The following is a 56,134-nucleotide window of genomic DNA, read 5'->3' on the forward strand; positions in this document are numbered from 1 at the left end:
GATGTGTCGCGCGGGGTTGTGGGTGATGAGTCGGTCGCGCTCGGCCACGGTCAGCGCCCGTCGGAGGATCGCGTGCGCCTGCCGGATCGACGCCGCCGACAGCGGCGCGGGGTGGTCGGTGCCGCGGGTCTTCGGTGACGGCTCGGTGCGCAGCGCCAGGATCATCTCGCGCACGTCGGTGGAGGTCAGCTTCTGCAGCCTGATTCTGCCGACGTGAGGCTTGATCGAGTGGGTGATGTGCGACTCATACCCCGATCGCGTGGTTGCCTTGAGCTCGGCCGTCTGCATCCAGCGGTCGAGCCACTCGCTCACGGTGATGGTGGACGGCTCGACCCCGGCGCCCATCTGCTCGAGCACCTCGGCGCGGATCAGCAGCAGCTCGCGCTTGGTCGGCGCCTGTCTGGTCGTCCGCTCCCGCACGCCGCCGATGGTGGTGCTCATCGTCCATCGCCACGGAGCACCGCACCGATGGGCGGACTTGTCCGGCGGGCACCCGTATCTGGGCGAGCAGAGCTGCGTGATGGAGCCCTCGCCCCTGCCTCGTCGCTGAGCCATCGTGAGACCTCTCTATCTAGGTAGCCCTAAGGTAGACCGACCTCCCCTAGACTACCGGAGTGCTCCCTAGTCTGATGTGTCGCTGACTAGGCTAAACAGTGCCCCCACCCGGGCTCGAACCGGGGACCCATGGATTAAAAGTCCACTGCTCTACCGACTGAGCTATAGGGGCGCGTCAATGGTAGCGGGGGTGAGCAGTGCCTCAGCGAACCCGGACGGCCGGGCTCACCCACGGCGGCCGACGCGTGGGCTGCACGGGGTGCTCCTCCCAGCCCGACGACCACGAACCCGCCCCCTCGGGCAGTGCCTCGGCCCTGGCCCGCCCCACCAGTTCGGCGATCTCGAGTTTCATCGAGGTGAGCGCCCGTAGGTCGTCCTCGGTCGCGGCCCCGCCCGATCCGGTCGACGTGCCACCCTCGCGGACGATGAACCGTTCCGCCTCGAGCCGGTGGGCGGCCACCCGCAACTCGATCAGCCGGCGGTGTCGCGCCCGGTCGGCCGAGGGCAGGTCGAGGTGTTCCTCGGCGGCGCGCAGCCAGCCGTAGTCGCGGTTGATGCGGATCAGTCCGGGGTCGACCTGCAGCGCGGTGTGCACCGGCAGTTCGGGTTCGATCACGCGGGCTCCGGCGCTGCGGGCGTAGGCGATCTCGTCGCGCTCGGTCTCGTCCGACATCAGTTCGGTCGCCCGCGCCACCACCTGCGCGATGGACTTCGTGGCGAAGCTGGTGTCGTCGGGGTTGTCGGAGGGAGCCGAGCTGACCACCCAGCAACGGTCGACGCCGAGCTTCACGGCCATCTCGACCGGCACGTTCTCGCGCACCCCGCCGTCGACGTAGTACTCGCCCTCGAGTTCCACCGGCGCGAACACCGCGGGAATGGAGCACGAGGCCAGCACGCCGCGCGAGAAGTCGTGGTGGGCGTGGCCGACGACGCGGTCGTCCCGGTCGACCAGCACCCCGTCCTCCCGCATGAACCGCAGGTCGCCGCTCTCGAGGCACACCATGGCGATCCGCACCGTCACCCCCGACGAGGCCACCTTGTCGGAGCGGTAGGTGCCCTCGTCCAGCAGGCGTTCGAGCAGGGGTCCCGGACGATACATCGAGCGGCTGGCCTCGGCACCGCGCAGGATGGCGCCGAGGTCGCCGGGGGCGCCGCGCAGTCGGGGCAGGCTCGACATCAGTTGCATCGCCAACCCTGGCGACCAGCCGGTCGACTCGGGGGTGTGCTCGGCCATGGCGATCCGCAACGTCTCGGCCTGACCGCTGAGTTGCTCCTCCTCGGCCAGGGGCGGGTCGTCGTCAGTGGGGCGCTGTCGCAGCACTCCCCGGCGGGCGGCAGACACCCGCGGGCTCGGCCGGGACTGTGTCGACATCAGCGCCATCCACTCCTGGCCGCGGGCCTGCAGCGTGGTGAACCAGGGGCGCTCGGCGAACATCTCCGACTGGCGACGCATGCCGAACCACAGATCTTCGAGTCGGCGCACCCCGGCGGCCTGGTCGTCCGGGTCGAGGTACTGCCCGATCATCGCCGACAGGATCGACCCCGACGAGGTGCCGACGACCACGCTGGGGCGGATGCCGACCACCTCGTAGAGGTAGCGCAGGGCGCCGAGTTGGAAGCTGGCCTTGGAGCCGCCGCCCGAGAGCACGAGGCCCTCGACCGCGTCGGCGCGCCGCGACCACGGCATGGTGGGCAGGCCACTCCACTGGAAGCGAGGCATGCTCCCAGCGTAGGTGACGCAAACGTGACTGCTCGTCGCCGGTGAGGGCCGAAAACCCGGCCCACCCGGCGACGAGCAGTCACCTTTGCGTCACGTCACTCGGCGATCGGCCGCTCGCCACCCTTGAGCTCGACGTGGGGCAGCAGGAAGGTCACCAACCAGCCCACGAACATGACCGCCGCGCCGACGAAGAAGACCAGGTTCATCGAGTTCGAGAACCCCTCCAGGAACGGGCGCGCCAGCCGCGGGTCGAGCTGCTGGATGAACGAGCTGTCGTTCAGCGGGTTCAGCGCACCGCGGTCGCCCGCCTGCAGCGCCTTCACGAAGGCCTGGTTCACCGGGTTCTGCATCACCTGCGGGTCGTGCACGGCGGCCTGGAAGTCGGCGCCGGGCACCAGCCGGGTGAAGGCGTCGGTCAGTCGCTGCGGCACCACCGAGAACAGGATCGACAGGAACACCGCGGTGCCCAGGGTGCCGCCGATCTGGCGGGTGAAGGTGGCGCTCGAGGTGGCCACACCCATGTCCTTGCGCTGGGCCGAGTTCTGCACGGCCAGCATCAGCGGCTGCATCATGAAGCCCAGCCCGAGGCCGAAGATCACCATCGGCACCATCAGCTGCCACATGGGGGTGTCGTAACGCAGGAAGCCGAACATCACCAGTGCCACGGTGAGCAGCAGCCCACCCACTCTGATGAACGGGCGGTAGCGGCCGTAGCGGGCGATCAGCTGCCCCGACAGGATCGAGCCGGTCATGATGCCCAGCGTCAGCGGCAGCATCAGCAGCCCGGCCTTCGTGGGCGAGGCACCGCGCACGATCTGCAGGTACAGCGGCAGCATGGCGATGCCGCCGAACATGCCGATGCCGATCACGACCGAGATCACGGAGGAGACACCGATGGTGCGGTTGCGGAACAGGTGCAGGGGCAGCAGCGCCTCATCGCCCATGCGCGCCTCGATGGCCACGAACGCCCCGATGCCGAGGGCGCCGATCACGTAGCAGACCAGCGAGTGGAACGATCCCCAGCCCCACTCCCGACCCTGCTCGGCGACGAGCAGCAGCGGCACGGCGCCGACGGCCAGCGCCACGGCACCCCACCAGTCGATGCGGTGGTCGAGGCGCTGGTGGCGCAGGTGCAGGGTGCGTCCGACGACGGCGAGGGCGATCAGCCCCAGCGGCACGTTCACCAGGAACACCCAGCGCCAGCCGGTGATGCCCAGAATGGACGACTGCCCGGCCAGGAAGCCGCCCACCACGGGCCCGAGCACCGACGAGGTGCCGAACACGGCAAGGAAGAAGCCCTGGTAGCGGGCCCGTTCGCGCGGCGGGACGATGTCGCCCAGGATCGCGAAGGCCAGCGAGAACAAGCCGCCGGCGCCCAGCCCCTGCACGGCGCGGAAGGCTGCGAGCTGCCACATCGAGCCGGCGAAGGAGCACAGGGCCGATCCGATGATGAAGATCGAGATCGCGGCCAGGAAGAACCGCTTGCGCCCGTAGATGTCGGACAGCTTGCCGTACAGCGGCGTGACGATGGTCGAGGTGATCAGGTACGCGGTGGTCACCCACGCCTGCTGGCTGAGCCCGTTGAGGTCGTCCGAGATGGTGCGAATGGCGGTCGCGACGATGGTCTGGTCGAGCGCCGCCAGGAACATGCCGGTCATCAGACCGATCAGGATGGTGACGATCTGGCGGTGGGTCAGTGCCGGGTGGTCGGACGAGCCGGGTCGCGCGCTGGGCGCCTCGGCGGTGGCGGTGGAGGTCATTCGGTGCTCCTGATGGAGGGATCCCTGGCGGGATCTGTGGAGGGGTCGGTGGGTGTCAGGCCGCTGGCCCGCTCCTCGCGGAGTTGGCGGACGGCGGCATCGAGGTCGTCGGTGAAGCGGGCGAGCAGGCGGGTGAAGGTCTCGCGGTCGGCGGGCGACCAGTCATCGAGCACCTGCCCGAGGTAGGCGCTGCGCTGCTCGCGCAGCAGGAGGACGAGGTCCTTGCCCGCGGGCGTGATGTCGATCAGCTGGGCTCGTCCGTCGCGGGGATCGGGAACCTTCTGCAGCAGTCCCAGTGAGGTCAGGTGCGAGACCTGGCGCGAGGTGGTGGAAAGGTCGGCGCCGAGTGCCTGGGCGAGGTCGCTGAGGCGCTGGGGTTCGGCCCACACCCGGAACAGCAGCGGGAAGTGGAACGGGTCGACGTCGGGGTGGGGCCACGGGATCAGGGCCTTGCTGGCGCTGATCAGCTTGACCACGCGGATCAGGTGGTCGCCGAGGGTGCGTCCCGGGGGAGTCGGGGGCAGATCCGGCAGGGGTGGGGTGGGCACGGGTGCTCCCTTCGGTGAGTGGTGTGTGGCTGGGTGGGGTCGCTCGGGGCTCCTGGGCTGCGATTGCTTGCAGGCCGCAAGCAATCATGCGCCTGATGGTTGCAGCATGCAAGTGAATCCAGTTCGCTCACGGCTGATCGCGTGGTGAGCGCGTGCCCTCACCGATCCGAAACGGTGTTACCCCGCGAGTTCTTGCCACCGGTTGGCAAGAACTCGCACCGGCGCACCAATTCGGATCGGTGATCCACGGAGACCCCGCCCACCCAGGCCCGGGAACTGGCCGGGTTCGATCCCACCCGGTCGCCCCTGAGACAATGCCCGGGTGACCGCCGTTCCCACCGCCCCCACCGATTCCATCCACCACCGCCGCGCTCCCGAAGACCTGAGCCGCTTCGCCTGGCTCTCGATCGCCGCCGCGATCGTCACCATCGCGCTCAAGACCGGTGCCTGGCTGCTCACCGGCTCGGTGGGTCTGCTCTCGGACGCCGCCGAGTCGGTGGTGAACCTGGTGGCCGCCATCGTGGCGCTGGTCGCGCTGAAGGTGGCGATTCGTCCGCCCGACAAGAACCACCACTTCGGTCACTCCAAGGCCGAGTACTTCTCCGCGGCCGTCGAGGGCATCATGATCTTCGTCGCCGCCGCGGTGATCATGTACTCGGCGATCACCCGCTTCTTCAGTCCCCAGCCGCTCGAGAACGTCGGCATCGGTCTGGCCGTCTCGGTGCTCGCCTCGGTGGTGAACGGGCTGGTCGCGTGGGTGTTGATCCGCGCCGGCCGCCGGCACCGCTCGCTCACCCTGCGGGCCGACGGCCACCACCTGCTGACCGACGTGTGGACCTCGGTGGGCGTGCTGGTCGGGGTCGGGCTGGTCGTGCTCACGGGGTGGACCCGCCTCGACGCCATCGTCGCCTTCGCCGTCGGCATCAACATCCTGGTCACCGGCTGGAAGCTGATCGCCGAGTCGACCGCCGGCCTGATGGACATCTCGCTCACCAAGGAGGACAACGCCGCCATCCAGACCGTGCTCGACCGGTTCACCTCCGACGAGATCATCTTCCACGCGCTGCGCACCCGCGAGTCCGGACGACGGCAGTTCATGAGCGTGCACATGCTCGTGCCCGGGGCCTGGAGCGTGCAGGCCGGCCACGACGCCGTCGAGGACGTCACCGAGGAACTGCTCAAGGTGATGCCCGAACTGCGCATCACCATGCACCTCGAGCCGATCGAGGACCCCCGGTCCTACGAGGACATCGACATCTGAGGCCGCGAGCCCCCGGGGGTCGTCCGAGCCCTCAGATCGGACGAGCCGCCGCCCCCGGCCTCGTCACCAACGTGCTGGCGTCGACACCGGCCAGCGGGAACTCGCCGCGGTAGACCGACAGCCACTGCTCGGCGAACCGCTCGGCATCCGCGGTCGGCACGAGGGCCCACACCGAACCGCCGAAGCCCGCGCCGAAGGCCGACGCGGCGACGGCGCCCAGCTCGCGGGCGAGCCTGGCCAGAGCGATGGTCTCGTCCACCTGGTTGCCCAGGTCGGTGGTGGTCAGCCGCTGCGACGTGTCGACCAGGGTGCCGAACCGGCTGAGGTCGCCGGCGGCCAGGGCCTCGGCAGCCGCCGGTATGATCTCGTCGGACTCCGTCACGAACTGGTGCAGCCGCTTGGTCAGGTAGGTGTCATCGGCCACCAGTCCCCGCAGGCGTTCGGTGATCTCGACTCGCGTGGCCCCTTCATGGCCGGAGCCGAGCGCATCGGCGATGACGGCGTCGGATCGTCCGGTCGCCTCGTTCCAACGAGCGACGATCTCGCGCGTCGACAGTGAGGCGCGGTTGAACAGGTCGCGGGCCGCGCCGGTCTTCTCGGCAGCCACCCCCGACACCGCCACCACGAACGAGAGGTCGTCGGGGAAGGCGATCTGACCCTCCTCGCGGATCGGGCAGAACGAGAACTGCGCCAGATGGCCCTCGACCCCGCAGAGCATGCCCGTGTGGTCCTCCGAACCGCCGAACGTGCCCACGCCGCGATGGCCCACCAATGACCCGAAAGACATGCCGTTCTCGATGCACGCGGCGTAGCCGGCCAGGTCGACGCGCGAGGTGATGTTGGCCTGCCACGCGGGGTGCTCGGTGAGCCCGTTCAGGTCGACGAGCGCCAGCGCGATCCCGGTCAGCAGGGCCGAGGACGACGACATCCCGCTGGCCAGCGGCAACGTCGAGGTGATCGTCAGGCGGGCCGGCCGCAACGGCCCGAAGTTGGCGGTCAGCCGGTCGATGACCGTCTGCGCATAGTTGCCCCAGTGGCCACCCGGCAGGCCGGATTCCCGGCCGGGCACGAGTCGCACCTCCCCTGGATTGGCGTCGGTGGTGGCGATGAACTCCGGCTGGGACGACTCGTCCCCGCTGGAACCCTCGTCTGCGGGGGCGGCGACGGCGTGCACCGTCACGCCCCGGTCGACGGCGGCCAGCAGCGAACGACCACCGGCGTAGTCAGTGTGCTTTCCCAGCACCTCGATGCGCCCGGGCACGAACCAGCGCACCTCGTCGCGCCGCTGCGGATCGGTCACCTGTGCTTGGGACGAGGGAGCGCTCACAGCTGGCACTCGCGCTCGCCGAGGGTGGCCGCCACCGAGGCGATGTCGCCGCGGTTCGACATGTCGAGCACGCCACCGCTCACCGGCACCAGGGTGACGGTCTCGCCGCCCTCGATGGCGGCGCGCACGGCGTCGACAATCTCGTACTCCCCCCGGGGCGACAGCCCGATGTGCCGGGCGGCCTCGAGCACGGCCGGCCCCAGCAGCCAGCAGTTCATCGACACCATCGGGTGGTCGCCGGCCGCGGCCAACTGCTCGGGGGTGGGCTTCTCGAGCAGGCTGGCGAGGTGGCCGTGCTCGTCCGCGCTGACCAGGGCGAAGGCGGCGACCCGATCGGCCGGAATGTTCGAGTGCTCCACGAGGGCGGCCGCGTCGAAGCCGAGCAGCCCCGAGGTGGTCAGGTCGGCCAGCTGCGCGACGGCCTCGGCGGGGTAATAGTTGTCGGAGTTCACCAGCAGCACGCTGTCGTCGCCGGCGAAGTCGGCGGCGGCCAGATAGGCGTTGGCGGTGCCGAGGGGCTCGTCCTGCACCGCGTAGGTGATGCTGACGCGCCGCTTCTCGACGGAGTCGTAGTGGTCGCGAATCATCTGGTGCTCGGGCCCGATCACCAGGCAGATGTCGGTGAACCCGGCATCGGCGAGCGCCGAGATGACATGGTCGAGGAAGGGGCGACCGACCGAGATCATCGCCTTCACGCCGGCATCGGCGGCGGCCTGCTGGGCCGCGTCGAGCTCGACCCCCTCGGCCTGCTTGCGCATGCGCGAGCCCAGCCCGCGCGCCATGATCACTGCCTTGGTGTTCGCCATGGTCGCAGCCTAGTGAGCGGGCGCGGTGGCGCGCCTCACCCGCTCACTCGGAATCGGCGGACTCGTGCTCCGGAACGGGCACCACCTGACCGTTGGCGGTCAGCACGGGTTCCTCGAGGTCCTCCGACTCGTGCGGGGCCTCGCGCTCGAGGGGGTCCGCCCTGGACGACAAGTTGGGGAGCCGGAGGTCTTCATCGCCGTCGATCTCCTCGGCGCGCTGGGCGTCCTCGATGGCCGCCAACGGGTCGAACTGCTGCTCGTCGCTCATGCCGACAAACTAGCCCGCTCAGCACTCCCGCACGGTCTGTTTGACCAAGCCCACCATCGTCGGACGAACGCTGAGCTCCGTGATGCCGGCGGCGATCAGGCGGGGAACCGCGTCGAGGTCGCTCGCCAGATCGCCGCAGACGCAGACGGGAAGCCCCATCAGACCCAGACAGGTCATCGTGACCAGGTCGAACACGGCGTCGGCCGCGTCGCGGGTGAGCCGTTCCAGCGAGGCATTGCTGCGGTCGACGGCGCTGACGTACTGCAGCAGGTCGTTGGTGCCGATGCTGGCGAAGTCGACCAGGTCGGCGAAGTCGCCGGCGCGGATGGCGGCCGCGGGAACCTCGACCATCATGCCGAGCTCGACCCGTTCGCCGCCCAGTTCGCCCCCCAGTTCGGCGGTCAGTTCGGCGGTCACCGCGTCGAGGCGGCGGCGCGCCCAGAGCACCTCGTCCGGGGTGGTGACCATCGGCAGCATCACCCGCACGGGGGTCTCGCGGTGCGCCAGCACCACGGCCCGCAGTTGCTCGTCGAACAGGTCGGGCAGTCGGCGCATCGTGCGGATGCCGCGTTCGCCCAGGAAGGGATTGGCCTCGGGTGGCTGGGGGATGAACCGCAGCGGCTTGTCGGCGCCCGCGTCCCACGTGCGCACCGTGATCGGTCGCCCCTCGAGGGCCCGGCCGATCGCGATCAGCGCATCGGCCTGCTCGCGGGCCGTCGGGGCGTGGTCGAGGTCTCCGAACAGCAGTTCGGTACGCACCAACCCCGAGCCGTCGGCTCCGTTGGCGGCGGCCAGACGGGCATCGGTCAGGTTCGAGACGTTGCCCTTGACGGCGATGGTCGCCCCAGCGGTGGTGGTCGCCGGTTCGCCGGCCCGTTCGAGGGCCCGGTTCTCCGCCTCGGCTCGCTCCCGGGCGCGCTCCCGCAGGTCGTCCGCCTCGGTCGCCGAGGGGTTCACCCAGACGCGGCGGTCGACCGGATCGACGGCGACCAGGTCACCGGCGGCGACCTGCAGACCCGACTGCCCCGTGACGACCGGAATGCCGCGCGAGGTCGCGACCAGCACGCCGTGCCCGGTCGAGCCGCCCGTGAGCGTGACCACGGCCAGCGTCTGGGCGGGGTCGAGCGACGAGGCGGTCAGCGCGTCGAGTTCGGTGACCACCAACACGTGCTCGCCGTGGGCCTGCGCCGGACGATGCGCGTGGTCGGTGTCGCCGATCAGCAGCCCGAGCAGTTGCAGCCGGAGCGAACGCACGTCCTGGGCGCGGTCGCGCAGGTGGGGGTCGGCGAGCTGGTCGAACTCCTCGGCCACCTCGGTGAGGGTGTCGTGACTGGCGATGAGCGCCGTGGCTCCGGCGGCCACCCGGTCGGCGATCGTTGGGGCGAGATCGTCGAGCAGGGCCAGTTGGGCGGCGAAGATGTCGCCGTGGGCGGAGTCGGCGCGGGCGCAGAGATCGCCGCGCAGGGCGTCGAGGGCCGCGCGGGCGCGGCCGGCCTCGTCCGATCCTGGTTCGTACCCGGAGAGGTCGAGCTCGGCCGTGGGCACCGCGGCCGGGGCGAGGACGATCTGGCGGCCGCTGCCGGCCCGAGGTGCCGAGGTCGGTTCGGGACTCGTGGTGTCAGGGATGGCGCTCTGGGGCGGGGTGGCCCGTTCCCCGAACTCGTCGGCGGCCAGTTCCACCACCCTGGCGACGGCGCGCTCGGCCTCCGGGCCGCGGGCCGAGACGCGCAACCGGTGCCCGCGGGAGAGCCCCAGGGTCGCCACCTTGGTCACGCTGGTGGCGGGGGCGGGGCCTCGTCCGGTGGTGGCGTTCGACAGCTCGACCACCGCGTCGAGGGCGCGCAGCGCGGCCACCAGGGTGGCGACGGGGCGGGCGTGCAGGCCATGGGTGTTGGTGATCTCGACCTCCGCCACCCGCTCGGGCTGGCCGGAGTCGGGCGCCGGGCCAGGATCAGGGTCAGACAGCGACTGCTCGGTGGTGGACGATTCGCCCAAGTGTTCCCGCTTCGCCGTCAGGGCGGCGTCGGCCTCGTCGGCGACCTCGTCCAAAGGCGCCCCGGCGGCCGCACTCGTCGCCGCCACCAGCAGCCCCTCGACCAACGGCGCCGACGACAGCCGCACCCGATCGGCGAGGTCGGGATCGACGAACTCGAGGGCCAACTCGGCCGACATCACGGCCGAACCGAGGTCCATCAACACCAACACCCCGTCACCGGAATCGGCCGACTCGAGCGCGGCGGCGATGGCGGTCGCGTCGGTGCCGAAGCGACCGCCGGGGGTGCCGGCGGCCACCTCGATCGCGAGCTCCGACTCGGCGGGCACCATCTGGCGGGCCAGGCCGACGGCGGCCTGCGCCACCGCCGCACTGTGCGAGACCACGACCACACCGATCACGCCGAGCCCCTCACAACACCCAGCCCCTCACAACACTGGCCCCCTCACAAGACTGGCCCCCTCGCAAGACTGGCTCCCTCACAGCTCGTCAGCTCTCAGGCCAGGGTGCGGGCGGCGCTCTCGATGAGCAGCGCGACGCTGGTGGCACCCGGATCCTGCACACCCTTCGACCGCTCACCCAGATACGAGGCGCGCCCCTTGTGGGCCACCAGCTGCTCGGTGGCGTCGCGTCCGGCCGCCGCGGCGTCGGCAGCCTCACGCAAAGCCTCCGCCAGAGAGGCGCCTCGTCCGATGGCCTCCTGGCAAGCCCGAACAGCCGGAGCCAGGGAGTCGATCATGGTCTTGTCACCCTCGGCGGCCTTGCCACGCGCGACCACACCGGCCAGCCCAGCCTCGAGGCCCTCGGCGATCTGGGTGGGCGTCAGATCGGTGCCGTCGACAGCCGTGGCGAACCGCAGGAAGAAGGTGCCGAACAGCGGCCCGGAGGCCCCACCCACGGTGCTGACGAGGGTCATGCCGGCGGCCTTCAGCAGGGCGGAGGGGTCGGCGAACGACTCCGGGTCGAGGGCGGCCACCGCCGTCATGCCGCGCTCCATGTTGGAGCCGTGGTCGGCGTCACCGATCTGGCGATCGAGATCGGTCAGCAGCGAGGCGTTCTCGCTCACCAGGCCGGCGAAGTCGGCCAACCAAGCGGCAATGGCGGCGGTGTCAGTCATTCAGGCTCCCCATCGAAGTCCGGGTGTGTTCACCGGTGCATCCCACAGTCCGAGCAGTTCCTCGTCGGCCCGCAGCACCGTCACGGAACAGCCTGCCATCTCGAGCGAGGTGATGTAGTTCCCGACGAGGTTGCGGACGACCGTGACCCCCTTCGACGCCAGCAGTTCGACCACCTCGGCGTACATCACGTACAGCTCCAGCTGGGGGGTGCCGCCCATGCCGTTGACCATCACGATGGCGTCGCCCTCGGCGCCGATCTCGCTGGCCGCGAGGTCGTCCAGGATCGGCTGCACCAACTGGGCGGCCACCTCCTTCGCCGACCCGAGCGGGAGTCGCTCTCGTCCGGGCTCGCCGTGAATGCCGATGCCCAGCTCCATCTCGTCGTCGGCCAGCTCGAAGGTGGGCTTGCCGGCGGCCGGAACGGTGCAGCTGGTGAGGGCCATGCCCATCGAGCGGCCGTTGGCGATCACCGTGTTCGCGAGGGCGACCAACGCGTCGAGGTCGCGACCCTCTTCGGCGGCGGCGCCGACGATCTTCTCCAGCAGCACGGTGAGGCCCACGCCGCGGCGTCCCGCAGTGTAGAGGGAGTCCTGCACGGCCACGTCGTCGTCGACCACGACGGCCGCGACCCGCACGCCCGACTCGGCATCGGCCAGCTCGGCGGCCATCTCGAAGTTCATCACGTCGCCGGTGTAGTTCTTCACGATGTGCAGCACCCCGGCGCCCGCATCGACGGCCGTCGTGGCCGCCATGATCTGGTCGGGCGTGGGCGAGGTGAAGACCTCACCGCAGACGGCGGCATCGAGCATGCCGACGCCGACGAAACCGCCGTGCAGGGGCTCGTGGCCGGAGCCACCACCCGACACCAGCGCCACCTTGCCGGCCCGGGTGGGCTCGGCCCGCAGGATCACCCGATTCTCGTGGTCGACGCGCACGCGATCGGCGTGGGCGGCCTCCACTCCCCGCAGGGCATCGTGGACGGCGGCACTGGCGTCGTTGAGCAGCTTCTTCATGGCGTCATCGTCTCACCGCGCCCGGCGCCGTGGTGCCAGATGTGGCGGAACCCTCAGCCAGCCGTCTCGGGGGTGGAACCCGCCAGCGCCCGCTCCCACAGCGGCCACAGTTTCTCGGCCGCTCCCGGGGCGGCGACCAGCATGCCGCCACCGCTCGGGAACAGGGAGTCATGGCCGTCGGAGTTGACCACGCGGGCCCCGGCCTCGGCGGCGATCAGCACCCCGGCGAGGTGGTCGATCGCGTGGAACTCGTGCACCAGGCCGGCGATGCCGCCACCGTCGGCGATGCGGGTCATCGTCAGCGTGCCCGAACCCATGATGCGGGTGGTGACGTGGGCCTCGGCCAGGCTGGCCATGAACGCCTGCATGCCCGGCCACGGTTCGTGGGCCGCCAGTTCGGTGAGCAGGGCTCGTCCCTCGAGCGAACGCACCGCGCCCAGCTGCAGGGGAACCCCGTTGCGCACGGCCCCGAGGCCGCGCACGGCCAGGAAGATCTCGCCCGACCAGGGCTGCGCCACCACCGCCACCACCGGCTCGTCGTCGATCGCCAGGGCGAGACTCATCGACGTCCACGGCAGGTGATTGGCGAGGTTGGTGGTGCCGTCGACCGGGTCGAGGTACCAGGTCGGACGGCCCGGCTCGCTGCTGCCGCCGAGTTCCTCGCCAACCACCAGATGGTCGGGGAAGGCGGCGGTGATCAGGGCGCGGACCCGCTCCTCGACGGCGACGTCGACCGCGGTCACCACGTCAGCCGCGTGCTTCTTGGCCGTCACCGGCCCCAGGGCGGCGGTGCGGGTGTGCTGGATCGTCCACTCGGCGACCTGGCGGGCGACGTGCACCCAGCGGGCCCGTTCGAGGGGCAATCCGGTGCGCGCCGCCAGCGTCTCGGCGTCGGCCCAGGCCAGGGCGAGCGGGGAGTGCTGGTTGACCATCAGGTTCTCGCCGGTGTTCACCGGCACCAGGGGGCGCAGGGTGCGCGGACGATTGGTGGTGATCTGGTCGACGCCGAGGTCGAGCAGCCAGCTCATCTGTTCCGCGGAATCGACGGTCCAGGTGGCCAGCCGAAGCCCCAACCCGTGCACCTGCTCGACCAGCTCGGGGGTGAGCAGGATCCACTCGACGTTGATGGTGGCGGGACGTTGCCGCCGCAGCAGCTCGAGGTCGAGGTCACCACCCAGGTGGTTGTGGGCGACGGTCGCCTCGGGGTCGAGCTGCCGAATGCGAGCCATCGCTGCGGCATCGCCGCACCACTCGATGGTGACGGTGCCGTCCCCCACCCGGGGGTGCCGGGCGAGCTCGTGCCAGGCGGTCTCGGCATCGTCCGCGTCGACGGTGTCGACCAGCACGACCGGGCGGGTGGACCCCCGGGCGGGTTCGGCGGTGGCGACCAGGTCGATGGTCTCGGCGAGGGTGGGAATGCGCAGGTGGTCGCCGACGCCCAGGTCCTTGACCTGCGCGAGCGTCTGCTGGGCAACGGCGCCGGGTCGACCCCACAGCCGCAGGGTGGTCTCGTCGTGCAGCACGATGCTGACCCCGTCGGCGGTGGTGCGAATGTCGAGCTCGATCACCTCGACGCCGACCTCGATGGCCGCGCGGAAGGCGTCCAGAGTGTTCTCGCGAGCGGCCTCGGAATCGCCGCGGTGGGCGACGACGCGGCAGACGTTCATGGGCATGCGGGGCTCCTGGGGTTGGGGTCGTGGTCGGGTTGCTCGGGTGGGGTCGGGGGCGGGCGGGAGATGTCAGTCGTGCAGCAGGAAGTCGAGCTCGCGGGAGATGTTCGCTCGGGCCTGTCCCTCCCACAGTCGGTGGCCGGTCTCGGTGTGGAACAGGCGCGGGGTGTCGAGGAAGCCCTGCAGCACGGTGGCCCGGCCGGTGCGGAAGGCGGCGTCGTCGACGTGGGCGTACTCGAGTCGAATGGCGCGGGCATACATCCAGTAGCGGGCCTCGGGCCCGGCCAGGGTCGACAGATCGGCGTCGCTGAGAGCCTGGCCGGCGGCATCGTCCGGGTCGGGTCGGTGGGTGGTCGTCAGCCGGACGAGCCTTGCCACTTCGGCCACGGTGGCGTCGTCGACGAGGCCGGGCAGGGCGCGTTCGGCCCAGCGGGCGGACTCCTCCTCGTCGCGCCCGGGCACCCCGTCGTAGACGGCGTCGTGGAACCACGTGGCCAGCCGCAGAGTGGGGGTGGCCAGCCGCAGCGCCGGGGTCGCCTCACCGAGCTGGTCGAGCGCCGCCAGCATCATCCACAGGTGGCGGGGGTCGTGGTAGTGGCGGGTGGGCGCCGACCACGCGGCCAGCAGGTCGTCACCGAGGCCGGCATCGTACAAACTTCCACACGCGGGCTCGACCAACCCCCGCTCAGCGCCGGTTGGTCGAGCCCGCCTGTGGAAGTTTGTCACCAGGTCGGCCCACAGGGCTCGCAGAGGGTCGATCAGGGAAGCCGCGGCCGGCAGCTTCTCGGGCCGGCGCACCCGCAGCCCGCCCGCGGTGAGGCGCGACACCAGCTCGCGGGAGGTGACGGGCAGCGCCCCCGCGGCCACCAGTCGTTCGAGATGGCGCTCGGCCACGTCGTAATGATCATGGTCGAAGGCCCGCAGGGGAATCTCGACGCTGCGGGCGAAGCGGTGCAGCTCGGTCAGCGAGCGGTCACTGACCAGGTGCCCGAAGAGGGTGCCGTGGGCCGGCCACCGCGGGGTGTCGATCAAGATCGCCATGGGTCCATTCTCTCCACTGGTCTCCTCGGCATGGGCGTCGGCCTGCCGCCGGGGGTGGGCTCAGCGGCCCATCTGCACGTCCTCGGTGACCTGACCGCGCACCAGTCGCAGCCACGGCGCCGGCTTGTTGCGGTCGACCACCACCGACAGTCGGTCGGAACGCATCACCCACAGCGTCACCAGCACGAAAGTGATGCCGATCGGAATGCCCTGCACCGCGACGGTCCAGCGCGGCCCGAAGACGTCGCCGATCCACCCGATCAGGGGACTGACGAACGGCACACCGCCCAGGATCACCGCACCCCACAGGCTCATCACCCGCCCACGCATGGCCGGGTCGGTGCTCATCTGCACCAGCGCGTTGGCCGTGATGATGCACGTGATCGAGCAGTAGCCGACCCCGATCAACAGCACCGCGAACATCCAGTAGGTCGGCACGATCGACGACACGCACATCACGATCGCGAAGCCCGCCATCGCCTCGAGCACGTACCTCAACCGCGGACGAGGCCGCCTCGCCGACGCCAGCGCCGCAGCCAGGGCACCCACCCCCATCCACGAACCCAACATGCCGTACTCGCCGGCGCCCTTGTGGAAGGCCTCGGTCGCCATCACCGCATTCGAGATGGCGCCGTTGAAGCCGAACGTGCCGAACATGAACGCGATGAACAGCAACAGCTTCAGGTCGTCACGGTCACGCACGTAGTGCACGCCCTCGATGAGCCCGCCGCGGCCCTTGGCTCGGGCCGGGTGCAGTTCTGCCCGGTTGAGGCTCGACAGCGAGACGATCAGGGCCACGAAGCTGAGCACGTTCAGCGCCAGCACGGGGCCGGTGTCGACGATCGCGATCAGGAAGCCGGCGATGCCGGGGCCGAGCAGGCGGGCACCGTTGAAGCTGGCCGAGTTGAGTGAGATGGCGTTCGGCAGCAACGACAGCGGCACGACCTCGCTGACGAACGCCTGGCGGGCGGGGCCGTCGAAGGCCGCGGCGACACCGTCGAGCCCGGCCAGCAGGAAGACGTGCCATAACTGCACGTTGCCCGTGAGCACCAGGGTCGACAGCACGAGGGCGTCGATCGCCATCAGGCTGGCCGCGCAGTTCATGATCGTCCGCTTGCTGACCCGGTCGGCCACCGAACCGGCGATGGGGGCGAGCAGCAGCGTCGGCGCGAAGCTGAGCGTGGTCATCCAGCCGAGCATGCCCGCGTTGCCACCCGTGAGGGTGATGAGCACCAGCCAGGACTGGGCGGTACGGGCCATCCACTGGCCGATGTTCGAGGTGGTGAGACCGATGAAGTAGCGCTTGTAGTTGCGGTTGGACAGGCTGGCGAAGGTGGTGGACATCGTCCTAGTTCTCGAGCAGGCGGTTGAGAATCGTGGTGGCCTCGGCGAGGATCTTCTGCTCCTCGGGGGTGCAACTGCGCACCCGCTCGACCATCCAGTGGTCGCGGCTGCGGCGGCCGTCGTGCAGCGCCTTCAGCCCCACCTCGGTGATCGTCAGGATGCGGGCCCGGCGGTCGTCCTCGTCGACGGCGCGCGAGACCATGCCGCGGTCTTCGAGCTCCTTGACCGTGCGGCTCATGCTGGGGGCCGAGACCTGCTCGCGCTCAGCTAGCTCGGTGGCGGTCTTCACCCCGTTGTCGAGGGCGGCCAGCACGGTGAACCAGTGCGGGGGAATGGAGGTCGCCTGCAGCCGCACGCGGCGGGTGATGCGCATGCAGGCCGCGCGCAGGTCGTGGGCGATGTTCGAGGTGGCAAGGGTCACAGCCGGGTTCCCGGTTCTTGGCGGGGAATGATTACGTGGGCTAACCATATAGGCTGCCGACCGCCTCGGGGGGTCACGCCCACTAGGCTGACGCGCGTGAGTGGCGTCATCCGCACCTGCCGGCCCGACGAGCTGCCAGCCCTGATCGACGACGCCCTGGCCGAGCGCTGCTGGCTCGCGCCGCTGGAGCCGGGCCCGGAGACCTCTTGGCGCGACGCAGACCTGCCCGAGGGGAGCGCCGACGGCGGGGTGATCGTGGCCACCTCGGGGTCGACCGGCCAGCCCAAGGGCGTGTGCCTGTCGGGTGCCGCGCTGCGCGCCGGGGCCCTGGCCACCGAGCGCGTGATCGGCCGCCGCGACTGGGTGGGCGCCCTGCCGCTGCAGTACGTGGCCGGACTGATGACCCTGGTGCGCTCCCGGGTGGCCGGTGCCGACTTCCTGCCCCTCCCCGCCTCGCTGCAGGGGCTTGCTGAGCTGCTCCGCGGACGACCGAACCGTCCCGCCGTGGCGTCGATCGTCGCCACCCACCTGCACCGGGCGCTCGCCGACGACCCGGCCATGCTCGCGGGGCTGCGTGCCTGCTCCGAGGTGCTGGTCGGCGGTTCGGCCATTCCCGCCGACCTGCTGGAGCGGGGGCGCGCCGCCGGGGTCAACGCGATCGCCACCTACGGCATGAGCGAGACGGCCGGCGGCTGCGTCTACGACGGGGTGCCGCTGCCCGGCGTCGACGTGGCCATCGCCGAGGGCGACGGCCGCATCTCGATCGCCGGTCCGATGATCTTCTCCGGCTACCTGGGCCTCCCCGAACTGACGGACGAGACCCTCGTCGACGCTCGCGTCGTCACCCGTGACCGGGGTCGCTGGCACGACGGGCGACTCGAGGTGCTGGGCCGCGTCGATGACGTGGTCATCACCGGCGGGGTGAACGTCGACCTGGCCCGGGCCCAGGCCGTGCTCGACGCACAGGCAGTGGACTCCCGGGCCACGGACTCCCTGGCCATGGGGCGAGCAGTGCTGGTGGCCGTGCCCGATGACGAGTGGGGCTCCATGATCTGCCTGGTGGTTGAGAACAGGCCAGCGGTTGAGAACGGGCCAGCGGTTGAGAACGGGCCAGCGGTTGAGAACAGGCCGGTCGAGGAGGGCCCCTCGTCCGCTGGCGCCCTCGAGGACTGGCGCGACCGGCTGCGGGCGGCCGGGCTGCAGCCTGCGGCCCTGCCCAAACGGCTGGCGGTGGTCGCGCGCCTGCCCCGCACCGTTTCTGGGAAGATCGACCGGCAACGACTGCTCGACCTGTTCGGCTGAGCTGCCCGTTCCCAGATTTCGGCCCGAGACGTCGACAGACCCAGCGAGAGGTGAGGCATGGCCACGTTCGAGCAATGGCTGGAGGGTGCCCGTCCGCGCACCCTTCCGGCTGCCACGGCCCCCGTGCTGGCCGGTGGCGCCACGGGCCTGCTGCGACTCGACGGGTTCGGTCCCGGTGGCGACCTCTCCGAGCGGGCCGGCACCGGCGGATTCGGCCTGCACTCGTGGGCGATCCTGGTGCTCTGCTTGGTGCTCGCCCTGGCCCTGCAGGTCGGGGTGAACTACGCCAATGACTACTCCGACGGGGTGCGCGGCACCGACGACGAGCGCGTCGGGCCGCTGCGTCTGGTGGGGTCGAAGGCCGCTCGTCCGGGCCAGGTGAAGGCGGCGGCCTTCGCGTGCTTCGGCGTCGCAGCCGTGGTGGGTCTCGTGCTGGTGCTGCTCACCCAGCACTGGTGGCTACTGGTGGTGGGCGTCGCGTGCATCGCGGCGGCGTGGTTCTACACCGGCGGCTCGCACCCCTACGGCTACGCCGGGTTGGGCGAGGTGATGGTCTTCCTGTTCTTCGGGTTGGTGGCCGTCTGCGGCACCCACTACCTGCTCACGGGCGGCCTGACGGTTACTGCCGTGGTGGTGGCCGTGGCCGTCGGCTGTGTGGCCTGCGCCCTGCTGGTGGCCAACAACCTGCGCGACATCGTCGGCGACCGGCAGGTGGGCAAGCGCACCCTGGCCACGCGGCTGGGCGACCGCGGCACCCGCTGGTTCCACCTGCTGCTGGCGGCGGCCACCGTCGCCGGAGTGGTGGTGGCCGCCGGGCTGGCCGACTGGTGGCTGCTGACCGGGTTGCTCACGCTGATCGCCCTCGTGCCGTCGGTGGCGACGGTGTTGCGCGGGGCGTCGGGGCGTGCGCTGATCCCGGTGCTCAAGCAGACCGGTCAGGCCGAGCTGCTGCTGGGCATCGGGCTGCTCGCCGGTGCCGTCGTCGCCACCTGGTGAGGTCACGGACGGGTTGCGGCTGAGCGCGCCCCCTTGAAGCCCGCCCACCCGGGTGGTGAAGTGGGAGAACCCCGCGTCGACCTTCCCCGACATCACGGAGCGCCCCATGAAGACCAGCCAGTCATGAAGACCCGTCACAAGGTGCTGATCGCCTCCGCCGCCACCGCGGCCGGTGTCGCCGCGCTCGCCGGCAGCATCGACCAGGGATCCCTCGCCCGCACCGTGCTGCCCAAGCCCCGCCGGCGAGGACTGCCCGCCGGGCTGGCCGGCGACGTGAAGTACCTGCGTCGGGCCGTGCGGCGGCTCGAGCTGGGGGCCAGTCAGGCCCAGTGGGTCGCCTTCCTCGACGTGCTCACCACCCGACCGGCGGGCAGCATCGACGAGCTCACGCTGACGGCCTCGGAGGCGCTGGCTCAGTTCGACAATGCGGCGACCGGCCTGCTGACCACCAGCGCCCACCGGCTGCCCGTGCGCTTCAGTTGGATGGCCGACGACCTGGTGGTGGTGAAGACACGCGCCGAGCACGCCTCGCTCGTCGGGCATCGGGTGCTGCGCATCGCCGGCGGTGAGCCTGCCGACGTGTGGCCCGGGTTCGTCCGTTTTCTCGGCGGCGGCACCCGCTCGTGGCGACGCAACCGCACCGCGTGGTTCTTCACGGTGCCCGCGGCCCTGCAACGGGTGGGCCAGTTGGCCGACGCACGCAGCCCGGTGCGCCTCGAGACCGAGTCCGTCGACGGGGTACGCACCGTCACCGACCTGGTGGCCGACCTCGAGGCGCTGCCCGGCGGGCCACTCGCCGACTTCCGCGACCGATTCCCCGGCGACGCGGGGCTGGGCACCCGCGGATGGGTCACCGCGCTCGACGACCTGCCCGCCGAGCGCCTGCCCGTCTCGCAGCGCCACCTCACCGAACCGCTGTGGCACACCCGCATCGGCGACGCCAGCTACGTGCGTCTGCTGGGCACCCCCGAGGGCGGGAACCCCTCGTCCGCTGCCGTGCTCGACGTGGTGGCGCGCATCGCGGACGACGCGCCGGCCAGGTTCGTGGTCGACGTGCGCTACGCGGCCGGCGGCGACTACCGCGAGGTGCTTCCCGTGGTGAAGGCGATCGCCGAACGCGCCCGCGCCCTGAGCGTGCCCATTCGCGTGGTGATCGGCCCCAACACCATCGGCGGCGGGTTGATCGCGGCGAGTCAGGTGCTGGCCCGCGCCCCCGAGCGCACCCTGCTGGTCGGCAACGAGGTCGGGGACGAGCTCAAGTTCCGCGGGCAGGGGAGGGTCGTGGTGCTGCCCCGGTCGGGACTGACGGTGCAGTTGTGTCATGACTGGCACGACCTCTCGCACGACGCCTCGCTGTGGGGCGACGTGTGGCTGCCCGACAAGTTCCTGTTGCAGGGGGTGGGGGAGTTCCGCCCCGACCTGGCGGTGCAGAACACCTGGCGGGACTACCTCGGGGGTACCGACAGCATGCTCGAGGCGGCCCTGAGTGCCTGACAGATGGGTGCGTGAGGTGGGGGTGCCTGAGGTGAGACTGCCTGACTGGGTGGAGCAGGTGGCCGGCTACGGCATCGACCTGACCCTTCGGTTCCGCGGCATCGATCGGCGCGAGGGTCTGCTGCTGCGTGGCCCGGCCGGCTGGGGCGAGTTCAGCCCCTTTCTCGACTATTCCGGGGACGAGCTGGTGGGCTGGTGGCGCGCCTGCGAAGAGGCCTGCACCCAGGGCTTTCCCACCCCGGTGCGCTCCCGGGTCGAGGTCAACTGCACGGTGCCGGTCACCACTCCCGAGCGGGCGCAGCAGTTGGTGGTCGAGCAGGGCTGCCGCACCGCCAAGGTGAAGGTCGCCGACCCGCGCTCCGACCTGGCCGCCGACCATGATCGACTGCGGGCCGTGCGCGAGGCCCTGGGCAGCTCGGGTCGGGTGCGGATCGACGCGAACGGCGCCTGGTCGGTCGATGACGCCCTCGAGGCCATCACTCGCTTCCGCGACGTCAATCTCGAGTACGTCGAGCAGCCGTGTGCCACCGTCGAGGAGCTCGCCGAGCTGCGAGTGCGCCTGGCCCGCGCCGGCATCGACGTGCCGATCGCCGCGGACGAGTCCATCCGGCGCTCCGGCGATCCCGAGCGGGTGGTGGCCCTCGATGCGGCCGACATCGCCGTGCTCAAGGTGCAACCGCTGGGTGGGGTGCGCCGCTGCCTCGAGTTGGCGGAGCGGCTCGGGCTGCCCGTGGTGGTCTCGAGCGCCCTCGAGACCTCGGTGGGGTTGGCGATGGGGGTGGCGCTGGCCGCCGCCCTGCCCGATCTGCCGTATGCCTGCGGACTGAACACCGCGACCCTGCTGCGGGGTGACGTGGTGCCCGACCGGTTGATCGCGGTCGACGGTGCGCTGCCGGTGCACCCGGCGGGCGTGGTGGCCGATCCGACGCTGGTGCGGCACCATGAACTCGCCGACGACCGACGGGCCGTCTGGTTCGAGCGACTCACCGACACGGTGGGTCGGGCTGGCTCGGCCGAAATTCACCACCGGTCGGGCGCGGAAAGGGAGCGTTCGTGAGTTCACCGGAGCTGGCGCGCGCCGTCGTCGCGACCTTGATCGACTCTGGGGTGCGTGAGGTCGTGCTCAGCCCGGGCTCGCGCAATGCGGGGCTGGGGCTCGCGTTGGCCACCGCCGACGCCGCCGGCCTGCTGCGCCTGCACGTGCGGGTGGACGAGCGCACCGCCGGCTTCCTGGCCCTCGGTCTGGCCAAGGCGGGTGCCGATGTCTTTCCGCCCGCGCCGGTGGCGGTGGTCACCACGTCGGGCACGGCCGTTGCCAACCTGCACCCGGCCGTCGCCGAGGCCCGCCACTCGGGTCTTCCGCTGGTGGTGCTCTCGGCCGATCGTCCGTTGTCGTTGCGGGATTCCGGATCGAACCAGACGACCCGCCAGCTCGACCTGCTCGCCCCGCACACCCTCGACTGCGTGGAACTGGCCGACGAGTCGGGCGCGCCGGCCGTCTGGCGGCGGCAACTGGTGCGCGCGCTCGCCATCGCGAGTGGGGTGCGCACCCGCCAGCCCGGCCCGGTGCAGGTGAACCTGGCCCTGGCCACGCCACTGCTCGACCCCGCCCTAGTGCGCGACGACTGGCTGCCCCGACCGGGGGTGTTGCCGGTGGCGGCGGCCCGGCCCGCCGAGCCGACCATGATCGCTCCCGGGCCGCGCACGGTCGTCGTCTGTGGCGATGCCACCCCCTCGGTCGGACGATCCGCCCGTCGTCTCGCCGAACGCCTGGGAGTCCCGCTGCTGGCGGAGCCCTCGTCGGGGGCGCGCTCGGGTGCGTGCGCGATCGCCGGGGTGGCGGCGGTGCTGGGGAGTGAGCTGGCCGCCGAGGTGGAGCGGGTGATCGTGTTCGGGCACCCGACCCTGTCGCGGCCCATGACCCGCCTGCTGTCGCGCAGCGATGTCGAGTTGATCATGGTCAGCGAGCGGGCCGACTGGATCGACACGGGCTGGGCCGCCACCAGGGTGGTCGACAGTGTCGAGGTGGAACGTCTCGAGGTGGAACGTGTCGACGCTGAGGGGGGTGAGGCTGCAGACCCGTCGTCCGAGACCTGGCTGCGCAGCTGGATCGATCATCCGCTGGCTGGCGGGGCCGCACCCGACCAGTGGGGGGCCGACCTGGTCGTCCAGAGCGTGCTCGCCGCCCTCGCCGACGACGAGGTGCTGATGCTCGGGTCGTCCTCGGTGGTCAGGTGCGCCGACCGGGCGCCCATCGGCACCACTCATCGAAACCACGGTGAGCCGCTCGTGCTCGCCAACCGTGGGCTGGCCGGCATTGACGGCACCCTGTCGACCGCGCTGGGCGTGCGCCTGGCCACGGGACGAGCCACGACCGCGCTGGTGGGCGACCTGACCTTCGTCCATGATCTGGGTGCCCTCGTCGGGGGCGAACTGGAGGAGTCGCCCGGCGTCAGGGTCGTGGTGGTGGACGACCACGGTGGCGGCATCTTCGCCGGGCTCGAGCAGGGGGAGCCGGTCTATGCGCGCCACTTCGCGCGCGTCTTCGGCACTCCCCAGCGCACCGATCTGGCGGCGGCCGCCCGCGGGCTCGGGGCAGAGGTCGTCGAGGTGGACTCGGCGGACGAGCTGGCCGCGGCCCTGAGCGGCCCTCACCCTGAGCAGGGGTGGCAGGTGCTGGTGGCGCGCGTCTGACGCGGCCGGCTCAGGTGCGGCGCAGCCAGTCCCGCACCGCCCAGGTGGCGCGCACGTCGTCCTCGTTGTACTCCAGCAGGCGGGTGACGGCGACCGACCGGGTCTGCTCGGTGTCGCCGGCGACGGCCTCGGTGAACCAGCCCTGGGAGGCCAGCCCCGACGGGTCGGGGTCGCGCCACCGGAAGCCCGGGCCCTCGAAGGCCACCACCTTCAGCCCCAGTCCCTGCGCCCCGAACCAGTGGTCGCGCACGCTCGCGAACAGGTCGGTGAACAGGTCGCGGCGCTCCAACAGCGTGAGCAGATGGGCGTCCTTCGACATGGCGCCGACCTTGGCCAGGTGCACCAGCTCGTAGTCGGAGTAGTGGTAGACCTGCGCGTCGCGGTTCTCGCACAACCGCACCAGCCAGGCCGCCGCACGGGCAGCCAGCTCGCACTCCTGCTCGTCGTCCAGTTCTCGGAAGTCGGCGAACGACTCGTACCAGACCTTCGAGGAGGCCCGGTCGTGCACCAGGAAGCCCCACAGATAGATGCGGTCGTCCCGGCTGGTCTCGATGTCGAAGTCGATCTCGAGGTCGTGCTCGGGCAGGTCGGCGGGAATCTCGTTGAGCCGCTCGAGGTTCACCCCTTCGGCGATCAGCGTGGCGCGCCGGGCGGCCAGCCGCAGGCGCTGCTCACCACCGGGTCGATGCTGCACCTCGGGCAGGTAGGCCGGCAGCAACGCCTCGATGTCGGCGCTGACCAGGTCGTTCACGGTTGAGACGCCAAGTTTGCGCAACGCCCCGATCTCGCGCACGTCGAGCGGCGACTTGTTGATCTGCATGCTCAGGTCGTCGTCGTCCAGTGCCGGCGCGCACACCGACCACCACTGGCAGGAATTGCACTCGCGGGTGACGATCGGCTGCACCATCAGCCGGGCCGACTCCGCGGTGTGGGCCTGGGCGGTCTGGGCCACCTTCACCCGGAAACCGAACTCGTGGTCGTAGCGCTCGAGGGCGGAGCGTCGCTTCCACCCCGAGCTGGCGGTGCGCGAGAACGCGCGGAACCCCTTGTGCAGCAGGTTCACCCAGACCACGCCCAGGTCGCCGTCGAGGTCGGCGATCTGGTCGGTGCCGATCAGCGCACCCGTGGGGCACCCCTCCGCGACCCAGCCGATCTCGTCGAGCAGGCGCCAGAAGTGGGCCAGTTGCAGGGCGTCGCGCTCTCGTCCGCCCCGAAAGCTGGCCTCGTCGGGCACCTGGGCGTCGTCCAACCACGGGCGCGCCAGCGGCGCCACCCAGACCCAGGGGTCGGTCATGCGCTGGCGTTCCAGCACCCGGTGGCGCTTGATGCGCAGCGGCAGGTAGCCGGGTGACCCGTCGGCGCGGTCGGCACCCCGGACGAGGGCCTCGGGGTGGCCCTTGCGGTGTCCGGAGATCGACCACGGCAGCCGCGGGCCGAGGATCAGTGGCGCACCGTCGGCCACCGCCTGGCGGGTGAGCACCAACGCATCGGGGCAGTCACGCAGGTCGACCGCGCCGGGGGCGGAGGCGAGCACGGGGTAGACCTCGTCCTTGAACAGGTTCGCGCCCGCGAACCGCTCCTGCTGCGCCGCCTCGTCGGTCGGTGCGGGCGGGGCGAGCGGGTCGTACTCGTGCTGGGTCTTCACCGGACAGCTCTCGGCCGCGTAGGCCCCCAGCATGATCATGGTCGGCATTCAGTCGGCCCACGCCCGGTGCAGGGCGACGATGCCTCCCGACAGGTTCTGCCAGCCGGTGGCCCGCCAACCGGCCGCGGCGCACAGGTCGGCAAGCCCTGGTTGATCGGGCCAGGCGCGGATCGACTCGGCCAGGTAGTCGTAGGCGGCCGGGTTGCTGGCGAACCGGCGTCCCAGGGGGAAGACAGTGCCCAGGTAGGTGGAGTAGAGGCGCCGGAAGGCCGGGTTGACCGGGGTCGAGAACTCGCAGATCAGCAGGCGACCGCCGGGCTTGGTGACGCGCTTCATCTCGCGCAGCGCGGCCAGGGTGTCTTCGACATTGCGCAGCCCGAAGCTGATGGTGACGGCGTCGAAGGTGTCGTCGGCCCACGGCAGGTTGAGGGCGTCACCGGCGACGAAGGTCAGTTCGGGGTGGCGGCGATGACCCTCGGCGAGCATGCCCCACGACAGATCGGTGCAGTAGACCGCCGCACCGGCGTCCGCGATGGGAGCCGACGAGGCCCCGGTGCCGGCGGCCAGGTCGAGAATGCGCTCGCCCGGACGCGGCTCGAGCGCCTCGATGACGTCGTCGCGCCAGTTGGCGTCGACGCCGAAGGTGAGCAGCCGGTTGAGCAGGTCATAGCGCTTGGCGACGCCGTCGAACATCGCACTCACGTCGCGGCGACGCTTGGTCAGGTCGGCTCGAATCTCCACCACGGCACCACTGTCCCACACGCCCCTGACAGGTTCGAGCCGGGGCGCCGACCTTCACCGCGTTCGGAGCCTCGGCGATTGGCTCCTACGATGGGGCCATGGCCGCTCGCACAGTCGTCCTCAAGGTGACGAACCTCTCCAAGTCCTACGGACCCTCCACCATCGTCGAGAACTTCTCGCTCGAGGTGCGCGAGGGCGAGGCGGTCGCCCTCACCGGACGAAACGGTGCCGGCAAGTCCACCGTGCTGCGCTGCCTGGTGGGGGCGGATCGTCCCACCGAGGGCACCGTCGAGGTGCTCGGTGAGAAGGTGAGCGAGTCCAACGTCGACATTCGCCGCAACGTGGCCACCGTCATCGACGACCTCGACTTCTTCCCCGACCTGTCGGTGGTCGAACACCTCGACCTGCTCGCGCGGGCCCACGGCCTCGACGACGCCGATGCCCTCGTCGACGAGGTGCTCGAAGAGGTGCAGCTGGTGCCGCAGTCGGGTCAGTTGCCGGGCACCCTGTCGTCGGGTCAGCGCCGCCGACTCGCCCTGGCCACGGCCATGGTGCGCCCCCGCAAGCTGCTGGTGCTCGACGAGCCCGAACAGCGACTCGACGTCGAGGGCATCCGCTGGCTCGGGGAGCGCCTGCGCGTCGAGAAGGAACGCGGGCTCGCCATCGTGCTGGCCTCGCACGAGCCCTCGCTGGTCGAGGCCCTGGGCTGCCGCATCGTGCAGCTGGGGGGTGCTCGCGGATGAGCCGCGCCAGCCGCAAGAAGTCCCCCGCCAAGGGCGGCCAGCCGCAGCCTGGCACCGAGCCCGAGGTCGTGCTCGCCGAGGCCCCCGAGGCCCTGCCCGAGGAAGCCCGGCTGGTGGTGACCCAGGACGTCAACCACCTGCACCAGCACGAGGTCGACGAGCGCCAGCTGCAGTTGTTGATGAAGGACTGGCGCCGCGGTCGCGCCACCCGCAGCGTTGGCCAGATGATCTCCGACGCCTACGTCGCCATCTTCTCCATCGCGGTGATCGCCGCCATGATGATCTCCTCGCTGATCCGCGCTCAGTCGTTGGCCGCCGAGTGCTCGGCCGACTCGTGTGGCGCCGCCCGCGGACTGCTGCCGTGGGCCGCGCTGGCCGGTGTGCTCGGGCTCACCCTCGGCGCCGCCCGCATGTTCGGCCCGGTGCTGGCCTCGGCCGCCGAGGGATTCTGGCTGATGGAGGCGCCCCTGCGGCGCTCCAAGCTGCTGGCCGCCCGACTGCTCGCTGCCATCCTGCTGGCCCTGGTCGGCGGTGCCGCCGTCGGGGCCCTGACCAGTGCGCTCACCGGGTCGTCCGGCACCGCGGTGATCGCTTGGACCGTGGCCACGGGTCTGGGGGCCGCCGGCCTGACGGCCCTGTCGGCCGCCGAACAGGGGGCCGAACGGTCGTGGATCGTGAAGGCGCTGCAGGCGCTGGTCTCACTCGTGGGTCTGGCGGCGCTGCTGCTGGTGGTGGCCACGGCCGCCAACTGGATCGATCTGGGGCTGAACGACAACCTGGCCGTCGAGCTGGCGGCCGTCGTCGCCGGCGTCGGCCTGCTGCTGTGCATCGCGGCCGGCCTGATCGCCCGCGCGCGCCTCAACCGCATTCGCCGCTCGCGTCTGGTCTCGGGCGGATCGCTGATCAGCGGCATGCAGGGTGCGATGTTCGCCATGGACTTCGGCCTGATGCGCGACATCCTGGTCGAGCGCGAGGCGGTCGACCGCGGTCACGTTCGTCCCACCCGCGGACGAGGCACCGGCCTCACCGCGCTGGTGCTGCGCGACGTGCAGCGCATCATTCGGTTCCCCAAGCCGCTGGTGCTGCTGGTGTGCTCGGTGGTGGTGCCGTACGCGGTGCAGGCCTTGGGGCTCGGACGACTGGTCGTGCCCATCGCCGCGATCGTGCTGATGGCCGCCCTGATTCCGTTCTTCACCTCGCTGCGCGTGCTGTCGCGGACGAAGGGTCTGGCGCGTGCCTTCCCCTTCACGACGGCGCAGATTCGCACCGCCACCTGCGTGGTGCCGGCCGTGCTGGCCCTGGTCTGGGGGATCGCGGTGACCCCTGCCTTCGTGGGCGTGGCCGGTGCCGGCCTGGTCGGAAAGTCGCCCGCGGATGCCGCCATGTGGGCCCTGGTCACCGGTTTCGCCGGGCTGCTCGGGGCGATGCGCTGGCAGTCGGCCAAGTCGGCCAACTACCAGGCGCCGATGGTGGCGACCAGCATGGGTGCCATGCCGCCGGGGCTGATGTTCAACCTGGTGCGCGGCTTCGACATGGTGGCGTTGATGAGCATTCCGGCCGTGTTCGGCTGGACTCCGTGGATCTCGGTGGTGCTCGGCATCATCATCTTCAGCTTCCTGCGGATGGGCGGCATCGATCAGGAGGAGATGCGCGAACTGCAGGAGCAGCAGAAGAAGGCGCTCAACGAGTCGAAGCTGGCCGCAGCGGCGGGGCAGCCCGGCGCGAAGTCGGGTCAGTCCGGCAAGGGTGGCGCCTCGGGCGACAAGATTCGGATCAAGCGGGGCGGCTGAGCCCCGCTGACCTCGGTCGGAAGCTGTCGGGTCAGCCCGACAGCGCGTCCCGCATCGGGCGGAACTTGGCGATCGTCTCGGCCAGTTCCTCGTGCGGGCTGGAGTCGGCCACGATGCCAGCGCCGGCGAAGATCTGGATCTCCTCGGGCGTGGCCGCGTGGATCTGCCCCGAGCGCAGCGCCAGGGCCCATTCGCCGTCACCGGCGGCATCGATCCACCCGACGGGGCCGGCGTATCGTCCGCGATCGAGGTTCTCGAGTTCGTTGATCAGGTCGAGGGCCACGTGCGTCGGGGTGCCGCAGACCGCGGCCGAGGGGTGCACGGCCGCGGCCAGGCCCAGGGAGGTGACGTCGTCGTTGACCACCCCGGTGATGTCGGTGGCGAGGTGCAGCACGTTCGGCAATTCGAGGATCGAGGGCTGCTCCGGCACGTTCATGCCCGAACAGAACGGCGCCAGCGACTCCGCCACCGACGCCACCGCGAACTCGTGCTCGCGTTGGTTCTTGCTGGACGATCGCAGCGCCTCCGCCAGCCGGGTGTTCTCGTCGCCGGTGCCGCGGCGAATGGTGCCGGCGAGCACGCGCGAGGTGGCCAGGCCACCGCGGCGGCGCACCAGCATCTCGGGGGTGGCGCCGACCAGGCCGTCGACCAGGAAGGTGTAGGTGCTGGGGTAACTGGTCGACAGTCGTTCCACCAGCCAGCGGGGGTCGATGGGGCCGGCGGCGCGGGCGATCAGGTCGCGGGCCAGAACGATCTTGTCGACCTCACCACCGTTGAGCAGCCGCACGGCCTCGGCGACCATCAGTTCCCAGTCGACACCCGACATCGACCCGTCCGACCACGACACCTCGCCCGGTGACATCGGGGCGGGCTGGCGCTCCGGCATCTCATCGGGCAGGTTGCCGTAGCCGAGGCGAGTGCACCAGCAGTGGCCCTCGCGGCGTCCGATCGTCCATTCGGGCACGACCAGCACCGAGGGCTCGGCCGAGCGGTCGGGGTCGAAGGCGAACGAGCCGAAGGCGATGGGGCCGGTGCCGTACTGGCCGTACAGCTCGGTCTCGTGCTCGATCGTGCCGGCGAACTCGCTCCACCAGATGTCGGCGGCGTCGAGGGAGTCGGTCGCGAAGCGCGCCACCTCGCCGATCCCGATGATTCCGTCGCCACGGCGCACGAAGGCCGAACCGTGCTCGCGCGGGAGGTACATCTCGAGCGGACCGGGGTCAGGAATGGCGACGGTCCGGGCGCGCAGTCTCGCGGAACCGGGATTGACGATCACCCTCGCAGCCTAGCCACACAACTCTTCGGCGGGCGTCATCGGCGGTCGCTTTGACACGGGCAGGCTGTGGCAACTGTGTGCGGCAAGGGGGACCCCGGTCGGGGGGCGCCGCGCGGGCGTGGGACGCTGGTGCCACCCAGCAAGGAGGCTCGCGGTGACCGCACTCGACACCCAACTCACCACCTTCGACGAGGCCGCGCGCATGTTCGCCGACCTGGCCGACGAACTCACCCGCGCCGACCTGGTGCGGCCCGCGACCGATGCCTGGTCGGTGCGCGACCTGCTCGGGCACACCCTGCGGGCCGTCCTCACGGTCGACGACTACTTGGATCTGCCGGGTGACCAGCCCGACCACCTGACCCCCGCTGGCTACTACCACCAGGCGATCCAGACCATCGACGACGCGTCCGTCGCAACCCGGGGCAGGGAAGCCGGTGAGGCCTTGGGCGAGACCCCGGAGCGGGTCGTCCGCGAGGTGGTCGAGCGCGTGCTCGGTCGCCTCGCCGACCTCGAGGACGATCCCGTGATCGTCACGCGCGGGGGAGCGATGCACCTGTCGGCCTACCTGCCCACGCGCACGCTCGAACTGGTGATCCACTCCCTCGACCTGGCCGCCGCCGTCGGTCGTCCGCTGATGGTGCCGGCCGACCCGATGCGGCAGACACTCGAGTTGGTCACCGAGATCGTCCTGCTCGACGGACGAGGGCCCGAGCTCGCCCGAGCCCTGACCGGGCGCGGGAGTCTGCCGACGGGCTTCTCGGTCTTCGCCGCTCGCTGATCCCTGACCACCGGTCCGTGGACTCGACACGGGCGCAGCCAGCAAACTCGCACCAAAACATTCGGCCCTCAGGAACTTTCCTCGGGGTTGCACTCTTTCCTGGGAGTCTGCGGATAGCTGGGAGTCTGCGGTTGGCTGGCCCGACCGAGGGTGTCATGCCGGCGGGATCGACCGGATCGACCGGGGACGACGCCGCGGTGACGGGCTCGCCCCGCGACCGCCCCACTGCAACGATTAACGCAACCCCCAGATTGCCTAAATGGCTCCTGTTCCACCTAGTCAGCGGGCAATCTCACCCAGCGGTGGGGTGGTTTAGCGCCGCCTGTCGATTCGGCCTAGAGTAAGGGCCGAGACGGGCGACCCAGGAGTCGCCCGCAGCTGGGAGAGGGGCGCCTCGCCGCCCCATGGGAGATGCGATGAGTGACGCACAGGCCGCCGGTCAGGCAGCCCCTGCGGCATACGCCGACCCCGCCCAGCCCCCGTCCGGCCAGTCCCAGTCCCAGTCCGGCACCCAGCCCAGCCTCAAGCCCCGCCACGCCGACGCCGTCATCGTCGGCGGTGGCCCCGCCGGTGCCGCCACCGCCGCCCACCTCGCGCGCCGCGGTCTCGACGTGATCCTGCTCGAGAAGGCCACCTACCCCCGCGACAAGATCTGCGGCGACGGCCTCACCCCGCGTGCGGTCAAGCAACTGGTCAACCTGGGCATCGACACCTCCGAGGCCAACGGCTGGCACCGCAACAAGGGCCTGCGCGTCTACGGCGGCCGCGTCGAGCCCTTCGACATGCCCTGGCCCGAGCTCAAGGACTTCCCCAACTACGGCCTCGTCCGTCGCCGCGAAGACCTCGACGCCCTGCTCGCCGCCCACGCGGTCGCCCTCGGGGCCCACCTGCACACCGGCGCCAACGTGACCGCCCCGATCATCGACGAGCGCACCGATCGCATCGTGGGCGTCACCACCAAGGACGGTCGCGAGTTCCGCGCGCCCGTGGTCGTGGCCGCCGACGGCGTCTCGAGCCGCATCGCGGTGGCGATGGGCCTCACCAAGCGTGAGGATCGTCCGATGGGCGTGGCGGTGCGCGCCTACTTCGAGTGCGAACGCGGCAACGGCGACTGGATGGAGTCGTGGCTCGAACTGTGGGACGGCAAGCCCCACGAGTCGAACCTGCTGCCGGGCTACGGCTGGGCCTTCCCGACCGGCGAGGGCATCAGCAACGTCGGCCTCGGCATGCTCGACACCTCCCCGGCCTTCGCCAAGACCGACTACCGCCAGCTGATGAAGACCTGGCTGAAGGCCTGTCCCCCTGAATGGGGTTTCACGGACGAGAACCTGCGCGGCCAGATCCGCGGTGCGGCCCTGCCGATGGCGTTCAACCGCCAGCCCGCCTACGCGCGCGGACTGCTTCTGGTCGGCGATGCCGGCGGCATGGTGAACCCGTTCAACGGCGAGGGCATCGACTACGCCCTCGAGGCCGCCGCCCTGGCCGCCGAGGCCATCAGCGAGGCCCGCTCCCGCGGCTTCGGCACCCCGAACGCCGAACTCGCGCTGCAGGGCTATGTCACCCATCTGAAGTCCGACATGGGCGGCTACTTCCGCCTCGGCACCATCTTCGCCAAGCTGATCGGCAACCCCGAGATCATGAAGATCTGCGTGCGCTACGGGCTTCCCCGCAAGACGCTGATGAGGCTGGTGCACAAGTTGCTGGCCAACCTCACCGACGAACATGACGGCGATGTGATGGACAAGACCATCAACGCCCTGCGCAGAATGGCGCCATCAGCATGACAGCCAGCCATCCGACGGCTGACCGCTTCGCCGCCACTCGTCGCACCCGCAGTAGCACCAGCAGAACCAGCACGACCGGCCCAGGAGGGGACTCGTGAACGCCTACATCCCGATCATCGGACTCGCCGCCCTCGCGGCGTTGTTCATCCTCGTGTCGATCGTCATGTCGATCAACGTCGGGCCGGCCCGCTACAACCGTGCCAAGTACGACACCTACGAGTGCGGCATCCAGCCGACTCCCCAGCCCGTCGGTGGCGGCCGCTTCCCGGTGAAGTACTACATCACCGCGATGCTGTTCATCGTCTTCGACATCGAGATCGTGTTCCTCTACCCGTGGGCCGTCTCGTTCAACCGTCTCGGCCTGTTCGCGGTCGTCGAGATGGTGCTGTTCATCGTGACCGTGTTCGTCGCCTACTTCTACGTCCTGCGCCGCGGCGGCCTGGACTGGGACTGAGCGGGACGAAGCAGAGAGGAACGACCAGTCATGGGAATTGAAGAGAAGCTCCCCAGCGGCGTGCTGCTGACCTCCGTCGAGGCCATCGCCGGTTGGATGCGGCAGGCCTCGTTCTGGCCCGCCACCATGGGCCTGGCCTGTTGCGCCATCGAGATGATGGCCTTCGGCACCCCCCGCTACGACTCCGGCCGGTGGGGTCAGGAGGTCTTCCGCGCCTCGCCGCGTCAGGCCGACCTGCTGATCGTCTCGGGCCGTGTCTCGCAGAAGATGGCGCCGGTCGTCCGTCAGGTCTACGACCAGATGCCCAACCCCAAGTGGGTCATCTCGATGGGCGCTTGCGCGAGCTCCGGCGGCATGTTCAACAACTACGCCGTCGTGCAGGGCTGCGACCACTTCCTGCCCGTCGACATCTACCTGCCCGGCTGCCCGCCTCGCCCCGACATGCTGATCGACGCGATCTTCAAGCTCAAGGAGCAGAAGGTCTTCAAGACCCCGATCGGCCCCGACATGGTCTCGGCCATCGAGGCGGACGAAAAGGCAGCCCTCGAGGCGCCCGCCACCATCGAGATGAAGGGCCTCATGCGATGAGCGACCTGACCCCCGAGCAGGCCGAGCTGGCCCCCACCGCCCCCGACGGCAACCAGGTGGCCCAGGGGCAGACCCAGCTCTCCCAGACCCAGGTGCTCGGCACCAGCCAGGGCATGTGGGGCTCGCGCCCCGGCTCCGGCGACACCTCCGGCTACGGCGGCATCGTCCGCACCCAGCAGATGCCGGGGCTCAGCGATCGTCCCTACGGCGGCTGGTTCGACGAGGTCGCCGACCGCATGGAGGAACTCGTCCCCGGGTTCGGCACCGGCCGCGTGTACGTGCACGCCGGCGAGATCACCTTCTTCGTCAAGAACGAGTTGTTCGTCGAGCTGTTGAAGGTGCTGCGCGACGACGCCCAGCTGCGCTTCGAGGTCTGCGTGTCGGTCTCGGGCGTGCATTACCCGGGTTCGACCGGCGAGGAACTGCACGTCGTGTACCACTTCCTGTCGATCACCCACAACCGACGGATCCGCCTCGAGCTGACCTGCACCGACGCCGATCCGCACGTGCCCAGCGCCACCTCGGTCTACCCGCACACCGACTGGCACGAGCGTGAGACCTGGGACATGTTCGGCGTGATCTTCGACGGTCACCACGCCCTGACCCGCATTCTGATGCCGGACGACTGGCAGGGTCACCCCCAGCGCAAGGACTACCCGCTGGGCGGAGTGCCGGTGGAGTACAAGGGCGCGGTTGTGCCGCCCCCGGACGAGCGGAGGAGCTACTGATGAGCACCGACACCAATCCCCCCCAAGCACCCGACACCGAGGCACCCGAAACCGAGGCCCCCAAGGCTGACGCGTTCGGCGCCCAGGAGGGCGTGATCGACAACGTCTACCTCTCCCAGGGCGGCGACTGGGACGACATCGTCTCGAGCCAGGCCGAGCGCGGGGACGAGACCATCGTCGTCAACATGGGCCCGCAGCACCCCTCGACCCACGGCGTGCTCCGCCTGATCATGGAGATGGACGGCGAGACCTGCACGTCCATTCGTCCGGGCATCGGGTTCCTGCACACCGGTATCGAGAAGAACATGGAGTACAAGACCTGGGTGCAGGGCGTGACCTACGTCACCCGCATGGACTACGTGGCTCCGATCTTCAACGAGGCCGTCTACTGCCTGGCCGTCGAGAAGCTGCTCGGCATCACCGATGACATTCCGCAGCGCGCCAACGAGATTCGTGTGCTGATGATGGAGCTCAACCGCATCGCCTCGCACCTGGTCGCCATCGGCACCGGCGGCATGGAGATCGGCGCCCTGACGGTGATGACCATCGGTTTCCGTGAGCGCGAGATGATCCTCGACTTCTTCGAGGCGGTCTCGGGTCTGCGCATGAACAACGCCTACATCCGCCCCGGCGGGGTGGCCAATGACCTGCCCGAGGGTGGCCTCGACCAGCTGCGCAACGTGATCGCGTGGCTCGAGAAGCACCTGCCCGAGTACGACGCGTTCTGCAACGAGAACCCGATCTTCAAGGGCCGCATGGAGAACGTGGCCTACGCCGATCTGGCGACCTGCATGGCGATGGGCATGTCGGGCCCCGTGCTGCGCGCCGTCGGTTTCCCGCACGACCTGCGCAAGTCGCAGCCCTACTGCGGCTACGAGACCTACGACTTCGAGGTGCACACCTGGGACACGGGCGATGCCTACGGACGATTCCGGGTGCGTCTGGCCGAGATGTACGAGTCGCTGAAGATCGTCAAGCAGTGCGCCGATCGTCTCGAGAAGTCGCACGGCCAGCCGGTGATGGTGGCCGACGCGAAGATCGCCTGGCCCTCGCAGTTGACGGTGGGCCCCGACGGTCAGGGCAACTCGAACGAGCACATCAAGCACATCATGGGCGAGTCGATGGAGGCCCTGATCCATCACTTCAAGTTGGTCACCGAGGGCTTCTCGGTGCCAATCGGTCAGGTCTACCAGGCCATCGAGTCGCCGAAGGGCGAGCTCGGTTGCCACGTCGTCTCCGACGGCGGGACCCGCCCCTACCGGGTGCACTTCCGTGACCCCGGTTTCAACCACCTGCAGTCGGTGCCCGTGCTCTGTGAGGGCGCGATGATGTCCGACGTCGTGGTGGCCATTGCTTCGCTCGACCCAGTGCTCGGAGGTGTTGACCGGTGAGCGGTCACGAGTTCCAGACCCACTTCGAGGAGTCCGGTTCCATCGACATGGACGACACCTCGACCAGCATCGACGAGACCACTCTCGACGAGCTGCGCCAGATTGCCGCCCGCTACCCGCAGAAGCGTTCGGCGCTGCTGCCGATGCTGCACCTGGTGCAGGCCGTCGACGGTCGGGTCAGCCCGGCGGGCATCACCGCCTGTGCCGAGATCCTCGAGATCTCCGAGGCCCAGGTCTCGGGTGTGGCGACCTTCTACACCATGTACAAGCGTCGCCCGGCCGGCCAGCACCACGTGGGGGTCTGCACGACCGCCCTGTGCGCGGTGATGGGTGGTGACATCCTGCTGGAGCGCGTCGAGAAGAAGCTCGGCATCAAGGAGAACCAGACCACTCCCGACGGGAAGATCTCGCTCGAGCGCCTCGAGTGCAACGCCGCCTGCGACTTCGCGCCGGTGATGATGGTCAACTGGGAGTTCATGGACAACATGACGCCCGCGAAGGCCGACGAGCTGCTCGAGAAGCTGGCCGCCGGCGAGGAGGTCCGCTCCACCCGCGGCGCCCGCATCACCTCGTGGCGTGAGGCCGAGCGCGTGCTCGCCGGCTTCCCCGACGGCCTCGCGGACGAGGGTCCGACCGCCGCCGGCGCCTCGCTGGTGGGTCTCGACATCGCCAACGAGCGCGGCTGGCACGCGCCCGACCCGAACAACCTTCCGCCGGCACCGGAGCCCGAAGGAGAGCAGAAGTGAGCGTCGACACGCTGACCCCGGTCCTGACCGCGAACTGGGGCGACGAGCGGGCCTGGAAGCTCGCCAACTACGAGGCCCGCGGCGGCTACCAGGCGCTGCGCAAGGCCATCACGATGGCTCCGGCCGACATCATCACCGAGGTCAAGGACGCCAACCTGCGCGGCCGCGGCGGCGCCGGCTTCCCGACGGGCATGAAGTGGAGCTTCCTGCCCAAGGACAACCCGAACCCCGTCTACCTCGTGGTGAACGCGGACGAGTCCGAGCCCGGCACCTGCAAGGACATCCCGCTGATGATGGCCTCGCCCCACACCCTCGTCGAGGGCGTGCTGATCTCGGCCTTCGCCTGCAACTCCCACCACGCCTTCATCTACTGCCGTGGCGAGGTGCTGCACGTCATCCGCCGCCTGCAGCAGGCCGTGCGTGAGGCCTACTCGGCCGGTTACGCGGGCAAGGACGTGCTCGGCTCGGGCTACGACATCGAGGTGACCGTGCACGCCGGTGCCGGTGCCTACATCTGCGGTGAGGAGACGGCGCTGCTCGACTCCCTCGAGGGACGCCGCGGCCAGCCCCGCCTTCGTCCGCCGTTCCCCGCCGTCGCGGGTCTGTACGCGTCGCCCACGGTGATCAACAACGTGGAGTCGATCGCCTCGGTGCCCGGCATCATCGGCAACGGCAAGGCCTGGTTCCAGGCCATGGGCACCGAGAAGTCGAAGGGACACGGCATCTTCTCGGTGTCGGGTCACGTGAAGACCCCGGGTCAGTTCGAGGCCCCACTGGGCATCACGCTGCGTCAGCTGATCGAGCTGGGCGGCGGCATGCGCGAGGGCCACGAGTTGAAGTTCTTCACCCCGGGCGGCTCGTCCACCCCGATCCTGACCGCCGACCACCTGGACACCCCCCTCGACTTCGAGGGCATGGCCGGCGCCGGTTCGATGCTGGGCACGCGCGCCCTGCAGGTCTTCGACGAGACCACCTCGGTGGTGCGCACCACGCTGCGCTGGGTCGAGTTCTACAAGCACGAGTCGTGCGGCAAGTGCACCCCCTGCCGCGAGGGTTCGTGGTGGCTGGTGCAGACCCTGCGCAACCTCGAGGCCGGTCACGGCTCCGAGGGTGACGTCGAGAAGCTGCTCGACCTGTGCGACAACATCGGCGGCAGGTCGTTCTGCGCTCTGGCCGACGGGGCCGTGGCCGCCGTCACCAGCGCCATCAAGCACTTCCGCAGCGAGTTCGAGGCCGGCTACACCACGCCCGCCTGGGAACTCTTCCCCTACGAGAAGACCGCCCTGTTCACCGATGACACGGCTGTGGATGACACCGTCGCGGCAGAAGAAGTGGGAGCACACGCATGAGCGTCGAGACCAAGCCCGCCACCGGCGACAAGGTCGAGCCGAAGCCCGACGAGGTCACCCTGACCATCGACGGCATCGAGGTGAGCGTGCCCAAGGGCACCCTGGTCATTCGCGCCGCCGAGAAGATCGGCGTCGCGATCCCGCGGTTCTGCGATCACCCGCTGCTCGACCCGGTCGGCGCCTGCCGCCAGTGCATGGTCGAGGTGCCCGACATGGGCAACGGACGAGGCATGCCCAAGCCGCAGGCCTCGTGCACCCTCGAGGCCATGCCCGGCATGAAGGTGTCGACGCAGGTCAGCTCGCCGGTCGCCGAGAAGGCGCAGGCCGGCATGCTCGAGCTGCTGCTGATCAACCACCCGCTCGACTGCCCCATCTGTGACAAGGGCGGCGAGTGCCCCCTGCAGAACCAGTCCCTCGCGAACGGGTACGGGGAGTCGCGCTTCGAGGGGCTCAAGCGCACCTTCCCCAAGCCGGTCAACATCTCGGCCGAGGTGCTGCTCGACCGCGAGCGCTGCGTGCTGTGTGCCCGCTGCACCCGCTTCTCGGAGCAGATCTCGGGCGACCCGTTCATCGCGCTCGTCGAGCGTGGCGCGCTGCAGCAGGTCGGCATCTACGAGGACCAGCCCTACGACTCCTACTTCTCGGGCAACGTCATCCAGATCTGCCCGGTGGGTGCCCTCACCAGCGCCGCCTACCGCTTCCAGTCGCGGCCCTTCGACCTGGTGTCGACGCCGACCACCTGTGAGCACTGCGCCGCCGGCTGCCAGTTGCGTTCCGACCACCGCCACTTCCAGGTCAAGCGTCGCCTCGCCGGCAACGCTCCTGAGGTGAACGAGGAGTGGAACTGCGACAAGGGTCGCTTCGGTTTCATGAGCGGACGAGGCGCCGACCGGCTGACCACCCCGCTGGTGCGCCGCGACGGTGCCCTGCAGCCGGCCAGCTGGCACGAGGCCATCGACGCCGCCGTGGCGGGCCTGAAGGCGGCGGGCGGCCAGGCCGGTGTGCTGCCCGGCGGTCGCCTGACCACCGAGGCCGCCTACGGCTACTCCCGGTTCGCCCGGGCCGTGCTGGGCACCAACAACATCGACTTCCGCTCGCGCCCCTACGGTGCCGGCGAGGCCGACTTCCTGGCCGCCCACGTGGCCGGCAAGACCCTGGCCGAGTCGGTGACCTACGCCGATCTCGAGTCGGCCAACACCGTCGTGCTGGTCGACTTCGAACCCGAGGACGAGTCGCCGATCGTCTTCCTGCGGCTGCGCAAGGCCGTGCGCAAGAAGAAGCTCACGGTCGTCACGGTGGCCCCGTTCCGCAGCCGCGGTTCGGTCAAGCTCGACGCGACCCTGGTCGCCACCGAGCCCGGGGCCGAGGCCGCCGCCGTCGCCGGACTGACGGGGCTCGAGGGCGTCACCCTCGACGCCGGCACCGTGGTGCTGGTGGGGGAGCGGGCGGCGCTGTCGTCCGGCACCCTCGCGGCCGTCACCGGGCTGGCCGAGCGCACCGGTGCCCGCCTGGCGTGGATCCCGCGGCGTGCCGGTGACATCGGTGCCGTCGAGACCGGCTGCCTGCCGAACCTGCTTCCCGGTGGACGCCCCGCCGCCGACCCGGCCGCCCGGGTCGACGTGGCCGCCGCCTGGGGGGTCGAGTCGCTGCCCGAGCAGCCCGGCCTCGACGCCAACGCCATGCTGGCCGCGGCCGGGGAGGGGCGCCTGAAGGCGCTGGTCACCGCCGGCATCGAGCCGCGCGACTTCATCGACCCGGCCGTGGTCACGCAGGCCCTCGAGCGGGTCGACTTCCTGGTCTCGATCGAGACCCGCCTCTCGGAGGTCGCCGAGCACGCCGACGTCGTCTTCCCGGTCGCGCTGATCGAGGAGCACGCCGGTTCGTTCCTGAACTGGGAGCACCGCGTCGGTCGCGTCGAGACCGTGATCCGTCAGGGCAACGCCCCGATGACCGACCTGCGCGTGCTGGCCGCCCTGGCCGACGCCCTGGGTTCCGACCTCGGCTTCCGCGGTGCCAAGGGCGCCGCCGAGTCGCTGGCCGACCTCGGGGTGTGGGAGGGCGCTCGTCCGCGGTTCACCGGCGAGCCGACCCGCTCGACCGGGCACACCGACGGACTGACGCTGGCCAGCTGGCGCCTGCTGCTGGACGATTCCGCCGGCATCGACAACGAGGCCGAGTTGAGGGCGACCGCCCCGGTCGCCGTCGCCCGCCTCTCTGCCACGACCGCTGCCGAGCTCGGGGTCGCCCAGGGCGACTCGGTGACCGTCAGCGGCCCCTCGGGGGCGCTCAGCCTCCCGACCGAGATCGTCGCCGACATGGTCGACGGGGTCGTCTGGGTGCCTGCCAACTCCGGCACCCCCGTGACCACGTTGGGCGTCGTCGCCGGTGACAAGGTGACCGTCACGAAGGGAGCAGCGGCATGAACCCGCTGGAGAACCAGATCTTCGGGGCCGATCCGTGGTGGATCGTGCTCATCAAGGTCGTGATGATCTTCGTCCTGCTGCTGGTGTGGACGATCTTCAACGTCTGGTACGAGCGCCGCGTCGTCGCCAAGATGCAGCACCGCCTCGGCCCGATCATGAACGGACCCTTCGGTCTGGGGCAGGCGCTGGCCGACGGCGCCAAGCTGATCCTCAAGGAGGACTTCCGCCCCACCAAGACCGACAAGTGGGTGTTCAACCTGGCCCCGCTGCTCACCGGTGTGGCCGCCTTCACGGCCTGGTCGGTGATCCCCTTCGGCGGCGAGGTGCGCATGTTCGGGCACACCACCCGCCTGCAGCTCACCGACCTGCCCGTGGCGGTGCTGTTCGTGCTGGCGATCGCCTCGATCGGCATCTACGGCATCGTGCTCGCCGGCTGGGCCTCGAACTCCACCTACTCGCTGCTCGGGTCGATCCGCTCGACCGCCCAGATGATCTCCTACGAGGTCGCCATGGGTCTGGCGCTGGTGGCCGTGTTCATGTTCTCGTCGTCGATGTCGACCTCGCAGATCGTCGAGGCCCAGGCCCTGCCGATCCGGCTGGGCAGCTTCGACACCGGCATTCCCGGTTGGTACGGCCTGCTGCTGTTCCCGAGCTTTGTCATCTACTGCATCTCGATGGTCGGCGAGACCAACCGCGCCCCCTTCGACCTGCCGGAATGTGAGTCGGAGCTGGTCTCGGGTTACCTGACCGAGTACTCGGGCTTCCGCTACGCCATGTACTTCCTCGCGGAGTACATCAACATGGCCACCGTCTCGGCCGTCGCCACCACGCTGTTCCTGGGTGGCTACCACGCGCCGTGGCCGCTCAACCACATCGCCTTCCTCGATTCCGGCTGGTTCGGGATCGTCTGGTTCATGCTGAAGGTGCAGTTGCTGATCACCGGCTTCGTCTGGCTGCGCGGCACCCTGCCCCGCTTCCGCTACGACCAGTTCATGCACCTGGGCTGGAAGTGGCTGATCCCGATCTCGCTGGTCTGGATCGTCGCGATCGCGCTGCTGCGCACCGGTCAGGCCCAGGGCTGGTTCTCGGGCCCGATCTTCTTCATCGCGATGGGCGTCGTGATCGTCGCCCTGCTGGCGGTCATCTTCCTCGGGGGCAAGAAGGACGAGGGGGCCCACGACGGGCGAGCGGCCCTGACCGAGGGTGACTTCGACGCCTTCGCGGGCGGCTACCCGGTGCCCCCGATGCCGGGTCAGTTGCTGCCCGAGCTGGTCAGCGTGGTCGCCTCCCAGTCGGCGGCCGACCTCACCGCAACCACGAAGGCGGACGAGGAGTCCGCCACCAAGAATGGAGCTGATTCCTGATGGGCGTGCTCGATGCATGGGCCGGGTTCGGCATCACCTTCAAGACGATGTTCCGCAAGACCTTCACCCAGGACTACCCGCACAAGGACTCCGAGAAGGTCACGCTGCCGCGCTTCCACGGTCGTCACCAGCTGAACCGCTGGCCCGACGGTCTCGAGAAGTGCGTCGGCTGCGAGCTGTGCGCGTGGGCCTGCCCGGCCGACGCCATCTACGTCGAGGGCGCCTCCAACACCGAGGAGGAGCGCTTCTCTCCCGGTGAGCGCTACGGCCGCGTCTACCAGATCAACTACCTGCGCTGCATCCTGTGCGGGTTGTGCATCGAGGCGTGCCCCACGCGTGCGCTGACGATGACCAACGAGTTCAAGCTCGCCGACTGGACGCGCGCCGACCTGATCTACGAGAAGGACCAGCTGCTGGCCCCGCTGCTGTCGGGCATGGAGGAGCCCCCGCACGCCCGCCGCCTCGGCGACGACGAGCAGGCCTACTTCCTGGGACTGCCCGCGACCGGGCAGCCCGACACCCGCACGGCCAGCTACACCCAGACCCAGAAGGAGACCCAGGCATGATCGCCCTCGTGTCGGCCGCCCAGGTCGCCTTCTGGGCGCTGGCTCCGTTCATGGTGCTGCTCGCCGTCGGCATGGTGGTCAGCCGCAAGCCGGTGCACTCGGCCATCTGCCTTGCCGGCATGATGGTGATGCTGGCCGTGCAGTACGCGGCGCTGGATGCACCCTTCCTGTTCGTGGTGCAGATCATCGTCTACACGGGCGCCATCATGATGCTGTTCCTGTTCGTGATGATGCTGGTGGGCGTCGACTCGTCCGACTCGGTGGTCGAGACCATCAAGGCCCACCGCGTCGCCTCGGTGCTGGCGGTGCTCGGCTTCGCCGGTCTGTTGATCTTCGGCATCGGCAACGCGGTGCAGGGCACCCCGGTCGGTCTCGAGCAGGCCAACGCGGCGGGCGGCGGCAACGTTCCCAGCGTGGCCGAGCTGATCTTCGTGCGCTACGTCTTCGTCTTCGAGGCGACGTCGGCACTGCTGATCACCGCCGCGGTCGGCGCGATGGTGCTGGCGCACGGTGAGCAGATCTTCCCGAAGATCGGGCAGAAGCTGACGGCCGCCCGCAAGATGCGCGCCTACGCCACCGACGGTGAGCACCTCGGGCCTCGTCCGAACTCGGGTGTCTTCGCCCGCCACAACGCGATCCACGTGCCCGCGCTGCTGCCCGACGGTTCGGTCGCCGAGAGCTCGCTCTCGCAGACCCTGAGCACCCGTGGTGCCTACGTCGATGCCGGCGAGCTGCGCGCCCCCACCGATGCGGCCTTCGCCGAGATCAGCAAGGTCACCGACAACGCTGGAGAACTCGAATGAACCCGAACTACTACCTGGTGCTGTCGGCCATCCTGTTCTGCATCGGCGTGCTCGGCTTCCTGCTGCGCCGCAACGCGATCGTGGCCTTCATGAGCATCGAGATGATGCTGAACGCCTCGAACCTGGCGATGGTCAACTTCGCCCACGTGCACGGGGGCCTCGACGGGCAGATCGCTGCCTTCTTCGTGATGATCGTGGCCGCCGCGGAAGTCGTGGTGGGGTTGGCGATCATCGTGGCCATCTACAAGACGCGACGCTCGGCCTCGGTCGACGACGCCAACCTGCTGAAGTTCTGAGGGGCTGAACGTGACTCTTCTCGAAACGGGTGCCGCCCCGGTGGCCGCAACCGGGCTGTTCAGCCTCGCCTGGCTGATGATCGCCATTCCGTTGGTGGTCGCCGGGTTCCTGCTGGTGGCCGGCAAGCTCACCGATGCCTGGGGCCACCTGCTGGCCACCCTGGCCGTGCTCGCGTCGTTCGTGATCGGGCTGGTGCTGTTCGGTGACCTGCTCGGACGAGACGCCGCCCAGCGCTCGGTCGTCTCCCACGTCTACGAGCTGTTCCACGTGGGCGCGCTGAGGTTCGACGTCAGCCTGCAGATCGACCAGCTGTCGATCCTGTTCGTGCTGCTGATCACCGGTGTCGGGTCGCTGATCCACATCTACTCGATCGGCTACATGGCCCACGACGAGCGTCGCCGCCGGTTCTTCGCCTTCCTGAACCTGTTCATCGCCGCCATGCTGACGCTGGTGCTGGCCGACAACTACCTGCTGCTGTTCTTCGGCTGGGAGGGCGTGGGTCTGGCCTCGTACCTGCTGATCGGTTTCTGGCAGCACAAGAACTCCGCGGCCGTGGCCGCCAAGAAGGCCTTCGTGGTCAACCGCGTCGGTGACCTCGGCATGACCATGGGCATCTTCGCGCTCCTCGCCCAGTTGGGCACGGTGAACTTCACCGAGGTCAACGAGCGTGCCGCCGGGCTGAGCCCGACGTGGGCGACCCTGATCGGCTTCCTGTTCCTGCTGGGGGCCTGCGGCAAGTCGGCCCAGGTGCCGCTGCAGTCGTGGCTGCTCGACGCCATGGAGGGCCCGACCCCGGTGTCGGCCCTGATCCACGCCGCCACGATGGTCACCGCCGGTGTCTACCTGGTCGTCCGCTCCCACGAGCTCTACGCCCAGACCGGCGCCGCCTCGCTGGCCGTCGCCATCGTCGGCACCGTCACGCTGCTGGCGGGTGCCTGGATCGGTACCAGCAAGGACGACATCAAGAAGGTGCTTGCCGGTTCGACCATGAGCCAGATCGGCTACATGATGCTGGCCGCCGGGCTCGGACCCATCGGGGCAGCGTTCGCGATCTTCCACCTGATCACGCACGGCTTCTTCAAGGCCAACATGTTCCTCGGTGCCGGTTCGGTCATGCACGGCATGAACGACGACGTCGACATGCGCCACTACGGGGCGCTGGCCAAGGCGATGCCGATCACCTTCATCACCTTCGCCATGGGCTACCTGGCGATCATCGGGTTCCCGTTCACCTCGGGCTTCTACTCCAAGGACCACATCATCGAGGCGGCGTTCGAGAAGAGCACCGTCTTCGGGGTGCTGGCCCTGCTGGGTGCCGGGGTGACCGCCTACTACATGACCCGACTGATGATGATGACCTTCCTGGGTCAGAAGCGCTGGCGCGAGGGCGTGCACCCGCACGAGTCGCCGCTGGTGATGACCATCCCGCTGATCGTGCTGGCCGTGCTCAGCGTCGTGGCCGGTGCCCTCATGCTCGGCTGGATCACCGGCTGGCTGGCGCCCGCCACGGGTGCCCACGAGGAGCACCTGAGCGTCGTCCACTTCTCGACCATCGGTCTGGTCACCATGGCCGTCGTGGCCGTCGGAGTGGTCATCGGTTGGCTGCTGCACCGTCGCGACGTGCCCGACACCGCACCCGTCACGCGCAACCCGCTGGTGCTCGCGGGCCGCAAGGACCTCTACGGCGACGCCTTCAACGAGGCTGTGCTGATGCGCCCGGGCCAGAGCCTGGTGGCCGGGCTGGACACCTTCGACCGCGGTGTCGTCGACGGCGCCGTGACCGGCGGTGCCGGCGTCTTCGGTGGCCTGTCGAGTGCCCTGCGTCGCCTGCAGAACGGCTACGTGCGCTCGTACGGGTTGACCATGGTGCTCGGCGTGCTGCTGGTCGGTGCCGTCTTGATCGTCGGCCGGCTGGCCTGAGAACAGGAGTTGTGAATGAATGCCCCCGTGCTCAGCCTGCTGGGCCTGCTCCCGCTCCTCGGAGCGCTCGTCACCTTCGCGCTGCGCGGACGAACCGCCAAGTTGGTCGGCTTCGTCTTCTCGCTCGCGACCCTGGTCTTCGGCGTGGTCGTCTACGTGCTCTCGCGCGGCACCGACCTCTCCGAGACCCACGTCTGGCTGTCGACCATCGGTGCCCACTGGGCGCTGGGGTCCGACGGTCTGGCGATGGTGATGGTGCTGCTCACCGTCATCGTGGTGCCCGTCGTGCTGCTCGCCGAGTGGCACGTGGGTGATTCGGCCGACACCGGACGAACCTCCACCGGCACCTTCTTCGCCCTCGCGCTGATGCTCGAGGCCTTCGCGTTGTTCTGCTTCATGGCGACCGACGTGCTGGTCTTCTACATCTTCTTCGAGGCCACGCTGATCCCGATGTACTTCCTGATCGGTGGCTGGGGCGGGGCCCGTCGCGGCCCGGCCGCGGTGAAGTTCCTGCTCTACTCGCTGGCCGGCGGCCTGGTGATGCTGTTCGGTGTGATCGGCGTCGGCGCCCAGGGTGCAGCGTCCGGCAAGGCGAGCTTCCTGATCAGCGATCTGGCCGCGGCCGGTATCGACACCGGCACCACCGGTCGACTGATGTTCCTGGCGTTCTTCATCGCCTTCGCGATCAAGGCCCCGATGGTTCCGGTGCACACCTGGCTGCCCGACACCGCCGAGCAGGCCAGCCCCGGGGCCTCGACCCTGCTGGTCGGCATCCTCGACAAGATCGGCACCTTCGGCATGATCCGGCTGTGCCTGACGATCTTCCCCGAGTCGACGAAGTGGGCGACCCCGGTGGTGATCGTGCTGGCCGTGCTCTCGGTGCTCTACGGCGCGCTGATGGCGATCGGTGCCAAGGATCTGCTGCGCCTGATCAGCTACACCTCGATCAGCCACTTCGGGTTCATGGTGCTGGGCATCTTCTGCTTCACCTCGCTGTCGCTGCAGGGCTCGATCTTCTACATGCTCAGCCACGGGTTCTCGACGGCGGCGATGTTCCTGGTGGTCGGCTTCCTGGTGAAGCGGCGCGGGTCGGCGAAGATCGCCGACTTCGGCGGCGTGCAGAAGGTGGCCCCGGTGCTCGCGGGCACCTTCCTGGTGGCGGGCCTGTCGGCCCTGTCGCTGCCGGGCACCTCCAGCTTCATCGGTGAGTTCATGGTGCTGGCGGGCTCCTGGTCCAGGCACCCGATCCAGACCGCGGTCGCCACCCTCGGCATGGTGCTGTCGGCGCTGTACATCCTGCTGGCCTACCAGCGGACGATGACCGGCCCCGTCACGCCCCAGGTCGACCAGCACGTGACCACCGACCTCAACCTGCGCGAGAAGGCCGTGATGGCCCCGCTGATCGCGCTGCTGCTGGTGTTCGGTTTCTTCCCGAAGCCGATCATCTCCGGCCTTGACCACGTTGTGAAGGACACCATGTCTGCCGTCTCGATGACCGATCCGGCCCCGGCCGTTGAAGGGGGCAAGTGATGAGCCTTGTGACTCTTCTGCCGCTGCAGTCGCTGCTGCCGCTCGAGGGTGAGATCACGCCCCCGAAGCTCGACTACACGGCCCTGGCGCCGCTGATCATCGTCTTCGTGGCTGCCTGCCTCGGCGTGGTCGTCGAGGGAGTGCTGCGTCGCCGCATCCGCGACGAGGCGCAGCTGATCATCGCCGGCCTCGGCCTGATCGGCGCGCTGATCTTCACCATCCAGGGCTGGAACGCCACCTTGCAGGGCATCCACGCGATGGGGTCGGTCGCCATCGACGGTCCGGCCTCGTTCGTGTGGGGGCTGCTGCTGGTGGTCGGGTTGCTCACCGTGCTGCTGATGAGCGAGCGCAAGCTCAACGGGGGAGCGATGGGCTTCGCGCCCATGGCCGCCGCCGTGCCCGGCTCGCCCGTCGAGAAGCGGGCCATCGAGCTGAAGGTCGAGCACACCGAGATCTACCCGCTGACGATGTTCGCCATCTTCGGCATGATGCTGTTCGCCGCGTCGAACGACCTGATCACCATGTTCGTGGCGCTCGAGGTCTTCTCGCTGCCCCTCTACCTGCTGTGTGGTCTGGCGCGTCGCCGCCGTCTGCTCAGCCAGGAGGCCGCGCTGAAGTACTTCCTGCTGGGGTCGCTGTCGTCCGCGTTCTTCCTCTACGGTGCGGCGCTGCTCTACGGCTTCGCCGGCGGTTTCGAACTGCGCACCCTCGACGCCGCCATCGGCGCCAAGGGCCCGAGCTCGCTGCTGCTGCTCGCCGGTCTGGCGCTGGTGGCCGTGGGTCTGCTGTTCAAGATCGGTGTGGTGCCGTTCCACTCGTGGACCCCCGACGTCTACACCGGTGCCCCCACCCCGATCACTGGGTTCATGGCCATCGCCACCAAGGCGGCCGCCATGATCGCCCTGCTGCGCATTCTGTACGTCGGCCTCGGCTCGCTGCGCTGGCAGTGGTCGCCGCTGCTGGCGGTGCTGGCCGTGATCACCATGCTGGTGGGTTCGGTGATCGCGCTCACGCAGTCCGACATCAAGCGGCTGCTGGCCTACTCCTCGATCGCGCACGCCGGCTTCCTGCTGGTGCCGGCGGCGGCCGTGGTCACCGCCCAGACGGCGACCAACGGGGCCCTGGCCAGCTCGTCCGGTTCGATCATGTTCTACCTGGCCGCCTACGGGTTCGCCACGCTGGGCGCGTTCGCGCTGATCACCATGGTGCGCAAGGCCGGCGGCGAGTCGACCTCGCTGGCCTCGTGGGCGGGGATCGGACGACGCCACCCCGTCTTCGGTGCCTGCATGGTGCTGTTCATGCTGTCGTTCGCGGGTATCCCGCTGACCGGCGGTTTCATGGGCAAGCTGCTCATCTTCCTGGCCGGTTGGTCGGGCGGCTACGAGTGGCTCGTGCTGGTGGCGGTGCTGATGAGCCTGGTGGCCGCGTTCTTCTACCTGAAGGTGATCGTGGTGATGTTCTTCCGCGAGCCGGGTGAGGCCGCCGAGGGAGTCACCGTCGAGAAGGCCTCCTGGCTGACCTGGTCGGTGGTCATCGCCGGCGTGGTGGGCACCCTGGTGCTCGGCCTGTGGAGCGGACCGCTGGCCGATCTCGCCTCGCGGATGTCGGTCTTCCTGCGCTGAGGTGAAACATCGCCTCACCGGAGCGCAACGGCGCCCCTGCCCGATCGGGTGGGGGCGCCGTTGCGTTCGGGCTGGTCCCGCGCTCGGGCTGGGGCGAGTGCCTCCCGTCGGCGGGACCCGATTCGGGCACCGGCAGCGGCACCCAGTAGGCTGAACCCGCCGCAACGTGCGGCCCGATCGAGCCCTGGGAGAGCGCGTGAGCGAGCCGTCGCGAACCGATGCCGCCGAGCAGTTCGGCGAGCAGATCACCGACCGCCTCGCCGTCATCGAGGATCGCCTGGTCGACCTCGCCGTCGCCGGCAACCCCTACGTCACCGAGGCGAGCCGCCACATCATCGCAGCGGGTGGCAAGCGGTTCAGGCCGCAGCTGGTGATCCTGGCCGCGCAGTTCGGGCAGGCCATCGACGACGAGGCCCTCGTCCGGGCGGCCTGCGTGGTCGAGCTCACCCACGTGGCCTCGCTCTACCACGACGACGTCATGGACGCCGCCGACAAGCGCCGCGGCGCCCCCAGCGCCAACGCCCTCTACGGCAACTCCATCGCGATCCTCGTGGGCGACTACCTGTTCGCCCGCGCCTCGTCGACGGTGGCCACCCTGGGCACCGAGTACGTGGCGCTGCAGGCCGAGACCTTCGCCCGGCTCGTCCAGGGTCAGATCGCCGAGACCCGCGGTCCGCAGCCCGGTGACGACGCGGTGGCCCACCACCTGCAGGTGATCGCCGACAAGACCGGTTCGCTGATCGCGGCCGCCGCGCGTTTCGGCGGCATGGTGTCGTCGGCCGACCCCGCCACTCTCGACCTGCTCGAGGAGTTCGGCGAGAAGATCGGCACCGTCTTCCAGCTTGCCGACGACTTGATCGACATCACCTCGGAGCAGACGGGCAAGACGCCGGGCACCGACCTGCGCGAGGGCATCCCCACGCTGACCACGCTGCGCTTGCGCGCCCGCCGCGATCCCGCCGATGCCGACCTGATCGCCCTGATCGACGGCGACCTCAGCTCCGACGATGCCCTCGCAGACGCACTGGCGCAGTTGCGGGCACATCCGGTGCTCGCCGAGACGCGCGCCGAGGTGCGCAGGCTGGCCGAAGAGGCGCGCGCCCTGGCCATGAGGCTGCCGGCGGGAGTCGCGCGCGACGCGCTCGACCAGCTGTGTGACACGGTGGTCGAACGCGTCAACTGAGCGCTCTTCGACGCGGGAGGGACGGTCAGTCGACGTCGAACATCGACCGGTTGTCGTAGAAGTGCAGGACGAACCTGCAGTTCAGGCACACCTTGAGCGTCATCTTGTGGTTGGTGAAGCCCCACTTCGACTCGCTGCGGGCAACCTCGGTCTGGAACTGGGTGCCGTGACACAAGGGGCAACGCAGTTGGACGGCCTGGAGGGGCTCCGGAGGCTGGTAGGTCGACATGATGGGCTGCTCCTGGGGGGTGTGAGCGGGACGGGTCCATCGTGTCTGACGCAACCGCGCCCCGCCGCCGTTCCTCCAAACATTGACGGTCACCAGATGGTGACCCGCTCCTCGGGGGCCAGCCACAGCTCGTCCGCCTCGGTGACGTCGAAGGCGGTGTAGAACTCGTCGACGTTGCGCACGATCTGGTTGCAGCGGAACTCCGCGGGCGAGTGCGGGTCGGTCGCGAGCCGCTGCTTGAGCGCCTCGTCGCGGATCTTCTGCTGCCAGATGGTCGAGTAGCTGAGGAAGAACCGCTGCTCACCGGTGAGGCCGTCGAGCTCGTCGACACCGTCGGGGTGGGCGAGGCGCCACGCCTTCAGCGCGATCGAGACGCCGCCCAGGTCGCCGATGTTCTCACCGATGGTCAGCGAACCGTTCACGTGCGGGGGGTTGTCCTGGCCCACCAGCTGCTCACACACGAGGGCGTCGTACTGGGCCTTCAGTGACCCGGTGCGCTGCTCGAAGGCCGCCCGGTCGTCGTCGGTCCACCAGTCGCGCAGGCGCCCGTCGCCGTCGCAGGTCGAGCCCTGGTCGTCGAAGCCGTGACCGATCTCGTGCCCGATCACCGCGCCGATGCCGCCGTAGTTGACGGCGTCGTCGGCGTCGACGTTGAAGAACGGCGGCTGCAGGATGGCCGCCGGGAAGACGATCTCGTTGCGCAGCGGGTGGTAGTAGGCGTTGACCGTCTGCGGGGTCATCAGCCATTCCTCGCGGTCAACCGGCTTGCCGATCTTGGCGAGTTCGTGGTCGAGCTCGAACGACGCGGCGGCGGCCACGTTCGCCACCAGGTCGCCCGCGGTGACCTCGAGCGCGGAGTAGTCGCGCCACTTGGTGGGGTAGCCGATCTTCGGGGTGAACTTCGACAGCTTCGACTGCGCCTCGGCCCGCGTCTGCTCACCCATCCACTCCAGCGAGGCGATCGACTCCCGGTAGGCGGCCAGCAGGTTGGCGACCAGGTCGTCCATGCGCTCCTTGGCGGCGGGTGGGAAGTGACGCTCGACGTAGAGCTTGCCCACGGCCTCGCCCATCACGCCCTCGATCAGCCCGACCGACCGCTTCCAGCGCGGCCGCTGCTCGGGGATGCCCAACAGGGTGGTGGAGTAGAAGTCGAAGTGGGCCGTGACGAACGGCGACGACAGGTAGGGCGAGAGCGAGCTGATCGCCTTCCGGCGTGCCCAGGCGCGCCAGGCCGGCAGTTCGTCCTCGGTCACCAGCGAGGGCAGCTGCTCGAAGAAGCTCGGCTGCTCGTTGACGACCTCGGCGACCGCGGCCGCGTCGATGGCGGCGGCGTCGAGGTAGTCCTGCCACGGCAGCGCCGAGGAGGCCGTGAATTCGTCCCACGACTGCAGGTTGTAGGCCTGCTTGAGGTCACGGGTGCGCACCTTGTCCCAGTGCAGCTTCGCGATCCTGGTCTCGAGGTCGACCACGAGGTCGGCCTGGCCCTCGGGGTCGTCCACGCCGGCCAACTCGAACGAGCGCACCACGTAGGCCCGGTACTGCTCGCGGATGCCGGCGTGCTCGTCGGCGCGGTAGTACTCCTCGTCGGGCAGCCCGAGGCCGCCCTGCCAGCAGAACACGACCGGACGATCCGGGTTACCGGGGTCGGACTCCACTCCGAAGCCGATGGCGCCCGAGATGCCCGACCGCAGGCTCCATCCCCAGTGGCGCACGAGGTCGTCCACCGAGGCGATGGCGTCGACCCTGGCCAGCACGGGGGCCAGTGGGGCGGTTCCCAGCTGCTCGATCGCCACTTCGTCCATGAAGGTGGCGTGCAGGGTGGCGATCTTCCAGGCCTCGCTGCCCTCGACCAGGTCGTCCTCGTCGAGACCGGTGACGATGTCGCGCACCGCTTCCTCCGACTCGTCCCGCAGCGAGGTGAACGCCCCGGCCGAGTGCTTGTCGGCGTCGATGGTGGCGGCGGCGAGCCAGCGGCCGTTGACGTGGCGGTAGAGGTCGTCCTGGGGGCGGATGGTGGGGTCGAAATCGGCAACGTTGAGCGCAGCGGTCATGCTCGCGAGCCTAGCGCGCTGCGGCAGGTGGCAGCGCGGCGGTCCCCCATCCACCAGTGACCGCCACAACCCGCTCGGGCTGGGCGTCAGTTGATGCGCCACTCCACGCTGATCGTCTGCGCGGTGGATCCCGTCACCGAGGCCGACACCGTCGCATTGACCGGCACCTTCTGGGCGGGGGTGACCCCGCCGTTGCGGTACTCGGTGCGCAGCCGCAGGTTGAGGTTGACGGTGGCCTGGGCGATGCTCTGGTCGCTCGCCGACAGCGCCGGATTGGCCGAACTCAGGGTCTCGCTCTCCAGGCTCCAGCGGGGCGATCCGGGCACCAGGTCGGGGGTGGCCTCCATCGAGAACGGGCAGTTGGCTGGGCTGAGCTCGTGTCGGCTCAGGCACAGCTGCAGCGAGCGCTGGGCGGCCGACAGGAAGGCCTGCTTGCCCGCCGGAGTCAGCAGGGGAGTGATCTGGTGGTCCGAGACGGAGTCGTAGTTGAGGTGCGGCACGGTCAGCGTGTCACTGGCGGGGAAGGCCAGGAACGTCAACCCCGTCGACATCACGTAGCGGCCCGGGAACAGCTCCATCGGGTTCGACCAGGCGATCGAGACGCCGTTGACCTGCAGCGGCACGTGCTCGACGCCGGTGCTCACCGGGCGGAAGGTGACGGTCGCGTGGTCGAGCAGCCACGACCCGTTGTCCTGCTTGACCACGCGGAAGGTCGTGTTCACCTTGTCGTTGCCCAGCTGGTAACTGGCGGGGATGAGGCTTGCGTTCTCGCTCGCCTGCGGCACCTGGATGTTGGTGATCGGGGCGACCTTCAGCGAGACGGCGTAGGCCTGCTTGGCGATCACGCGGGTCGAGCCGGTGCCCGTCGTCTGACCCAGACTGAGCGCGGTGTCGGTGTCGCCCTTGGCCAGCGCGTCGAGGTACTGGCGCACCACCTCGTCGCCGCGCAGCACCTTGGCCTTCGTCGAGGCCGAGTTCTCGGGCAGCTTCGTGGCCAGGTCGTCCTGGGTCACCCGGAAGAACCGCACGTAGACCGCGCCAGCCACCACCGCGACCAGGATGACCGCCAACGACCACGCCAGAATCGCCTTGATCGACACTCCGGCCCGCTGCCGCCGCACGGGTTCCGGCGGCGCGACGAAGCGGTTCTCGGGGGCGTGGAACCGTCCCCGCCCCGCGTGGGGGAAGGGCACGTCCTGGGCCTGCACCATCGGTGGCAGCGACCCGGGGGAGGACGATCGTCCGGTCGCCAGGTGGGTCGCCCCGGCGTCGTCGCCCGCCAGGGGCGGAGCCGGGCGCGGGCGGTAGGTCGTCCGCTCGCCCTCGTCACCCGTCGGACGCATCCCCATCGGACGAAGTACCGTGCCGTCGATCTCGTCGCCCGCGCGGGCCGGGGCCCGGGGTGGGGTCGGCTGGGACGACGGATCGGACTGCATGGGCCCAGCTTCTCGCACGAAGGGTCCTCGGGTGGGGGTCCTCGGGTCGGAACGGGAGGGTCAGTCGACGACCCAGACGTCCTTGCCGTCGATCAGCGACTGCAGGGCCGAGGTGGGATCGGTGGTTCCCTGCTGGGCCAGCTCGACCTGCTGCCGGGCCAGGTCGTCGTAGGCGGGGCGCTCGACATCGCGGAAGATGCCGATCGGCGACTGGTGCATCACGCCCGAGTCGGTGAGGCGGCTCAGCTCGAAGGCCAGCGAGGGATCGGCCCGGTGGGCGTCGTGCACGACGATGTCGGCCTCGTCCACGTCGGCGGTGGCGGCCACCGTCAGCGACCCGTCGCGACGCACCACGCACTGCTGGCCGTCGCGCCCGAAGATCAGCTTGCTGCCGTGCTCCAACGGGATCAGGGCGTCGGCGGCCGAGGGACCCTTCAGCCCCTCGAAGGCGCCGTCGTTGAAGATCGGGCAGTTTTGGTAGATCTCGATCAGCGAGGTGCCGCGGTGGTTGGCCGCCGCCTTGAGCACGCTGGTCAGGTGCTGCCGGTCGGAGTCGATGGTGCGGGCCACGAAGCTGGCCTCGGCGCCCAGCGCCAACGAGATCGGGTTGAACGGGTGGTCGAGGGAACCCAGCGGGGTCGACTTGGTGACCTTGCCGACCTCGGAGGTGGGCGAGTACTGACCCTTGGTGAGGCCGTAGATGCGGTTGTTGAACAGCATGATCGTCATGTTGACGTTGCGCCGCATCGCGTGGATCAGGTGGTTGCCGCCGATCGACAGCGCGTCGCCGTCGCCGGTCACCACCCACACGCCCAGGTCGGGACGAGTGGTGGCCACTCCGGTCGCGATGGCGGGGGCTCGTCCGTGGATCGAGTGCATGCCGTAGGAGTCGACGTAGTAGGGGAAGCGCGACGAGCAGCCGATGCCCGAGACGATCACCGTGTTCTCGCGGTTGATGCCGAACTCGGGCATCAGGCCCTGGAAGGCGGCGAGAATGGCGTAGTCACCGCAACCGGGGCACCAGCGCACCTCCTGGTCGGAGGTGAAGTCCTTGCGGTTGAGCGGCTCCAGCGACAGCGGCACCCCGGCGAGGCCCTTGTAGGCGGGCTGGCCGGCAGTCGGCTGAGCGGTGGTGTTCTGGGTGTCTGTGGTCATCGCACATCACTCCTTGTCGGCGCCGAGGCCGTCGATGACCTCGGTGAGTTCGGCGGCGAGTTCGCTCGGCGAGATCGGCAGGCCGCGCACGCGCGAGAAGCACTGCGCATCGACCAGGAACTTCGCGCGCAGCAGCATGGTCAACTGGCCGAGGTTCATCTCGGGCACGATCACCTTGTCGTAACGCTTGAGGATCTCGCCCACGTTCGCGGGCATCGGGTTGAGGTGGCGCAGGTGGATCTGCGCGATGGTGCGGTCGGTGGCGCGCACGCGGCGCACGGCAGCCGTGATCGGGCCGAACGTCGAGCCCCACCCGACCACCAGCACCTTCGCCTCGCCCGACGGGTCGTCGACCACGAGGTCGGGAATGTCGCGGACGATGCCGTCGACCTTCGCCTGGCGCGTGCGCACCATCAGGTCGTGGTTGGCGGGGTCGTAGCTGACGTTGCCGGTGTTGACGGCCTTCTCGATGCCGCCGATGCGGTGCTCGAGGCCGGGTGTGCCCGGAATGGCCCACGGACGAGCCAGCGTCTCCTCGTCGCGCAGGTAGGGCTGGAAGACCGGCTTGCCCTGGGCGTCGGTGGCGTTGGTCTCGGTCGCGAATCCCGGATCGATGGCGGGGATGTCGGCGAGATCGGGCAGCTTCCACGGCTCGGCGCCGTTGCCCAGGTAGCCGTCGGAGAGCATCACCACGGGGGTGCGGTACTTCACGGCGATCCGCACGGCCTCGATCGCGGTGTCGAAGCAGTCGGCGGGCGACGCCGCTGCGATCACCGGCACTGGAGCTTCACCGTTTCGTCCGTGGATGACCTGCAGCAGGTCGGCCTGCTCGGTCTTGGTGGGCATGCCCGTGGACGGCCCGGCGCGCTGCACGTCGACCACGACGAGCGGCAGTTCGGTCATCAGGGCCAGGCCGATGGTCTCCTGCTTGAGCGCCATGCCGGGGCCCGAGGTCGAGGTGACTCCCAGCGCACCGGCGAAGGAGGCGCCGACGGCGGCACCGACGGCCGCGATCTCGTCCTCGGCCTGGAAGGTGTAGACGCCGAAGTTCTTGCGCTTGCTCAGCTCGTGGAGCACGTCGCTGGCCGGGGTGATCGGGTAGGTGCCCAGGAAGAGGGTGAGGCCGGCCTTCTGGGCGCCGGTGATCAGGCCGAGCGCGGTGGCGGTGTTGCCGTTGACCTGGCGGTAGCGGCCGGCGGGCATCTTGGCGGGGGAGACCTCGTAGCGGTGCGCGAACACCTCGGTGGTCTCGCCGAACGCGTAGCCGGCCTTGTAGGCGGCGATGTTGGCGTCACGGATGTCGGGCTTGGTGGCGAACTTCTCGCCGAGGAAGCGCTCGGTGCCGCCGTCCTCGCGGGAGTAGAGCCAGCTCAGCAGGCCGAGGGCGAACATGTTCTTGGCGCGGGAGGAGTCCTTGCGGCCCAGCCCGAACTGCTCGACGGCGCCGATGGTCATGGCGGTCAGGTCGAGCGGCACCACCTGGTAGCTGGCCAGCGAGTCGTCCTCGAGGGGGTTGGCCTCGTATCCGACCTTGGTGAGGTTGCGCTTGGTGAAGTCGGCGGTGTCGACGATCACCAGGCCGCCGTGGGCGAGGTCGCCGATGTTGGCCTTGAGGGCGGCCGGGTTCATCGCCACCAGCACGTCGGGACGGTCGCCGGGGGTGACGATGTCGTAGTTCGCGAAGTGCAGCTGGAAGCTCGAGACGCCGGGCAGGGTTCCCTGGGGGGCGCGAATCTCGGCCGGGAAGTTGGGCAGGGTCGAGATGTCGTTGCCGAAGGTCGCGGCCTCGGCGGTGAATCTGTCGCCGGTGAGCTGCATGCCGTCGCCTGAGTCGCCGGCGAACCTGATCACGACGCGGTCGAGGGTCTGAACCTTCGTCACGTTGCCTCTTGCTTTCCCGGGGTGGTGCCCCTGGTTCCGTGTGTGTGTTGCTGGGTGGGTCGTGCTGGGTGCTACTGGGTCGTGCTGCTGGGGTCGGCTGGCACGCGTGCACTGCCGCCCAACCTTACTGCGCAACCGAACGCCCTCCCGAGTTGTTCCAGCCGGGCAGAACCTTCCGCATCGTGAGACGCCGGGGTGCCGGGGCTCGTTGTCTCGGTTCGGCGCCGGTGTGCGCGGGCAACACCCGATCCAATCCGGTTCCGTGGTGGGGGGGTTTTTTCCCTGGTGGGAAAAAAGCGCAAAAAGCGAAAAAGTAGCGGCGAGGTTTCT

47 protein-coding genes and 1 tRNA gene (1 of these 48 only partly in view) are annotated in these 56,134 nt (G+C 69.8%); 25 read left to right on the forward strand and 23 right to left on the reverse strand.

Annotation, left to right across the window (positions count from 1 at the left end):
• From ACSDQ9_RS05835 to ACSDQ9_RS05855, 5 genes are all read right to left on the reverse strand, one after another.
• Positions 1-441, reverse strand: the 5' end (the start) of a protein-coding gene (locus ACSDQ9_RS05835; protein WP_435144793.1) for a tyrosine-type recombinase/integrase. 636 nt of this gene lie to the left of the window's left edge; only the first 441 of its 1,077 coding nucleotides appear in the window; its start codon is at positions 439-441; its stop codon lies off the left edge, out of view.
• Between the two features lie 213 nt (positions 442-654).
• A tRNA-Lys gene (locus ACSDQ9_RS05840) sits at positions 655-727 on the reverse strand.
• A gap of 30 nt (positions 728-757) precedes the next feature.
• Complete coding sequence (locus ACSDQ9_RS05845) at positions 758-2,275, reverse strand: patatin-like phospholipase family protein (RefSeq protein WP_435144796.1); 1,518 nt, start codon at positions 2,273-2,275, stop codon at positions 758-760.
• A 95-nt stretch (positions 2,276-2,370) separates the two neighbouring features.
• The gene (locus tag ACSDQ9_RS05850) at positions 2,371-4,035 is read right to left on the reverse strand and encodes an MDR family MFS transporter (RefSeq protein WP_435144799.1); all 1,665 of its coding nucleotides are present in this window, start codon (positions 4,033-4,035) and stop codon (positions 2,371-2,373) included.
• Complete coding sequence (locus ACSDQ9_RS05855) at positions 4,032-4,583, reverse strand: MarR family winged helix-turn-helix transcriptional regulator (RefSeq protein WP_435144802.1); 552 nt, start codon at positions 4,581-4,583, stop codon at positions 4,032-4,034. Before ACSDQ9_RS05855 ends, ACSDQ9_RS05850 begins: the two co-directional genes overlap by 4 nt.
• Before the next feature lie 322 nt (positions 4,584-4,905).
• On the opposite strand from ACSDQ9_RS05855, the gene ACSDQ9_RS05860 reads away from it, so the two are divergent.
• On the forward strand, positions 4,906-5,844 hold the full coding sequence (locus tag ACSDQ9_RS05860) for a cation diffusion facilitator family transporter (protein ID WP_435144805.1): 939 nt from the start codon (positions 4,906-4,908) through the stop codon (positions 5,842-5,844).
• A gap of 31 nt (positions 5,845-5,875) precedes the next feature.
• Here ACSDQ9_RS05860 and ACSDQ9_RS05865 read toward each other — a convergent pair whose 3' ends face one another.
• The 10 genes from ACSDQ9_RS05865 to ACSDQ9_RS05910 all read right to left on the reverse strand — a co-directional run bounded on the left by ACSDQ9_RS05865 (position 5,876) and on the right by ACSDQ9_RS05910 (position 16,845).
• Positions 5,876-7,144, reverse strand: coding sequence for a galactokinase family protein (locus ACSDQ9_RS05865; protein WP_435144808.1), 1,269 nt, complete (start codon positions 7,142-7,144; stop codon positions 5,876-5,878).
• Positions 7,145-7,167: 23 nt separating this feature from the next.
• Positions 7,168-7,977, reverse strand: coding sequence for a nucleotidyltransferase family protein (locus tag ACSDQ9_RS05870; protein WP_435144811.1), 810 nt, complete (start codon positions 7,975-7,977; stop codon positions 7,168-7,170).
• A gap of 43 nt (positions 7,978-8,020) precedes the next feature.
• Positions 8,021-8,245: a hypothetical protein gene (locus tag ACSDQ9_RS05875; protein WP_435144814.1), complete on the reverse strand. Its 225-nt coding sequence runs from the start codon at positions 8,243-8,245 to the stop codon at positions 8,021-8,023.
• Positions 8,246-8,263: 18 nt separating this feature from the next.
• On the reverse strand, positions 8,264-10,639 hold the full coding sequence (dhaM, locus tag ACSDQ9_RS05880) for a dihydroxyacetone kinase phosphoryl donor subunit DhaM (RefSeq protein ID WP_435144816.1): 2,376 nt from the start codon (positions 10,637-10,639) through the stop codon (positions 8,264-8,266).
• A 95-nt stretch (positions 10,640-10,734) separates the two neighbouring features.
• Positions 10,735-11,355, reverse strand: a complete 621-nt coding sequence (dhaL, locus tag ACSDQ9_RS05885; RefSeq protein ID WP_435144819.1) for a dihydroxyacetone kinase subunit DhaL — start codon at positions 11,353-11,355, stop codon at positions 10,735-10,737.
• The gene (gene dhaK, locus ACSDQ9_RS05890) at positions 11,356-12,369 is read right to left on the reverse strand and encodes a dihydroxyacetone kinase subunit DhaK (RefSeq protein WP_435144822.1); all 1,014 of its coding nucleotides are present in this window, start codon (positions 12,367-12,369) and stop codon (positions 11,356-11,358) included.
• Between the two features lie 53 nt (positions 12,370-12,422).
• Positions 12,423-14,042 (reverse strand): inositol monophosphatase family protein, encoded by a 1,620-nt coding sequence (locus ACSDQ9_RS05895; protein WP_435144825.1) that lies wholly within the window; start codon positions 14,040-14,042, stop codon positions 12,423-12,425.
• 66 nt (positions 14,043-14,108) lie between these two features.
• The gene (locus ACSDQ9_RS05900) at positions 14,109-15,080 is read right to left on the reverse strand and encodes a DUF4031 domain-containing protein (RefSeq protein ID WP_435144827.1); all 972 of its coding nucleotides are present in this window, start codon (positions 15,078-15,080) and stop codon (positions 14,109-14,111) included.
• 60 nt (positions 15,081-15,140) lie between these two features.
• On the reverse strand, positions 15,141-16,424 hold the full coding sequence (locus ACSDQ9_RS05905) for an MFS transporter (RefSeq protein WP_435144830.1): 1,284 nt from the start codon (positions 16,422-16,424) through the stop codon (positions 15,141-15,143).
• Positions 16,425-16,428: 4 nt separating this feature from the next.
• A complete protein-coding gene (locus ACSDQ9_RS05910) occupies positions 16,429-16,845 on the reverse strand; it encodes a MarR family winged helix-turn-helix transcriptional regulator (protein ID WP_435144833.1) in 417 nt (138 codons plus the stop codon).
• A 96-nt stretch (positions 16,846-16,941) separates the two neighbouring features.
• Between ACSDQ9_RS05910 and ACSDQ9_RS05915 the strand changes: the two genes are divergently transcribed.
• From ACSDQ9_RS05915 to menD, 5 genes are all read left to right on the forward strand, one after another.
• Positions 16,942-18,147: an AMP-binding protein gene (locus ACSDQ9_RS05915; RefSeq protein WP_435144836.1), complete on the forward strand. Its 1,206-nt coding sequence runs from the start codon at positions 16,942-16,944 to the stop codon at positions 18,145-18,147.
• A 57-nt stretch (positions 18,148-18,204) separates the two neighbouring features.
• The gene (locus ACSDQ9_RS05920; protein WP_435144839.1) at positions 18,205-19,143 is read left to right on the forward strand and encodes a 1,4-dihydroxy-2-naphthoate polyprenyltransferase; all 939 of its coding nucleotides are present in this window, start codon (positions 18,205-18,207) and stop codon (positions 19,141-19,143) included.
• Between the two features lie 123 nt (positions 19,144-19,266).
• Positions 19,267-20,637: a S41 family peptidase gene (locus ACSDQ9_RS05925; RefSeq protein WP_435144842.1), complete on the forward strand. Its 1,371-nt coding sequence runs from the start codon at positions 19,267-19,269 to the stop codon at positions 20,635-20,637.
• Positions 20,630-21,694: an o-succinylbenzoate synthase gene (locus ACSDQ9_RS05930; protein WP_435144845.1), complete on the forward strand. Its 1,065-nt coding sequence runs from the start codon at positions 20,630-20,632 to the stop codon at positions 21,692-21,694. Before ACSDQ9_RS05925 ends, ACSDQ9_RS05930 begins: the two co-directional genes overlap by 8 nt.
• Positions 21,691-23,331, forward strand: coding sequence for a 2-succinyl-5-enolpyruvyl-6-hydroxy-3-cyclohexene-1-carboxylic-acid synthase (menD, locus tag ACSDQ9_RS05935; RefSeq protein WP_435144848.1), 1,641 nt, complete (start codon positions 21,691-21,693; stop codon positions 23,329-23,331). The genes ACSDQ9_RS05930 and menD overlap by 4 nt, the downstream gene beginning before the upstream one ends.
• A 10-nt stretch (positions 23,332-23,341) precedes the next feature.
• On the opposite strand, the gene ACSDQ9_RS05940 is transcribed toward menD, so the two are convergent.
• Both ACSDQ9_RS05940 and ACSDQ9_RS05945 read right to left on the reverse strand, forming a co-directional pair.
• On the reverse strand, positions 23,342-25,015 hold the full coding sequence (locus ACSDQ9_RS05940) for a TM0106 family RecB-like putative nuclease (protein WP_435144850.1): 1,674 nt from the start codon (positions 25,013-25,015) through the stop codon (positions 23,342-23,344).
• Between the two features lie 9 nt (positions 25,016-25,024).
• On the reverse strand, positions 25,025-25,720 hold the full coding sequence (locus ACSDQ9_RS05945) for a demethylmenaquinone methyltransferase (RefSeq protein WP_435144853.1): 696 nt from the start codon (positions 25,718-25,720) through the stop codon (positions 25,025-25,027).
• Between the two features lie 95 nt (positions 25,721-25,815).
• Here ACSDQ9_RS05945 and ACSDQ9_RS05950 point away from each other — a divergent pair, with 95 nt between their 5' ends.
• Together ACSDQ9_RS05950 and ACSDQ9_RS05955 are read left to right on the forward strand one after the other, a co-directional pair.
• Entirely contained in the window at positions 25,816-26,460 is a 645-nt protein-coding gene (locus tag ACSDQ9_RS05950; protein ID WP_435144856.1) for an ABC transporter ATP-binding protein, read from the forward strand.
• Entirely contained in the window at positions 26,457-28,250 is a 1,794-nt protein-coding gene (locus tag ACSDQ9_RS05955; protein ID WP_435144859.1) for a DUF6297 family protein, read from the forward strand. Before ACSDQ9_RS05950 ends, ACSDQ9_RS05955 begins: the two co-directional genes overlap by 4 nt.
• A gap of 31 nt (positions 28,251-28,281) precedes the next feature.
• Here ACSDQ9_RS05955 and ACSDQ9_RS05960 read toward each other — a convergent pair whose 3' ends face one another.
• Positions 28,282-29,526, reverse strand: a complete 1,245-nt coding sequence (locus tag ACSDQ9_RS05960; RefSeq protein ID WP_435144861.1) for an isochorismate synthase — start codon at positions 29,524-29,526, stop codon at positions 28,282-28,284.
• A 154-nt stretch (positions 29,527-29,680) separates the two neighbouring features.
• On the opposite strand from ACSDQ9_RS05960, the gene ACSDQ9_RS05965 reads away from it, so the two are divergent.
• From ACSDQ9_RS05965 to ACSDQ9_RS06045, 17 genes are all read left to right on the forward strand, one after another.
• Entirely contained in the window at positions 29,681-30,304 is a 624-nt protein-coding gene (locus ACSDQ9_RS05965) for a maleylpyruvate isomerase N-terminal domain-containing protein (RefSeq protein WP_435144864.1), read from the forward strand.
• A 416-nt stretch (positions 30,305-30,720) separates the two neighbouring features.
• A complete protein-coding gene (locus tag ACSDQ9_RS05970; protein WP_435144867.1) occupies positions 30,721-32,088 on the forward strand; it encodes a geranylgeranyl reductase family protein in 1,368 nt (455 codons plus the stop codon).
• A gap of 94 nt (positions 32,089-32,182) precedes the next feature.
• Positions 32,183-32,542: an NADH-quinone oxidoreductase subunit A gene (locus tag ACSDQ9_RS05975; RefSeq protein ID WP_435144869.1), complete on the forward strand. Its 360-nt coding sequence runs from the start codon at positions 32,183-32,185 to the stop codon at positions 32,540-32,542.
• 30 nt (positions 32,543-32,572) lie between these two features.
• Complete coding sequence (locus tag ACSDQ9_RS05980) at positions 32,573-33,130, forward strand: NuoB/complex I 20 kDa subunit family protein (protein WP_435144871.1); 558 nt, start codon at positions 32,573-32,575, stop codon at positions 33,128-33,130.
• Complete coding sequence (locus ACSDQ9_RS05985; RefSeq protein ID WP_435144873.1) at positions 33,127-33,858, forward strand: NADH-quinone oxidoreductase subunit C; 732 nt, start codon at positions 33,127-33,129, stop codon at positions 33,856-33,858. Before ACSDQ9_RS05980 ends, ACSDQ9_RS05985 begins: the two co-directional genes overlap by 4 nt.
• Before the next feature lie 92 nt (positions 33,859-33,950).
• Positions 33,951-35,249 (forward strand): NADH-quinone oxidoreductase subunit D, encoded by a 1,299-nt coding sequence (locus ACSDQ9_RS05990; protein WP_435144948.1) that lies wholly within the window; start codon positions 33,951-33,953, stop codon positions 35,247-35,249.
• A complete protein-coding gene (nuoE, locus tag ACSDQ9_RS05995) occupies positions 35,246-35,995 on the forward strand; it encodes an NADH-quinone oxidoreductase subunit NuoE (RefSeq protein ID WP_435144875.1) in 750 nt (249 codons plus the stop codon). The genes ACSDQ9_RS05990 and nuoE overlap by 4 nt, the downstream gene beginning before the upstream one ends.
• On the forward strand, positions 35,992-37,344 hold the full coding sequence (nuoF, locus tag ACSDQ9_RS06000; protein ID WP_435144876.1) for an NADH-quinone oxidoreductase subunit NuoF: 1,353 nt from the start codon (positions 35,992-35,994) through the stop codon (positions 37,342-37,344). Before nuoE ends, nuoF begins: the two co-directional genes overlap by 4 nt.
• Positions 37,341-39,767, forward strand: a complete 2,427-nt coding sequence (locus tag ACSDQ9_RS06005) for an NADH-quinone oxidoreductase subunit G (RefSeq protein ID WP_435144878.1) — start codon at positions 37,341-37,343, stop codon at positions 39,765-39,767. Before nuoF ends, ACSDQ9_RS06005 begins: the two co-directional genes overlap by 4 nt.
• Positions 39,764-41,131 carry an NADH-quinone oxidoreductase subunit NuoH gene (nuoH, locus tag ACSDQ9_RS06010; protein WP_435144881.1) on the forward strand — a complete coding sequence of 456 codons (1,368 nt, stop codon included), beginning with the start codon at positions 39,764-39,766 and terminating at the stop codon, positions 41,129-41,131. Before ACSDQ9_RS06005 ends, nuoH begins: the two co-directional genes overlap by 4 nt.
• Positions 41,131-41,697, forward strand: a complete 567-nt coding sequence (gene nuoI / locus ACSDQ9_RS06015) for an NADH-quinone oxidoreductase subunit NuoI (protein ID WP_435144883.1) — start codon at positions 41,131-41,133, stop codon at positions 41,695-41,697. The genes nuoH and nuoI overlap by 1 nt, the downstream gene beginning before the upstream one ends.
• Positions 41,694-42,500: an NADH-quinone oxidoreductase subunit J gene (locus ACSDQ9_RS06020; RefSeq protein WP_435144885.1), complete on the forward strand. Its 807-nt coding sequence runs from the start codon at positions 41,694-41,696 to the stop codon at positions 42,498-42,500. The genes nuoI and ACSDQ9_RS06020 overlap by 4 nt, the downstream gene beginning before the upstream one ends.
• Positions 42,497-42,796: an NADH-quinone oxidoreductase subunit NuoK gene (gene nuoK / locus ACSDQ9_RS06025; protein WP_435144888.1), complete on the forward strand. Its 300-nt coding sequence runs from the start codon at positions 42,497-42,499 to the stop codon at positions 42,794-42,796. Before ACSDQ9_RS06020 ends, nuoK begins: the two co-directional genes overlap by 4 nt.
• Positions 42,797-42,806: 10 nt before the next feature.
• Positions 42,807-44,717 (forward strand): NADH-quinone oxidoreductase subunit L, encoded by a 1,911-nt coding sequence (nuoL, locus tag ACSDQ9_RS06030; protein WP_435144890.1) that lies wholly within the window; start codon positions 42,807-42,809, stop codon positions 44,715-44,717.
• Positions 44,718-44,732: 15 nt separating this feature from the next.
• On the forward strand, positions 44,733-46,247 hold the full coding sequence (locus tag ACSDQ9_RS06035; protein WP_435144892.1) for an NADH-quinone oxidoreductase subunit M: 1,515 nt from the start codon (positions 44,733-44,735) through the stop codon (positions 46,245-46,247).
• Positions 46,247-47,869 (forward strand): NADH-quinone oxidoreductase subunit NuoN, encoded by a 1,623-nt coding sequence (gene nuoN, locus ACSDQ9_RS06040; protein WP_435144894.1) that lies wholly within the window; start codon positions 46,247-46,249, stop codon positions 47,867-47,869. Before ACSDQ9_RS06035 ends, nuoN begins: the two co-directional genes overlap by 1 nt.
• A gap of 196 nt (positions 47,870-48,065) precedes the next feature.
• A complete protein-coding gene (locus tag ACSDQ9_RS06045) occupies positions 48,066-49,052 on the forward strand; it encodes a polyprenyl synthetase family protein (RefSeq protein ID WP_435144896.1) in 987 nt (328 codons plus the stop codon).
• Positions 49,053-49,077: 25 nt separating this feature from the next.
• On the opposite strand, the gene ACSDQ9_RS06050 is transcribed toward ACSDQ9_RS06045, so the two are convergent.
• The 5 genes from ACSDQ9_RS06050 to ACSDQ9_RS06070 all read right to left on the reverse strand — a co-directional run bounded on the left by ACSDQ9_RS06050 (position 49,078) and on the right by ACSDQ9_RS06070 (position 55,939).
• Positions 49,078-49,281: a hypothetical protein gene (locus tag ACSDQ9_RS06050; protein WP_435144897.1), complete on the reverse strand. Its 204-nt coding sequence runs from the start codon at positions 49,279-49,281 to the stop codon at positions 49,078-49,080.
• Positions 49,282-49,370: 89 nt separating this feature from the next.
• Positions 49,371-51,332: a M13 family metallopeptidase gene (locus ACSDQ9_RS06055; protein ID WP_435144899.1), complete on the reverse strand. Its 1,962-nt coding sequence runs from the start codon at positions 51,330-51,332 to the stop codon at positions 49,371-49,373.
• Between the two features lie 86 nt (positions 51,333-51,418).
• Entirely contained in the window at positions 51,419-52,768 is a 1,350-nt protein-coding gene (locus ACSDQ9_RS06060) for a hypothetical protein (RefSeq protein WP_435144901.1), read from the reverse strand.
• A gap of 60 nt (positions 52,769-52,828) precedes the next feature.
• On the reverse strand, positions 52,829-53,923 hold the full coding sequence (locus ACSDQ9_RS06065) for a 2-oxoacid:ferredoxin oxidoreductase subunit beta (RefSeq protein WP_435144903.1): 1,095 nt from the start codon (positions 53,921-53,923) through the stop codon (positions 52,829-52,831).
• Between the two features lie 6 nt (positions 53,924-53,929).
• Complete coding sequence (locus ACSDQ9_RS06070) at positions 53,930-55,939, reverse strand: 2-oxoacid:acceptor oxidoreductase subunit alpha (protein ID WP_435144905.1); 2,010 nt, start codon at positions 55,937-55,939, stop codon at positions 53,930-53,932.
• Positions 55,940-56,134: the final 195 nt, after the last annotated feature.

Source organism: Aestuariimicrobium soli, from assembly GCF_051192575.1.
GTDB lineage: Bacteria > Actinomycetota > Actinomycetes > Propionibacteriales > Propionibacteriaceae > Aestuariimicrobium > Aestuariimicrobium soli.

Excerpts from the sequence above, each read along its gene's own strand:
- ACSDQ9_RS05845 (WP_435144796.1), bottom strand. The coding sequence starts at position 2,275 with ATGCCTCGCTTCCAGTGGAGTGGCCTGCCCACCATGCCGTGGTCGCGG.
- nuoK (WP_435144888.1), top strand. The coding sequence starts at position 42,497 with ATGAACCCGAACTACTACCTGGTGCTGTCGGCCATCCTGTTCTGCATC.
- ACSDQ9_RS05985 (WP_435144873.1), top strand. The coding sequence starts at position 33,127 with ATGAGCGACCTGACCCCCGAGCAGGCCGAGCTGGCCCCCACCGCCCCC.
- ACSDQ9_RS06035 (WP_435144892.1), top strand. The coding sequence starts at position 44,733 with ATGAATGCCCCCGTGCTCAGCCTGCTGGGCCTGCTCCCGCTCCTCGGA.
- nuoH (WP_435144881.1), top strand. The coding sequence starts at position 39,764 with ATGAACCCGCTGGAGAACCAGATCTTCGGGGCCGATCCGTGGTGGATC.
- ACSDQ9_RS06060 (WP_435144901.1), bottom strand. The coding sequence starts at position 52,768 with ATGCAGTCCGATCCGTCGTCCCAGCCGACCCCACCCCGGGCCCCGGCC.
- dhaK (WP_435144822.1), bottom strand. The coding sequence starts at position 12,369 with ATGAAGAAGCTGCTCAACGACGCCAGTGCCGCCGTCCACGATGCCCTG.
- ACSDQ9_RS05900 (WP_435144827.1), bottom strand. The coding sequence starts at position 15,080 with ATGGCGATCTTGATCGACACCCCGCGGTGGCCGGCCCACGGCACCCTC.
- ACSDQ9_RS06055 (WP_435144899.1), bottom strand. The coding sequence starts at position 51,332 with ATGACCGCTGCGCTCAACGTTGCCGATTTCGACCCCACCATCCGCCCC.
- ACSDQ9_RS05850 (WP_435144799.1), bottom strand. The coding sequence starts at position 4,035 with ATGACCTCCACCGCCACCGCCGAGGCGCCCAGCGCGCGACCCGGCTCG.
- ACSDQ9_RS05970 (WP_435144867.1), top strand. The coding sequence starts at position 30,721 with ATGAGTGACGCACAGGCCGCCGGTCAGGCAGCCCCTGCGGCATACGCC.
- ACSDQ9_RS06050 (WP_435144897.1), bottom strand. The coding sequence starts at position 49,281 with ATGTCGACCTACCAGCCTCCGGAGCCCCTCCAGGCCGTCCAACTGCGT.
- nuoN (WP_435144894.1), top strand. The coding sequence starts at position 46,247 with ATGAGCCTTGTGACTCTTCTGCCGCTGCAGTCGCTGCTGCCGCTCGAG.
- nuoI (WP_435144883.1), top strand. The coding sequence starts at position 41,131 with ATGGGCGTGCTCGATGCATGGGCCGGGTTCGGCATCACCTTCAAGACG.
- ACSDQ9_RS05950 (WP_435144856.1), top strand. The coding sequence starts at position 25,816 with ATGGCCGCTCGCACAGTCGTCCTCAAGGTGACGAACCTCTCCAAGTCC.
- ACSDQ9_RS05940 (WP_435144850.1), bottom strand. The coding sequence starts at position 25,015 with ATGATCATGCTGGGGGCCTACGCGGCCGAGAGCTGTCCGGTGAAGACC.
- ACSDQ9_RS05920 (WP_435144839.1), top strand. The coding sequence starts at position 18,205 with ATGGCCACGTTCGAGCAATGGCTGGAGGGTGCCCGTCCGCGCACCCTT.
- ACSDQ9_RS06065 (WP_435144903.1), bottom strand. The coding sequence starts at position 53,923 with ATGACCACAGACACCCAGAACACCACCGCTCAGCCGACTGCCGGCCAG.
- ACSDQ9_RS05875 (WP_435144814.1), bottom strand. The coding sequence starts at position 8,245 with ATGAGCGACGAGCAGCAGTTCGACCCGTTGGCGGCCATCGAGGACGCC.
- ACSDQ9_RS06005 (WP_435144878.1), top strand. The coding sequence starts at position 37,341 with ATGAGCGTCGAGACCAAGCCCGCCACCGGCGACAAGGTCGAGCCGAAG.
- ACSDQ9_RS05955 (WP_435144859.1), top strand. The coding sequence starts at position 26,457 with ATGAGCCGCGCCAGCCGCAAGAAGTCCCCCGCCAAGGGCGGCCAGCCG.
- ACSDQ9_RS05895 (WP_435144825.1), bottom strand. The coding sequence starts at position 14,042 with ATGCCCATGAACGTCTGCCGCGTCGTCGCCCACCGCGGCGATTCCGAG.
- ACSDQ9_RS05980 (WP_435144871.1), top strand. The coding sequence starts at position 32,573 with ATGGGAATTGAAGAGAAGCTCCCCAGCGGCGTGCTGCTGACCTCCGTC.
- ACSDQ9_RS06020 (WP_435144885.1), top strand. The coding sequence starts at position 41,694 with ATGATCGCCCTCGTGTCGGCCGCCCAGGTCGCCTTCTGGGCGCTGGCT.
- ACSDQ9_RS05925 (WP_435144842.1), top strand. The coding sequence starts at position 19,267 with ATGAAGACCCGTCACAAGGTGCTGATCGCCTCCGCCGCCACCGCGGCC.
- ACSDQ9_RS05905 (WP_435144830.1), bottom strand. The coding sequence starts at position 16,424 with ATGTCCACCACCTTCGCCAGCCTGTCCAACCGCAACTACAAGCGCTAC.
- dhaL (WP_435144819.1), bottom strand. The coding sequence starts at position 11,355 with ATGACTGACACCGCCGCCATTGCCGCTTGGTTGGCCGACTTCGCCGGC.
- ACSDQ9_RS05870 (WP_435144811.1), bottom strand. The coding sequence starts at position 7,977 with ATGGCGAACACCAAGGCAGTGATCATGGCGCGCGGGCTGGGCTCGCGC.